We start from the raw sequence: 57,183 nt of genomic DNA, 5'->3' as shown, positions 1-57,183 counted from the left end.
TCCGCCTTGGAGACGTCGCCGACGTCGAGGTCGGCTCCGTGGAGGACCGCACGGTCTTCCGCGCCAACGGCGTTCCCATGGTCGGGCTTGGCATGATCATGCAGTCGACCGCCAACGTCGTTGAACTTTCAGACGCGGTGCGCCAAGAGCTTGAGCAGCTGCAATCGACGCTTCCCGATGGCATGTCACTCAGTTTGAACTACGACGCGTCGGTGTTCGTCTCGGGGGCCATCAAGCAGGTCGTGTTGACGTTATTGATCTCGATGGTATTGGTTATTGTGGTCATGTTCCTGTTTTTGGGCAACCTGCGTACCACGCTGGTCCCGGCGGTTACGGTGCCGATCGCCATCATTGGTGCCTTTACTGCGCTGGCGGTCATGAACTTTACCATTAACCTGCTGACCCTGCTGGCACTGGTGCTGGCGATCGGGTTGATTGTCGATGACGCCATTGTCGTCCTGGAAAACATCAATCGGCGCATGCATGACGAAGGCGAAACACCGCTGGTGGCCGCGTTTCGTGGCACCCGCCAGATCGCCTTTGCGGTCATTGCCACCACACTGGTGTTGATCGCCGTCTTTGTGCCGCTCAGCATGCTGCAGGGCGATATTGGGCGGTTATTTTCCGAGTTTGCCCTCACCATGGCCGCAGCGGTCGCCATCTCCACGTTGCTGGCACTAACATTGACACCGATGATGGCGTCTAAAATACTCTCGCCGCGCATGCACGACAGCCGCCTTTCCCAACGCGTGCAACGCATCATGCGCAGCGCCCAGCGCCGCTATCAATCGTTACTCGACGTGTTACTTGCGCGGCGCAGTTGGGTAATCGCCGTCTTTGGGCTACTGGTTGCGCTGACCGCCTGGTTAAGTCAACTATTGCCCAACGAGTACACCCCCCAGGAAGATCGGGGTAACTTCATCGTGCTGGTCAACGGGCCCGAAGGCGCCACCTTTGACTACATGATGGATTACATGGATGAGATAGAAGCCCGCTTGACGCCAATGGTTGACAGCGGTGAGCTGGAACGGATTGTCGTTCGCGCGCCTCGCGGCTACGGCAATATTGAAAACTTCAACAGCGGTTTCATCATCGTCAATATGGCCGACTGGGGCAGTCGCCGTAGCGCTTGGGCAATCATGGACGATGTTCGCACCGAGCTGAACACCTTACCCGGCGTCCAGGCATTTCCGGTCATGCGTCAAGGCTTCGGCCAGCGTACGCAAAAGCCCGTACAGTTTGTACTCGGCGGGGGCACCTACGAAGAACTGGCCGAGTGGCGCGACCGACTGATTGATCATATCCGCGACGATAACCCACGCATTCGCGCCATCGAAAGCAACTACGATGAGACGCAACCGCAACTCAACGTGGAGATAGACGAGCAGCGAGCCGCCGCTCTGGGGGTCACGGTCAGCGAGATCGGTCGCACGCTGGAAGTGCTGCTGGGTGGGCGCAACGTCACCCGCTATGTCGATAACGGTGAAGAATACGATGTCATCGTTGAAGGCGATCGCGCCAGCCAGAACAGCCCCCGCTCGCTGGATAACATTCAGGTCCGTTCACGGCGCTCGGGCGAGCTTATTCCCCTGGCGAGTCTTGTGACCTTAAGCGACGCGGCAGGGGCCAGTACGCTTAACCGTTTCGATCGCGTGCGCTCGATCACCATCGAAGCCAACCTGGCGGATGGCTACCCATTGGGAGAAGCCCTTACCTACCTTGAACAAAGCGCGGATACGCTGCTGCCTGAAGAAGCGCAGACCAACGTCGCCGGAGCATCCAGGGATTTCCAGGACGCCAGCGGCGCGACCACTTTCCTTCTGGTGCTGGGCGCACTGGTGGTATTTCTGGTATTGGCCGCTCAGTTTGAAAGCTTCATTCACCCCCTGGTCATCATGCTCACGGTACCGCTTGCCATGAGCGGCGCCTTGTTGGCGCTGTGGTTAACCGGCCAATCGCTGAATATTTATAGCCAGGTGGGGCTGGTACTGCTGATCGGACTCGCCGCTAAAAACGGCATACTGATCGTCGAGTTCGCCAATCAGTTGCGCGATGAAGGCAAGGCTTTCCGTGACGCCCTCATCGAAGCCTCGGTCACCCGCCTGCGGCCCATTTTAATGACCGCCATCACCACCATGGCAGGAGCGGTTCCCCTGATCGTATCCAGCGGCCCGGGCTCCGAGTCGCGCTATGTGATCGGTATTGTCATCATGGCTGGAGTGGGAGCTGCCACGCTGTTCACGCTGTTTGTGGTGCCGGTCGCCTACGATTTACTGTCTCGACACAGTGGCTCGCCTGGGGCGGTCAAACGTCGACTGGAGCATGAAATCGCTCAATCGACATCGGAACGTTAGCCAAGGCGTGCCCCTGTATTTCGGTTGGCAATAAGCGTTTCCAATACCCCTTTTCCAATAAACAAAGAGGGCGCGCCTCAGCGGCACGCCCTCTTTGGCATGTCGCGTCAGACTAAGCTCAACAATCGCCTAAGCGCTGACCTTCTATCTGGGTTTGCATGTTCAGCTCGCCCATGGGCGATTGCGTCATGATATCGACAGACCCTTCGATGCGCTCCCCCATGAACTGCATATCACCATCGATATTGGCTTCGCCGCCGTCAGCCCGGCATACCATGCTGTAGGAAAGGCCGTCAGCACTGGTGTCCTGATTGAGCAACTCGCAGCCTTCCTCTTCTTCAATAAAGCCCAAATCGGCATCGTCCAGATCTTCCTGGGTGATGCACTGCTGTTCGGTATCGGTCTGGTCAGGAATCGGCATGTCGCCGGTCACGGTGGTGGTGCTGACAAATTCCCACGACCCGGGCGTTATGTTGGGTGTTTCCGCCCATGCGGCTACCGGCAAGGCCACCAAGGCCGCTATGGCCAACTGTCGTAACTTCATCGCTGCTCTCCATTGCGTTATAAAACGGCGTTTAGCCTAACTGATTGCATACGGCAATGCCTCTCGATGACACGGCTGCTACACTTAAGTGTCAATTGCAAAAGGATCGCACCATGCAAGAAGATACCTTAGTAGAGTATGACGCCTACTGCCCCTACTGCGATACCTTGTTAACACTATTGATTGATCCTTCACAGGGCAGTCATGTTACCTGGGAGGATTGCCACCAGTGCTGCGCGCCCATCCAGTTGGCTATCGAGGTATCGCTGGTCACCGGCGAACTGGAAAGCGTCAGTCTGGGCAGCGATGACGATGTGCTCTAACCTGATGCTTTCAACACCTGTTGTCGCTTGGCCTCGTTGCGACGCATGATATACCACGCCAGCAGCGTTGCCAGGGATACCGCTAAAATGATCAGCGTTGCCAGCGCATTAATTTTTGGCGATACGCCCATTCGCACCGATGAAAACACCACCATTGGCAGCGTATTGGCCCCAGGCCCCGATACAAAGCTGGCAATCACCAGATCATCCAGCGACAGCGTAAAGGCCAACAGCCAACCTGCTACCAACGCTGGTGCAATTACCGGCAGCGTTACGCAGAAAAAGGTTTTCATCGGCGGCGATCCCAGGTCCATCGCGGCCTCCTCGATAGACCGATCAATCTCACGCAGGCGAGCTGCCACCACCACGGCTACGTAAGCACTGCAGAAGGTGGTATGCGCAATCCAGATGGTCGCCATCCCCCGGTCGGCAGGCCACCCCGTGATCTGGGCCATTTGCACGAACAGCAGTAATAGCGACAGCCCGGTGATCACTTCAGGCATTACCAAGGGGGCCGTTATCATGGTCGAAAGCGCCGTTTTGCCGCGAAATTGCCCATAACGAGTCATCACAAACGCCGCGATGGTCCCCAGGCATACCGCCATGCTGGCGGAGAAAAAGGCAATGCGCAGGCTCATCCATATGGCTGAAAGGATTTGCTCATCGCGAAACAGCTCCCCATACCATTGGGTAGAAAACCCCGCCCATACCGTCACCAGTTGGGAGGCGTTGAACGAGTACACCACCAGCACCAGCATCGGCACATACAGAAAGAGCAGCCCCAGGACCAGCATGACGCTGCTGAAACGGAGACGTGGCTTGGCAAGGCTCATTCGTTCAACTCCCGAGACTGATGACGGTGGAACCAGACAATGGGGATCAACAGCAGCAGCAACATGACCATGGCAAGCGCCGAGGCCACGGGCCAATCGCGATTGTTGAAGAACTCCTGCCACAGTATCTTGCCGATCATCAAGGTATCCGGCCCGCCCAGCAGTTCAGGGATCACAAACTCGCCCACGGCAGGAATGAACACCAGCATGGAGCCAGCAATAATGCCGCCCATCGACAGGGGCAACGTGATCTTGATGAAGGTATTCAACTTGCGCGACCCCAGGTCTGATGCTGCCTCGAGCAATGCATTATCCAGCCGGGTCAAGTGAGCATAGAGCGGTAGCACCATGAATGGCAGGTAGGCATAGACAATCCCGATAATCACCGCAAACTGGGTATTCATCATACGCAAGGGGGAGTCGATCAGCCCCATGCCTATCAGCAGGTTATTCAGTAAGCCGCTGTTGCTGAGGATGCCCATCCAGGCGTAGATCCGGATCAGAAACGATGTCCAGGATGGCAGCATCACCAGCAGCAATAAAATCATCTGCCAACGGGCACTCGCTCGCGCCATGGCATAGGCCATGGGGTAACCGATCAACAGGCAGGCCAGGGTCGAGATGAAGGCGGTTTTCAGCGACCCCCAATACGCCGCCACATACAGCGAATCCGATGCCAGAAAAAGATAATTTCCCAGGTTGAGCGCAATATTCAGGGTTTGGTCGACCACCTCAACCAGGGGCCCGTACGGCGGCACCGCGATGGCGGCCTCAGAGAAACTGATTTTCAGCACCAACGCAAAGGGCAGCAGAAAGAATAGCGTCAGCCACAGAAGGGGCAACGCAATCACAGCACGCCGTCCCAGTTGCAGGCGCTTCAGCATGGCGGAAAATCGAGCAGGCATCATTTAGGCGATCTCCTGAGCGCCCACCGCAAAAGGCGCTTTTCATAGACGAGTAAGGTGCCCATGCTAACGGTTCAGGACCATGGCGCTATGATCTTCCCAGTACACGTACACTTGATCTTCCCAGGTAGGTCGGTCGCCACGACGCTCGGTATTGGCCATACTGACCTTGATGAGCTGACCACTGGGAGTGCGCACGTAATAAAGCGAAAAGCCGCCCAAATAGGCGATATCTTCCACCTTGCCTTCGCTCCAGTTATGGGGGGCGGATGGGCACTCGCGGGTCAGCCAGATCTTCTCAGGCCTAAGCGCGGCCCACACCCGCCGGTCCACGGCCTGGGTGGTGATCCCATGGTCGATATAAATCGGCCGCTCAAGCACTGGTGACACAATTTTGCAGTGGTCCGCAGCGTCCTCGACGATTTCCCCCTCGAACAAGTTTACGGTGCCTACAAATTCGGCCACCATGCGGCTGACCGGGCTTTCATAGACATCGATCGGTGAGCCCACCTGCTCGATCCAGCCGTCGGCCATGATCGCCACCCGGTCGGCCATGGTCATGGCTTCTTCCTGATCGTGAGTGACCATGATGCACGTCACCCCGACTTGCTCAATGATCTCGACCACTTCCAGCTGCATTTCGGTACGCAGCTTCTTGTCCAGCGCCCCCATCGGCTCATCAAGCAGCAGCAGCTTGGGGCGTTTGGCCAGCGAGCGCGCAAGCGCCACACGCTGGCGCTGGCCACCGGAAAGCTGGTGTGGCTTACGCTTGGCAAAACGCTCCATGTGCACCAGCTTGAGCATGTGCGCGACCCGCGCCTCAATATCTGCCTTTGGCAGTTTGTCCTGCTTTAGCCCGAATGCGATGTTCTGGGCCACGGTCAAGTGCGGAAACAGCGCATAGGATTGAAACATCATGTTGATGGGCCGCTTGTGCGGCGGCACGGCGGTAATATCGTCGCCGCCCAGCAAGATACGTCCCTCGGTGGGTGTTTCAAACCCCGCCAACATGCGTAGCAACGTCGACTTGCCAGAGCCGGACCCCCCCAGCAGGGCAAAAATCTCACCGCGCTTTACCTGCAGGTTGACGTCATCTACCGCCAGGGCATCATCAAAGCGTTTGCTTAACCGCCTCACCTCCAACACGATGTCATCCGCAAACCGAGGGGCTTTGCCCAGGGCACGCATAGCAGCCGCATTGGCAGGAAGATTGGATGACGCGTCGTTCGATAGCGGCGTGGTCACCATTCGCCACTCCCATGAAAAGGCCCGCAGACAACGGGCAATCAAAAAACGAACAGCGAGCCCAGGCCAATCGTGTAGATGCCTGGGCTCGCCGTCGGATGAACGTATCTTAACGGCCGGATTTTACGCGGTTCCAGATGCGAGTGCGAGCGCGCTGGATGTCCTGAGGCTTTTCAACCTGCACGTAGAGGTTATCCATCACGTCGGTATCAGGGTAGATGGCGGGATCGTTGAGAATCTCATCAGAAAGGTATTCATCCGCCGCAGCGTTAGGGTTGGCATACCGCACGTACTCGGTTATTTCGGCGGCGATTTGCGGGTCGAGAATAAAGTTGATAAAGGCATGGGCGTTATCAGGATTGGGCGCATCGGCGGGAATCGCCATCATGTCAAACCAGAGTGCCGCGCCTTCTTTGGGAATGCTGTAGGCAATTTCAAAGTCACGCCCAGCTTCTTCTGCCCGGTCGGCCGCCTGGAAAATATCACCTGAGTAACCGGCCGCGACACAAATATCACCGTTGGCCAGATCCGACACATAGCGAGACGAGTGGAAGTAGGTTATGTCATCACGTACTTTAGAAAGTAACTCACCTGCCGCCTCAAGGTCTTCACGGCTTTCATTTGTGGGGTCCAAGCCCAGATATACCATCGCGGGCGAGAGCATTTCATCGCCGGAATCCAGCATTGACAGCCCGCAACCTGCCTCGCTGAGTTGTCCGGTAATCTCAGGGTCAAAAAGCAAGGCCCAGCTGTCGACCGGGGCATCCTCACCCAGGATTTCTTTGACGCGATCAACATTATAGCCGATCCCGTTGGTACCCCACATATAAGGCACCGAGTACTCACTGCCTGGATCAACCGCTTCCAGGTTCTCCATCAATGCCGGGTTCAAGTGCTTTAAATTGGGAATCTTGTCGTGATCCAGCGGTTGATAAACATCGGCTTTCATCTGCCGCGTGAGGTAGTAGGTAGACGGTACCACCACATCGTAGCCGGACCGGCCCGAAAGCAATGCCGCATCCAGTATTTCGTTGCTGTCAAACACGTCGTACGTGACGTCAATGCCCGTGCGTTCCGTGAATTTTTCCAATGTATCGGGTGCAATATAGTCGGACCAATTGTAAACCCGGACTTCATCGGCATTAACGGTGGTTGCCGCTGCGGCAAGTGAAATGGCCGCAACGGCCCTGGAAAGTTTGTGGATGTTCCCCATTAACCTGCTCCTTAGTGAAACTAACGATAAACTCAAGTAAGGTTCTTGACCTTACCCGTTCGCCACTGCGCGACTGACCGTGCGAATTTTGCGACGCGGAGCCCGCTATCGCAAGACGATTGAGAAAAGTATTCTTTCCGCAGGTAGTCGGCCCACCTCCAGCGTAGCGCAACACATCACCTTGATGAATGGTGGTACCTTCAATAGTTTTTTTCTATCCAACCGATGTTTTTTCCCAATTTTATTAGACATGACTTAATCCTTAGTCTAATAAGCAAGTTATTTTACTGTCATTCGCTGCCAATGGAGATGTTCTGAATGTCTTTGATCAATTCTGAAGTTAAACCTTTCAACGCAACCGCTTACTTGAACGGAGAGTTCGTTGACGTTTCTGATGCCGATCTACAAGGCCAGTGGAGCATCTTCTTTTTCTACCCAGCTGACTTTACCTTTGTCTGCCCCACTGAGCTTGGCGACCTGGCAGACAACTATGAAGAGTTTAAAAAGCTGGGTGTCGAAATTTACAGCGTCTCAACTGATACGCACTTTACTCACAAAGCCTGGCACGATAGTTCAGAGACGATCGGCAAACTGCAATTCCCAATGATTGCCGACCCGACGCTGCGCATTTCACGCAACTTTGACGTTTTGATTGAAGACGCGGGTCTCGCCGAGCGCGGCACCTTCGTTGTCGACCCCGACGGCAAGATTCAAATCGTTGAAATCAATGCCGGCAACATTGGCCGCAACGCCGAAGAACTTCTGCGCAAGGTGAAAGCGGCTCAATACGTTCGCGCTAATCCGAACGAAGTCTGCCCTGCCAAGTGGAAAGAAGGCGAAGAGACCCTCGCACCATCGCTGGATCTGGTCGGCAAGATCTAATCCAATTAACGGCACCGCAACGCGCTAGTTTTCAACAGGCACCCGGGCATCACCCGGGTGCCGTTGTCTGATCCCCCTGAAACGACGACCCAGTTGCCGTCACACACCTTTGCCAGCCAAGAGGTTGTTTCGATCATGCTCGACGCCAATTTAAAAGATCAGCTAAAAGCGTATTTGGAGAAAGTGACGCATCCACTTGAGCTTGTCGCCTCGCTGGATGACGAAGATAAATCAAAGGAATTGCTCAGCCTGCTACAAGAGATTAGCGGCTTGAGCGACAAGATCACCCTGTCAACGGAAGGCGACAATCCGCGCACACCGTCTTTTGCCATTACCCGGCCCGGCGAAGACACTGGCGTCGTGTTTGCTGGCATTCCTATGGGCCACGAGTTCACCTCTCTCGTGCTGGCTTTACTGCAGGTTGGTGGTCACCCGCCCAAGACCAGTGAGGATGTACTCGACCAGATCCGTGCGCTTGATCAGGAACTGGTATTTGAAACCTACTATTCCCTGTCTTGCCAGAACTGCCCCGATGTTGTTCAGGCACTCAACCTGATGGCGATTTTCAACCCCAACATTCGCCACGTTGCCATCGACGGCGCGCTGTTCCAGGACGAGGTGGAAAACCGTGAGATCATGTCGGTGCCCAGCATCTACCTCAATGGCAAACCCTTTGATCAAGGCCGCATGACCCTTGATCAAATTCTTGCCAAGGTGGATACCGGTGCCATCGAGCGCGAGGCCAAAAAGCTCAGCGAAAAAGCCGCCTTTGACACCCTGGTGATTGGCGGTGGTCCCGCCGGCGCCGCCGCGGCCATTTATTCGGCACGCAAAGGCATCAATACCGGCATTGCTGCCGAACGGTTCGGCGGTCAGGTGGCCGACACCATGGGCATCGAGAACTTTATCTCGGTATCGCATACCGAAGGACCCAAGCTGGTCAGCGCGCTTGAAGAACACGTCAAGGACTATGAAGTGGACGTGATGAACCTGCAGCGCGCCAACTCGCTCAAAGCTGCCGATACCGAAGGCGGCCTTCACGAAGTGATACTGGCGTCCGGTGCCACGCTTAAAAGCAAGACCCTGGTACTGGCCACTGGCGCGCGCTGGCGTGAAATGAACGTGCCCGGTGAACAGACCTACCGTAACAAAGGCGTGGCGTACTGCCCTCACTGCGATGGTCCGCTTTTCAAGGGCAAGCATGTCGCCGTGATCGGCGGCGGCAACTCTGGCGTAGAGGCCGCGATTGACCTGGCAGGCATTGTCGGGCACGTGACGCTGATCGAGTTCATGGGCGAAATGCGCGCCGACGCTGTCCTGCAGAAAAAGCTCAAGAGCCTGCCCAACGTGGATATTATCCTCAACGCCCAGACCACCGAAGTGATCGGCGATGGCAGCCGCGTGAATGGCTTGACCTACAAGGACCGCACCAACGACGAAATCAAGCACGTCGCGCTGGAAGGTATTTTTGTGCAGATTGGCCTGGTACCCAACACCGAATGGCTGAAAGACTCGCCCATCGAGATGAGCCCGCGCGGCGAAATCATTGTCGATGCACATGGCATGACATCAGTACCGGGCATTTTTGCCGCCGGGGACGTCACCACCGTACCTTACAAACAGATCGTCATTGCCATGGGCGAAGGCGCCAAGGCATCACTGGGCGCCTTTGACTACCTGATCCGTCTCTAGTGCCGACCCCAAAGTCCCCTGACCGATCCACGGGTAGTTGCTAACTACGTTTGGATAGGTTCCCTTTGACGTTGATCACACTGACGTCGCGCCCGCTACCAAGCGGGCTTTTTTATGGTCATCTACCCGTGGGCTGACAGGCTGCGACGGTACCTGTGACCTTGGCACCTGAATGGCATTCAAAGCGGTTCGTTGACATCGCACCACGCACGTTGGCACTCGGCATCAGTGTCAATCGATCACTGGCATGGACATCACCGTCAAGGTAGCCGTCTATACACACATGCCCTCCCTCCAGGTCAGCGCTGACCACGCTACTGGCGCTCAACTGGATCAGTTGATGCCTGGCAATCACAGCCCCCACAACGCGCCCTTTAATCGACACGCCTTCATTGGCAATGATGTTGCCTGCTATCTGCGTCGCGGCGCCCAGATAGCTTCCCTCTCTGCGTGGGGGCTCAAGCGATACACAACCGTCGCGAAGGGGCGACTCGTCAGGCGCCGTGAGCACACCGGACAAAGCTGGCAGGCTCTGTACATTATCAACCATTGCTGCATCATCGGTTCGGGCGCTTACGCTTGAAGCGTTATGGCTGCTCGCTGCCCGTTTTTTCAGTTTTCTACGCCTGCCATCTAAAATAATCAACGTCATAACCGTAACGCCAAGCAAAATCAGCCATGTTTCAGTACCCATGAGATGCGATGCCCCTGCTCTTCATTCAGCGTCAATGTTATAGACCCAAGCTGATAAGCTAACGTCAAGAATACAAGGCGAGTTGCGCGGTATCTTTGCGCTTTGACTTAACAATGTTCAGCGTAAATTAATATTATCGCATGAACCGATGCCATCATTTTGCTATTGACGCCTTGGCACCCCCTATCAACCCCAACAGGTATATCGCATGTTCAGTAAAACCAAACCGCCTACCGCGCCACACAGCACGACTGACGCTCAACAGGAAATACCTCAAACCGAGGAGACCATCAGTCTCCCCAAGGCGTCACGGCAAAGCACCTCGGTCATTGGCAGCAATACGCAGGTTCATGGGGATATCAACAGCGACGAAGACATTACCATCGAAGGCCAGATCACTGGCGTCGTGACCTGCAAACAACACACGGTGACACTGGGCAAAAATGGCAGCCTCAGTGGCGATGTCTACGCGCATACCTTGCGTGTTTCGGGTAGCGTGGACGGCAACCTGGTTGCCCTGCATAAGATAACGGTTCATGACGGGGCGCACGTGACCGGCACCCTCACCACTCCCTGCCTCGTTCTGGAGGACGGCAGCGTCTTTCATGGCAGCATCGACATGAATCCGGATAACGACATTTTCAACAGTGTCTTTTCATCGCAACCGCCGAAGGACTTCAACAGCAAGGGGAAAAACGAATCGTCAAAGCCACAGGGTCCGCAGAAAGCCAGCTTCCCGGCTGACGACGCCGCCAATAGCAAAGAAACCGATACCCCTTAATGGGCAGGCGCGCACACCGGGCAGGCAGGATCCCTGGGGACATTAAAGTGCCGCCAGTGTCCGCTTAACGCCTCGAAAAGCGACAGTCCCTGGTGGGCTTTGCCTGCACCACTAAGCAGCTTGAACGCCTCAACGGCCTGAAAACAGCCAATCACGCCGACCAAGGGAGCCATCACGCCGCTTTCTGCACAGCTCAACGCATCGTCGCCCTGCCCATCGGGTGGGTACAAACAGGCGTAACAGGGCGCCTCGGGCAGACGCGGGTCAAATACCGCCAATTGACCTGAAAAACGAATCGCGGCCCCGGATACCAGCGGCACCCTGGCTTTTTGCGAAGCGGCATTGATAGCGTAACGGCTGGAAAAGCGATCCGTGCAATCAAGCACCACATCGGCGGCGGCAACCAATCGCTCGAGCAGCTCACCCTGGGCGTGCTCCTCAACCGTAATGACACGGCACTCGGGGTTGAGCGCCTGCACACTGGCCTTGGCTGAATCCGCCTTGTTGTGACCGATACTCGCCTGCTGGTGAGCAATTTGACGCTGCAAATTGGAAAGCTCAACGCTGTCCGCATCGACCAGCGTGATATGCCCGACCCCCGCCGCCGCCAGGTACAGCGCCGCCGGCGACCCTAACCCACCGGCACCGACAATCAGCGCATGGCTATCGATCAGCCGCTCCTGACCCTCGATATCAACCTCTGGCAGCATTATCTGGCGGCTATAGCGCAGCAGCGCGTGATCATCCATCATGGGCTACTTTTCCTCGAATTCCTCAAACTCAGGCACATGCAGGCTGAAGCTTTCTTTTACCTCCTCCATGACCACGTAACTCTTCGACTCCTTGACGCCCGGCAGGGTCAGGACGACATCACCAAGCAGCTGGCGATACGCCGACATTTCCGGAATACGGCATTTTAAAATGTAATCAAACTGCCCTGAGACCAGGTGACATTCCTGAATTTGCGGCAGTTTTTCGACGGCGCGTCGGAATTCATCGAAAACGGCGGGGGACTGGGTTTCCAGACTTATCTCGACAAACACCAGTAAATTCGCCTTGAGTGCCTGAGGGTCGAGAATCGCTTGATAGCCGCGAATAATACCGGCTTTTTCAAGACGCTTGACCCGCTCCAGGCAAGGAGTGGTCGACAGCCCCACCTCGGTGGCCAGATCCACGTACGAAATTCGCGCGTTTTCCTGCAGACAGCGCAGAATTTTCAAATCGATGCGGTCCAGCGTTTTGTTTTTTGCTTTCATGGCAGGATCCATTACTGAAGAATCAGGCGGTAGTTAAAAAGCCTAGCGTAACGCGTTCATGGCCTCCGAGGTCGCGAACCGTTTCAACGTTTTGATAGCCCGCTACCCGCATGGCCTCGCGAAGTTCGGCGGCTTGATCATGGCCATGTTCAAGCATCAGCCAACCCGAATCGGCCAGGTAAGCCTTTGCCGTGACGATGAGATGCAGCAAATCAGCCATGCCATCGGCGTCGGCCACCAGGGCAGACGCCGGCTCAAAACGCACGTCTCCCCGTTTCAAATGTGGATCATCCGCCGCTATATATGGCGGGTTGGCGACAATCACATCGAAAGCTGCCGTTTCACGGGGCACAGCAAAGGCGCTAAACCAGTCACTTTGCTCGAAACAGGCATTGCCAAGGCCCAGCTTTGCGGCATTTTTTTGCGCCAGCGCGACGGCGGCAGGGAGCAGGTCGACGCCGGTCACCTGCCAATCGGGCCGTTCACTGGCAAACGCCAGGGCAATCGCGCCCGTTCCAGTACCGATATCCAGCAAACGGCCCTGAGGCTGTGCCGCGCGGCTTAACGCCAACGCCACCAGTGTTTCGGTATCGGGCCTGGGAATCAGTGTATCCGGCGATGTCATGAGGCGCAGACCCCAGAATTCGCGTTCTCCGGTCAAGTAGGCCACGGGATAGCCCTGGGCGCGGGCAGCCACAAGCGCATCGAATCGCGCCTGTTGCCAGGTTGAACAGCCTTTATCCCCCCAGGTATACAGCCAGGTGCGGTCACGTTGGATAACATGCCCAAGCAACACCTCGGCATCCAGCCGCGCACTGGGCGAACCTGCCCGCACTAGCCGCTCCGTTGCCTTTCGTAGCAGCACATCCAGGGTCATCAGGCACCCTGCAGGGCAGATAACTGCTCCGCCTGATACTCGTGCACCAGCGGGTCGATCACGTCATCGAGCTGCTCGCCGCTAACCACTTCGGTCAACTTGTAAAGTGTCAGGTTGATGCGATGATCGGTAATCCGCCCCTGGGGAAAGTTATAGGTGCGAATACGCTCACTGCGATCCCCCGAGCCCACCAGCGAGCGGCGGGTATCGGCCTGGTCCTGGCGCTGTGCGTCCTGGGCACTTTGCTTCAATTTGGCCGCCAGCAGTGACATCGCCTTGGCACGGTTTTTATGCTGGCTGCGCTCTTCCTGGCATTCCACGACCACGCCGGATGGCAGGTGGGTAATGCGAATCGCCGAGTCGGTAGTGTTGACGTGCTGACCGCCCGCCCCGCTTGAGCGGAAGGTATCGACGCGCAGATCACCGGCATTGATATCCACATCACCAACATCGTCGACTTCGGGCATCACGGCCACGGTACACGCCGAGGTATGGATACGCCCTTGGGATTCGGTGGCAGGGACGCGCTGAACACGGTGCGCCCCCGACTCAAATTTCAGCCGGGCGTAGACGCCATCACCTTTAACTCGGGAAATAATCTCTTTATACCCGCCTTGCTCGCCATGGCTGGCACTCACCACTTCCACGCGCCAACCGCGCTTTTCTGCATACCGGGAATACATGCGAAACAGGTCACCGGCAAACAATGAGGCTTCATCGCCGCCCGTTCCCGCGCGGACTTCCAGGTAGACGCCACGACCATCATCAGGGTCCTTGGGCACCAGCAGTCGCTTGAGTTCAGCATCTAACGCGTCCAACTGCCCACGTCCGTCGTCGATCTCCATCTCAGCGAGTTCGCGTATCTCGGGGTCGCTGTCCTGGCTAAGCTGCTGTGCTGCGTCAATATCGTTTTCGATTCGGCGATAGCGCTGCCAAGCCCCCACCAGCTCATCAAGTTCGGCATATTCGCGGGAGTAATCGCGAAACCGCTGCTGATCCTGGATCACCTCAGGGTCAGACAACAGCATCGACAACTCTTCAAATCGGTCGGCAAAGCTATCTAAACGTTGGCGCAGTGTTTCTTTCATGCGGGCGTATCATCCTTCTGGCGATTGGCCGTCGATGTCGAGGGTTTCTCAAAGGCTGGCTTGGGCGGCATTAACAGGCGCGGTGCGGCTTCCAATAGTGCGTGATCTTCCTGAGACGCCGCATCGCGCAGCGTTTGTGTCGGCTGGTGCATCAGCCGGTTGGCCAGTTGGTGAGCCAGACGCTCGACAACCTTTGTCGGGTCCTCGCCACGCGCCAGCCGCTCAAGGGCCTGATCTCGCGCTGTATCCCTCAGCGACTCCCCATGGCGGCGATAACCACGAATAAGCTCGCCACCATGGCGAATACGCCGCTCATGCTGCCAGCCGCTAACGCCATGCTCAATCAGTGACTCCGCCTGATCAGCGGCCACCTGACGATGGCGACGGTTTTCCTGAATAACCTCTTCAAGGTCATCAACGGTATACAGGAACACATCGGCGAGGTCGCCCACTTCGGGCTCGATATCCCGAGGCACGGCAATATCGACCATGAACACCGGGCGATGACGACGTTTCTTGAGGGCACGCTCGACCATTCCCTTGCCTAGAATCGGTAGCGGAGACGCCGTGGAGGAAATCACGATATCCGCTTCTTCCAGCGCCGCCGGGATCTCCGGCAGGGTAATCGCCGTGCCGCCGAGCGGCGCTGATACCTGCTCGGCGCGCTCACGGGTCCGGTTGGCTACCGTCAGCTTTCGCACCCCGGCTTCATGGAGGTGTCGGGCGACCAGTTCAATAGTCTCGCCTGCCCCGATCAACAGTGCTTTTGAACGGCCAAAATCATCAAAAATCCGGCTGGCCATGCTGACCGCCGCATAAGCGACTGACACAGGGTTCTTGCCGATACCGGTTTCTGTGCGTACCTGTTTGGCCACGGCAAACGTATGCTGGAATAGCCGTTCGAGCTCGCTGCCCAAGCCTTGGGCTTCACGGGCCTGTTGATAGGCTTCTTTGAGTTGACCAAGAATTTGCGGCTCGCCAAGCACCATGGAATCGAGCCCCACAGCAACCCGCATCAGGTGGCGAACCGCCTCATTATCCAGGTAGTGGTAGGCACAGTGGGCCAGCTCATCGACCTTTAACTGATGAAAGCGGCTCAGCCAGTCAAGGACGGCTTTTTCGCCTGCCGCGTCAGTCACGCAATACAGTTCTGTCCGGTTGCAGGTCGACAGTACCGCAGCCTCACTGATTTGCGGGAGGGCACGCAGCTCCATCAGCGCGTGGTCGAGCTGCGCCGGTGTAAAGGCAACCTGTTCGCGCACGGCGATGCTGGCGGTGCGATGATTAATTCCCAGGGCAAGGAGCGTCATGGGTTAGGCGTCTTCGCTAGTGTGTCGGTCTTCACGTCAATTTGGGCTTGCTCAGGCAAGTCTGGACAGAGATATGAGGGCTAAACGCCGCACGATAAAGTGCACTATCTTATCACAGCACAGAATGATCTGGCGCACACCACTTTGCCGCAGGCAGGCAAGCCGCTATGCTGAGCACTCGGCCAACTGATTGAGATCCGCATGCCACTACGTCTGCTACTATTTTTCCTGGCCACCATCACGTTATCCGTGAGTGGCTGCCAATTGTCGCCCAATGCCAACGACGAGCGGCTTTCATTAACTGCCGACCCCATGGATAACGCCCCGCCTGTTACGCAGGGACTGGATGCTGCTGGCTTGAGCACGCTGCTGCAAGCAGAGTTTGCCGGGCAGCGCGGTGACTTCAAGCGGGCCAGCCAGGGTTACCTTGAGGCTGCCAGACGCTACGGCGCCGAAGCACTGGCTGAGCGCGCCACTTTTGCCGCCCGTTTCAGCAACGACGAAAGCCTGATCGAAGAAGCGGCGCAGAGCTGGCAAACCCTGAACCCTGAGGCCGACACCCCCAATCGACTTCTCGCTGCGCTTTCGCTGCAGCAGGGCAATTGGATGGCAAGCCTGGAGCGCCGACTGGCCTTGAGTGAGGCGAATCAGGATGGCGAACTCACCGGTTTCGCCGAAACCGCCATCGCCGAACAGGGCCCTCTCAACCGGCTGCTAAGCCGCCTTGTCGAGCATTTGAATCAGGCCTCGTTCAGTGACCCGGCACAACAAGCCGATGCCCTGCTAGCGGCGGCGCTCTGGGAAGCGGCACTCGGGCGCACTGAACAAGCTCGTGACTATCTTGACCAGGCCTCAGGCTTGAGCGAGCGTCCCTCCTTGCTGCTGGTAGAAGGCCAACTGGCGTTTGAAACCGGCAACCCCGGCCAAGCCCGCCAGGTTGCCCGCCAAGGCCTGCAGGAAAACCCCGATGATGTGCGCTTTTTATTACTGTTGGCTCAGGCCGAGATTCGACTCGACAACCTTGATGCGGCCCAACAGCAGACCGACGCCCTGCTCGATCGACACACAGGCAGCGATGCGTTACGGGTCGCCCTTGCCCAGCTCTATCTGGATGAGGGCCACCCCGACCCCGCACAGCGGCTTCTTCAGCCACTAATGGGCCGGGATGACACACCCAACCTGGCCTACTATTTACTGGGCGTGATTGCCCAGTCTAAAGGCGATACCGACAACGCACTGCTTTACTACAGGCAGGTCGACAGCGGTGAGGAATTCCTGCCCGCTCGCGCCACGGCGGCGCAAATGCTCATTGATGACGACCGGCTCATCGACGCACGTGCTTTTTTACGTGTCGAACGCATGCGTCACGACGATTACTTCAGCGAACTGGTCAAACTGGAAGTGCAACTACTCGACGAAGTGGGCCGCACCAATGATGCCGACACTCTTCTTACCCGTGAGTTGGCACGCACGCCAGACGATACCGACCTACTTTACTTCCGCGCGATGCGCGCCTGGGAGATGGGCGATGTTGAACAAATGGAGGAAGACCTGCGCCATGTGCTTCGCATCGAACCCGACAATGCCGTGGCGCTGAATGCGCTGGGATATACCCTGGCGGATCTCGATCTTCCCGGTCGTCTGGAAGAAGCCCGCGAGTTGATTGAGCGCGCCTATGCGCTTGACGGCGACAACCCCGCGGTACTCGACAGCCTTGGCTGGGTGTATTACCGCCTGGGCGATGCAGAGAAAGCCCTCCCCTGGCTCGAAAAAGCCTATGCGCGCATGCCCGACCAGGAAATTGCCGGCCATCTTGCCGAGGTGCTGCATGCCTTGGGGCGCAGCGAAGAAGCACGCCAAATCATCCGTGATGTACAGCAACGCACCCAGGACCATCCGACGATTGATGGATTAATACAGCGTTATCCCGAACTCGACCCAGCAAACGACCTCTAAAACATCTCCGGCGCTTACCCTCTCGCGACAGCCGTTGACCGATGAACTGACAAGGAGTCCGACATGCCCACTATTGCTTCCACCTGTATACCGCCCCATCCCTTGCGCCGGGCATCGAGGCTTGTGGCCTGTGCAGCGGCATTATTGCTCGCCGGGTGCGCCACTCAAGTCCCCCAGGACGAAGGCAGCCGTCAAGCCGGTGACTGGGACGCCCAGGAAGACCGGGTCAATGACTTTGACACCTGGACGCTGGTTGGCAAGGCCGGGTTGCGCACCCCTGATGAAAGCACCAGCGCCAACCTCGACTGGAACCAGCACCCACATTATTTCCGCATGCTGATCAGCGGTCCTTTTGGCGGTGGACGTAACGTGCTGGAAGGACGCGAGGGGCGCTTTACCTTGTCCAACAGCGAAGGCCGCTTCGAGGCCGAAACCCCCGAAGCCCTCATGGAAGAACAATTAGGCTGGGCACTGCCTGTCAGCGCCATGCCCGACTGGGTACGTGGCCTGCCCGGCGGTAATGATAACTACCAGATGGAAACCGACGAATTCGGCTTCCCCAGTCATTTGGTCCAGGCCGGCTGGGAAATCGATTATCGCGACTGGGAGCGATTCGAAGGCATGTGGCTACCGCGCCGCCTGGTGATGAACTACGACGTTATCCGCATCACGCTGGTCGTTAACGAATGGCGCTCCACAGACGAAGAAGGCCAGTAAGCCAAGCATTATGACAACCCTGACGCTGCCTGCGCCCGCCAAGCTGAATCGGCTTCTACATATTACAGGTCGCCGTGAGGACGGCTACCATCGTCTGCAAACGCTGTTTCAGATTATTGATTTATGCGACCAGCTAACCATCACCTCCCGCGATGACGGCGTAATTCAACTGACTAGCCGCATGCCTGGCGTCGCCGCCGATGACAACCTGATCGTAAGAGCTGCCCAGCTGTTACAAAAGGTGAGCGGCACCCGCCTGGGTGCCACGCTGACCCTGGACAAAACGTTGCCCATGGGCGGTGGACTGGGCGGCGGTAGTTCCGATGCGGCCACGACACTCGTTGGCCTCAACAAGATCTGGCAGCTTGGGTTCTCGCTTGACGAACTCGCCGCACTTGGGCTTCAGCTAGGCGCTGACGTCCCTGTCTTTGTTCATGGCCACACCGCCTGGGCCGAGGGCGTTGGTGAACAGCTCACCCCGGTGGGTCTCGACACCCCCTGGTTTGTGATCATTCACCCCGGTGTCAGCGTCTCGACACAGGCAGTATTCCAGGACCCGCAATTGACACGCGACAGCCGCCCCATTACTATGGCGCGCGCACTGCAGGGGGGAGCGTCGGAGTGGCGCAATGACTGTGAAGCGGTGGTCAAACAGCACTATCCAGCCATTGCACAAGCCCTAGACTGGCTATCACAGCATGCACCAAGCTGGTTAACCGGCACGGGCGCCTGTGTGTTTGCAGCATTCGAAGATGCGCAGACGGCACACGCAGTTGCCGAAGCAGCGGGCCATCATGGCTCCGCCTGGGTAGCTCGCGGACTCAACACCTCTCCTCTACATGATGCTTTGGGCTGTTGAATCGCCCGGTCATCGCATTAGGTCATTACTGGGGTATAGCCAAGTGGTAAGGCACCGGTTTTTGGTATCGGCATTCCCAGGTTCGAGTCCTGGTACCCCAGCCAGCCTAACGCTGACCTGCGTTTTCCTCCCTGAACCCCAACACTGCAAAGGTGGCTGCGCGTGTCAAAACTGATGGTTTTCGCCGGGAACGCCAATCCCGAACTCGCTCAAAAAATTGCCGAGAGCTTGGACAGCCGTATGGGTAACGCCACGGTGGGCCAATTCAGCGACGGTGAAATCGCGGTCGAGATCAATGAGAACGTGCGCGGTAAGGATGTCTTCATCCTGCAGTCCACCTGTGCGCCGACTAACGACAACTTGATGGAGCTGATCCTGATGGTCGACGCCCTGCGGCGCGCCTCAGCCACTCGCATCACGGCCGTGCTGCCCTACTTTGGCTATGCCCGCCAGGACCGCCGAGTGCGTTCGGCACGGGTGCCCATCTCGGCCAAAGTGGTCGCCGACATCATGGTCAAGGCCGGGGTTGATCGCGTCATGACCATGGATCTGCACGCCGATCAGATCCAGGGCTTCTTCGACGTACCGGTCGATAACGTCTATGGCTCGCCGATTCTGCTCGACGACATCGAGCGTCAGAACTACAGCGATCTGGTCGTCGTATCCCCCGATGTCGGCGGCGTTGTGCGTGCCCGCGCCATCGCTAAACAGCTTAATGCCGATCTGGCCATCATCGACAAACGCCGCCCTCAGGCTAACCAAGCCCAGGTGATGCACATTATCGGTGAAATTGAAGGCCGTACCTGCGTGGTTGTCGACGACATGATCGACACCGCCGGTACGCTGTGCAAAGCCGGTGAAGCGCTGAAAGATCACGGTGCCAAGCGCGTCGTCGCCTACGCCACGCACCCGATATTATCCGGCCCTGCCGTCGACAATATCACCAACTCAGAACTTGACGAAGTCGTGGTGACCGACACCATCCCGCTTTCCGACGCAGCGCGGCGGAGCGGTAAAATTCGTCAATTGAGCGTTGCTGGCCTGATCGCGGAAGCCATCCGCCGCGTCAGCAATGAAGAATCTGTCAGCGCGATGTTCCACTAATCGCCTGACATCACAGCCCGCTTACGGGCTCCTGGGGACGTCGTCGTCTGGTCGCGGACGGCGGCGTTTCCTTACTCAAAACCAAGAGGCAATTCCATGTCTGATTTTAGCTTGAAAGCCAGTGTTCGTAACGACCTGGGGAAAGGTGCGAGCCGCCGCCTGCGTCGTGCGAACGAACAGGTACCGGCCGTTGTTTACGGCGGTAACAAAGACGCACAGTCGATCGCCGTTGAAAAGACCGCTTTTTACAAGGCGATTGAAGACGAATCGTTCTTCTCCTCGGTCATCACGCTCGTGATTGACGGCAAAAACGAGCAGGTCGTGGTACGTGACCTTCAGCGTCACCCCTACAAGCCGCTGCTCACCCATGCCGACTTCCTGCGTGTTGACGCCACCCACGAAATCACCATGAACGTGCCGTTGCACGTGACGGGCGAAGAAGCGTGTGTCGGCATCAAAGACCAGGACGGCGAACTGCACGTTCTCGCTAACGAAGTGGCGATCAGCTGCTTGCCGAAAGATCTTCCTGACTACCTGGAAATTGACATCAGCAATGTCGAGGTCGGCACCACGCTGCACCTGTCAGACCTGACCCTGCCGGCGGGCGTCACCTCGGTTGACCTGTCTCACGGTGAAGATCACGACAACGCGATTCTTAGCATCACCAAGATGAAGGTTCGTGCGACTGAAGACGACGAAGATGAAGGTGGTGAAAGCGAAAGCGGCAGTGACGGCGAAGAAGACAAAAGCGCCGAGTAAGCTGTCAGCGTTGGCCGTGCCTGCACGGCCTTCGTAATGTTAAGATCAAGCGCTTCGGCGCTTGATTTTTTTTGCGACCTGCCATGCGTGGCAGACGCCCTCGGGCCGCCGCTGGCACGGCGTCAAAAATTTCTCCCGGAAATTTTTTGGAGGTGGAAAATGAGCCAGGTAACGGCCATCATTGGACTCGGCAACCCCGGGCCGGAGTATGCGACAACGCGCCATAACGCCGGCTTTTGGCTGGTCGATGCCATTGCAGGCAGCGTGCATGGCGAATTGCGTCCGGAAAAAAAGTTCCTCGGGCACTATGCCAAGGTACGCATCGGCGATCAGGACGTACATCTTCTCAAGCCCGCCACCTTTATGAATCGCAGCGGCGCGGCCGTCGCGGCACTGAGCCAGTTTTTCAAGCTTGCCCCCGAGAACCTGCTGGTAGCCCACGACGAGCTCGACCTGCCTCCTGGTCAGGCGCGTTATAAAACCGGTGGCGGCCACGGCGGCCATAACGGGCTGCGGGATATCGCCAGCGCACTCGGCAACCAGAAGCAGTTTCACCGCGTACGGATTGGCGTCGGCCACCCGGGCGACGCACGCCAGGTGACCAACTACGTGCTGGGCCGCGCTGGCAAGGAAGAACAAGCGGCGATTGAACGCGCGATCGAAGAATGCCAGGCAACCTTGCCCATGGCACTGGCCGGTGACTGGGCCAAAGCCATGAATCAGTTGCACAGCTTCAAGCTGTAGCGTTGCCCCCGTAGCTGGCAGCGGGCTGATCTCGTAGAATGGCCATTATTTCTCGCCTACCATTTTATTTCAGGAACACTTTATGGGTTTTAACTGCGGCATCGTCGGCCTGCCCAATGTCGGCAAGTCAACACTCTTCAATGCGCTTACCAAGTCGGGGATTGATGCAGAAAACTTCCCCTTCTGCACCATCGAGCCCAACGTCGGGATCGTTCCCATGCCCGACCCGCGCCTTAATGCGTTGGCCGAGATCGTCAAACCGCAGAAAGTCCTGCCGACCACCATGGAGTTTGTCGATATTGCCGGCCTGGTGGCAGGTGCATCAAAAGGCGAAGGGCTCGGCAACAAGTTTCTGGCCAATATCCGCGAAACGCAGGCCATCGCCCACGTGGTGCGCTGTTTCGATAACGACAACGTGATTCACGTCTCCAATCAGGTCGACCCACGCATTGATATCGAAACCATCAACCTTGAATTGGCGCTTGCCGACCTGGATACCGTCGAAAAGGCCAGCCAGCGGCTGGTACGGGTCGTCAAAGGCGGAGATAAAGACGCTATTGCCACCAAGGCCGTGCTGGATAAAATTCATCCGCACCTCGCCGAGGGGCAGCCGCTACGCAGCTTTGGCTTGAGCGAAGAAGAACAGCTTCAGGTGAAAAGCTTTGGCTTTTTGACGCTCAAGCCCACCATGTATATTGCCAACGTCAATGAGGACGGATTCGACAATAACCCTTATCTCGACGTGGTCAACGAAATCGCCGCTGAAGAAGGCGCTGTCGTGGTGCCGGTGTGCAACCAGATCGAAGCCGAAATCGCCGAGCTGGATGACGAAGAACGCGAGATGTTCTTAAGCGAGATGGGGATGGAAGAACCCGGCCTGGACCGCGTGATTCGCGCCGGTTATGCGCTGCTCGGCCTGCAGACCTATTTCACGGCGGGTGTCAAGGAAGTGCGCGCCTGGACCGTCAAGCAAGGGGCCACCGCACCGGAAGCGGCTGGCGCCATCCATACTGACTTCCAGAAAGGCTTTATCCGCGCCGAGGTGATCGCCTTTGATGATTTTGTCTCACTGGGCGGCGAGCAAGGGGCCAAAGACGCGGGTAAATGGCGACTGGAAGGCAAGGAATACATCGTCAAGGATGGCGACGTGGTACATTTCCGTTTCAATGTCTAGCCCGCAACCAGCCCCCTCAAGGGTAGCGGCGCACCTTAACGACCGATAACCCAGCGTTTAAGCGCCGCCTTCCTGGCGGCGCTGAAGCCTGCTAGGGTTAATCAATGCCTAATTCCTGCTACCCAGATGACCGCACGATTGGTCATACATCCCGATCCAATCGGGTTATTTTCAGCCTTCTGCTCCCGCTGGTCATGCTTTCAGGTTGCGGCCAGAGCGAGACGACGATCACACAGATCGATCCGCCTGAACCGGGCGGATCGCTTAACGTCGTTACCCGCAACAGCGCCACGACCTACTACCTTGATCGCCACGGGAATCCCGCGGGTCCCGAGCACGACCTTGTGGAAGCGTTCGCCCACGCCAACGACTGGGAGGTTGAATGGACACTTGCCGAGTCCACTTCAGGGGTGCTCCAATCTTTGCAGGGCGGTGAGCAACAGCTCGCCGCCGCTGGGCTGACGCACCTGCCCTCCCGGGATGAACACTTCCGCCAAGGCCCCACTCACACCGATATTGTCGAGCAACTGGTCTGTCACCGCGACATGCGCCCCATGCCACGCCAGGTAGAAGAAATGGCCGGGGTCGATATCCGGGTCACGGAAGACTCCAGCTACGCCGCAAAACTGCAGAGCCTGGTCAACCAGCATACGGGCATCGACTTCGAGGAAGATCCGCGCACCACTGAGATATTACTGACCGAAGTGGCCGAGAAGCGTATTGACTGCACCGTTGCCGACTCCAATATCGTGCAGTTGGTCCGCCGCCACTTCCCACACCTGGAAGTGGCCATCAACCTCACCAGCGGCGACCGGCTGGGCTGGTATCTACCCGCCAACCAACAGGCCCTGGCCAATATGGCCGACAGGTGGATGGCAACCCCCGAGGGCCAGGAAAGCATCAACGAGGTGCAGCAACGCTACTACGCCTATATCAGCGAGTTCGACTTTGTTGATCTGCGTGCGCTCAACCGGCGCATCGACGAACGCCTGCCGGACTTCCTCGACCTTTTCCTGGAGGCTCAGGAAGAGACCGGCATGCCAGCCGACCTGCTCGCCGCACTGGCCTACCAGGAGTCGCACTGGGACCCGCAAGCGGTCTCCCCTACCGGTGTGCGTGGCATCATGATGCTGACGCAGAACACGGCCCAATCCCTGGGTGTCGACAATCGCCTGAACCCGGCAGCGTCCATCGATGGTGGCGCCCGCTATCTTGCCGACCGCCATCAACGCCTTCCCGACAACCTCCCCGAACCGGATCGCACCTACCTGGCCCTGGCAAGCTACAACATTGGCCGCGGCCATGTGCTGGATGCGCAAAAGCTGGCCCGGGAGCTGGGCAAAGACCCGAATTCCTGGGAGGACATGAAGGAAGTCCTGCCGCTCAAAGCCGACAAGCGCTACTACCCGCAGACACGCTATGGTTACGCCCGAGGGTATGAGCCGGTGCACTATGTACAACGAATCCGTAACTACCAGGACGTGATTGCGCCCGCCATGCAATGGTTACCGCTATCGGCCGGTGAACCGTAACGCCGAGCATGGCGGGCTTGACGCGGCCAAGGCAGATGCGTATCATGCGCTTCCGTTGAATGGCTACGTAGCTCAGCTGGTTAGAGCACATCACTCATAATGATGGGGTCCCCTGTTCAAATCAGGGCGTAGCCACCAAGCAAATATTAAAAAAAGCCCGCTGACTCTGTCAGCGGGCTTTTTTATGGGTGACAGATAGGCTCAATTAAGCATCTTGCGGTTTAAAAAGCCGACCAGCGCCCGGGTAAGGTGCTCGACGTCGTGGGTACCCGCCGTTTCGCGCACCGAGTGCATCGCCCACTGGGGTAGCCCCACATCAATGGTGGGCACGCCGACCTCAGTGGCGGTAATCGGGCCGATGGTGCTGCCGCAGCCCATGTCAGACCGTGTCACAAACGACTGCACCGGCACGTCGGCGGCGCGACAGACATCCCGAAACAACGCGCCTGTCACGCTATTGGTCGCGTAGCGCTGGCTGGCATTGATCTTGATGACCGGCCCGGCATTCAGCAACGGTCCGTGCTGCACATCGTGCTTATCGGCAAAGTTGGGATGTAGCCCATGAGCGTTATCACAAGAGATCATCAGCGATGACTGGATCAGTTGAATCAGTGATTCGTCGCTGCCCTTTTCATTCCCCCTGCCCATTTGTGCATTGATACGCTTCAGCACATCGCCCAGAAACGGCCCCTGAGCACCGCAGGCGCTGGCACTGCCGACTTCCTCATGATCATTGGCGACCAGCAGCGCCCCCTGCTGACCGTCGCAGTCGAGCAACGCTTCCAGGCCTACAAAACACGACAGCAGGTTATCCAGCCGCGCGCTTGCGATCAGTTCCTGGTTGACGCCCACCAGCGAAGGCGGTTGCACGTCGTAAAAGCCCAACTCAAAGTCCACCACGTCGACCGCCCGCAGGCCATGCTCGGCTTCCAGCCAGCATGCCAGCAGATCCTCGAGCCTTTCGGTATCGCTTTGCATCAACACGGGCGCCATCTGGGTCTGCGGGTTGATGCTGCGACCGGTATTGACGTCCCGGTCAAGGTGGATCGCCAGACTCGGAATCATCGCTACCGGCCGATCAACGTTAAGCAGCACACTTTCCAGTTGCCCATCGGCGTGGCGGATATGCACCCGTCCCGCGATCCCCAGATCGCGATCAAACCACGGCGCAAGCAAGGCACCGCCATATACCTGCACCCCCAACTGAAGCCAACCAGCGGCATGCTGGGTGGCATTGGGCTTTAAACGCAGCCCGGGGCTATCGGTATGAGCCCCCAGCATACGCATGCTTTGCAGTGGCCCTTTGGGCAGTTGAAAGGCGATCAATGATGAATCGTTGCGTGTCACGTAGTAGCGCTGACCGGGCGACAATTGCCAATTGGCCGTTTCTTCCAGGCGCTCGAAACCCGCTTGCGCCAGACGTTCCGCCATGGCATGAGTGGCGTGCCAAGGAGTGGGGGACTGGCGCAAGAACTCGCATAACCGCGAAACGCGATCAGCGTTGAATATTTCGGACATTGAAATCCTCATTTACCGACATGTTTGAGTCTCAGCAAAGCAGGTGACCTGCTACAATGCTCCTTCGGCCTTCGCAACTCATTGGTCAGATGCGGGTCTAGGAAAGCATGAGTGTACACAAATCCGGGAGAGCTTGACTGATGAGCTTGTTTGCAACGCTTTCGCGCTCAGTCGCCCTAACCATCATGCTGGTTGTCACCAGCCCGATGGCAATAGCGCAACTTGAGCCGACCGAAGAACAGCGCCAGGCGGCGGTCGAAATTGCCGATTCGCTCCGCTATGGCCACTACGCCGATGTCAGCTTTGATAAAGCCTGGTCGCAAGAAGCCTTTGATCGCTACTTGGATATCCTGGATGGCCAACGGGCCTACCTGCTAAGCAGCGACATTGAGCCCTACCGTCACCTGGAAACCGATCTGGCCGACACGCTTTTCGACGGCGATCTGGATGAGGCGTTCGCCCTTTACAACCGCCTCAACGAGCGCCATACCGCTCGGATTGAATGGCTGCTCGAACACCTCGATGACGAGGCGACGTTCAACTTCCAGGGCAACGAGCGCCTTGAGCTTGACCGCGAGGACGCCGCCTGGGCCGAGAGTCAGCGCGAGCTGGATGCATTGTGGCAAAAACGGCTGAAAAATGATGCCCTGACGCTGGCCCTGAGCGATCAGGACGAGGAACAGATCGTTGATAATCTTCGCCAGCGTTACGAGGGGCAGCTTTCACGCCTGGAGCAAACCGAACCGGAAGACGTCTTTGGCTTGATCATGGCCGCGGTGACCGGCACCATTGACCCGCATACCAGCTACCTCTCACCACGCCAGGGCGAATCGTTTGATATTCAAATGAGCCTCTCGCTGGAAGGCATCGGCGCACTCCTGCAATCCGACGGCGAATACGTCAAAGTCTCCAGCCTGGTCGCGGGTGGCCCCGCTGAGCGCGCCGGTGTACTTGAGCCCGCCGATCGAATTATCGGCGTCGGCCAGGAAGACGGTGAGATGGTCAACGTGGTTGGCATGCGCCTGGACAACGTGGTCGACCTGATTCGCGGCCCCAAAGGTTCCGTGGTAAAGCTGGATGTCGTGCCCGCCCAGGCGGTCGACATGACCCGCTCACAAACCGTTGAAATCACCCGCGATACGGTCGACCTGGAAGACCAAGCCGCCCAGAGCGAGGTGATTAATGTCGAACGTGATGGCGATACCCACCGCCTCGGGGTGATCGAAATCCCCACCTTTTATGTCGACTTCGACGCCTGGCAGGCGGGAGAAGATGACTACCGTAGTACCACCCGCGACGTTGCCAAGGAAATCGAGCAGTTAAAACGCCAGGATGTTGAAGGTATCGTGCTTGACCTGCGCAACAACGGCGGCGGCGCCCTTCAGGAAGCCAACTCGCTGATTGGCCTGTTTATCGACCGTGGCCCCACCGTTCAGGTTCGCGACGCTGATGGGCGTATCAACCTCTATGGCGACAGTGAAGCAGGCACGCTTTACGACGGTCCAATGGGCGTGTTGGTGAACCGGCTATCAGCTTCGGCGTCAGAGATTCTCGCTGGGGCCATTCAGGACTATGGCCGCGGTATCGTGATGGGTAGCCAGACCTTTGGGAAGGGCACGGTGCAGACGCTAAATGATTTGAGCCATGGCGAAATCAAGCTTACCCGCGCCAAGTTCTATCGCATTTCCGGCGCGAGTACCCAGAACCGCGGCGTCGAACCCGACATCGAGTTCCCTAGCCTGATCGACCCGGAGCGCATTGGCGAAAGCAGCCTGGACCACGCCCTGGAATGGGATACGGTTCAGGACGTCCAGTACCGGCGCTACGGAGAACCTGAGCGCTACCTTGATGCGCTTCAATCAGCCCACCAGAATCGCGCGGAGGAAAATCCCAACTTCCGCTACCTGGAGCGGCAATCGGCGTTGTCCCGGGAGCTTCGCGAGCAGAATACCAGCGTCAGCCTGAATCGTGAGCAGCGCGAACGTGAAACCCAGGCTCAGGAAGCCGAGCAGTTGGCACTGGAAAACCAGCGTCGTCGCGCCCTGGGGCTTGAAGAACTGGAAGAGTGGACCGACGCTCGCGACGAAGCCGCGCTTAGCGACAGTGACGGTGAAGACAGCAATACCAACGAGGAGGATGACACCTCAGTAGAGCGCGCCCAAGTGCTGGAAGCCGCCGAAATTCTGCTCGATTACGCGCACTTGGAAAGCACCCAGCGGTTCGTCAATCGGTAAGCGAATTACCGTAAAAAGGAAAGGCTGCAACCGCGCCGGTGTCACAATGGCATCGGCGCTGTTTTTAGCGGGCTAGCAGAGCGCCGCTCGACGCGTTGGTCGGTCGCCCATGGCAGCCAAGCGTTGCGTCAAACGGGCCAATCGGGCCGCACTGCCTTGCTGTGCAGACTCGAGAATATGCCGCGCCCAAGTCGGCAATTGCGGCGCTAGCTGATAATACACCCATTGCCCGTCCCGCTGGTCCACCAGCAGCCCGCACTGGCGAAGCTGCGCCAGATGACGCGACACCTTGGGCTGGGACTCTTCAAGCACATAGGTCATTTCGCACACGCACAGCGATTGCTCATGGGCAATCAACAGCATCAGCATCAATCGCGTTTCATCGCTCAAGCACTTGAATACCTGCAGTGCATTCAACGGAGTGGATTTTCCCAAGACGATTATCCCCACCTGATCCATAATGCGGATAGTTTACGCCACTGGCGTAAGCATCGGCAAAGCCGCTGGCAATACGCGTCAAGCAGCCACGCAGAAGCAAGACATCAGGCGCTCGATAATAGTAGCGTCAAGAAGAATTAAACAAAGGACAAGCGCAATCGATTAATGGCTGGCGTCATAAAAGGAAGGAAAACAAACGCTAGATGGCTCCCCGAGCAGGACTCGAACCTGCGACCCAATGATTAACAGTCATTTGCTCTACCAACTGAGCTATCGGGGAACAATAGAACTACCGTAAACGGTAGGAATATATCGTGCGGGGCAATTTGGCTCCTCGAGCAGGACTCGAACCTGCGACCCAATGATTAACAGTCATTTGCTCTACCAACTGAGCTATCGAGGAACAATCTAATATTGCCGCATTTGAGATCAGTTTATTGGCTCCCCGAGCAGGACTCGAACCTGCGACCCAATGATTAACAGTCATTTGCTCTACCAACTGAGCTATCGGGGAACTGCTCAAACACGGTGCGTAGTATACTGATAGAAACGTAACGGTCAAGCATCGATTCCGCGTCAACGCTAGCCGCCCGTTGGTTGTGTCCGTATAATGCGCACAATCATAGGCGCCCAGGCGCAACGACACTCCATTCATCCCTCGTCCTTCCGACGACCCATAGATGACAGGTACCGATGGCGAAGAAGCTCTTCATCAAAACGCACGGCTGCCAAATGAACGAGTATGACTCCTCCCGCATGGCGGACATGCTCGGCGTTTCTCATCAGCTCGAACTGACTGATAACGAGCGCGAAGCCGATGTCATTCTTCTCAACACCTGCTCCATTCGTGAAAAAGCGCAGGAAAAGGTGTTCCATCAGCTGGGACGCTGGAAAAAACTCAAGGATGCCAATCCCGATCTGGTCATTGGCGTCGGTGGCTGCGTTGCAAGCCAGGAAGGCGAAGCATTGCGCAAGCGTGCACCCCATGTGGACATGGTGTTTGGGCCGCAGACACTGCACCGGGTGCCATCCATGCTGGATGCACGCCGCGACAATCAAATTGCCGCGGTGGATGTGACCTTTCCGGAAATCGAGAAATTCGACCACCTGCCTAAACCGACCTCAGACGGTGCCACCGCCTTTGTGTCGATCATGGAAGGCTGCTCGAAGTACTGCTCGTTCTGTGTGGTGCCCTACACCCGCGGCGAAGAAGTCTCTCGGCCGTTTGAAGCGGTGATGGATGAGGTCATTCACCTCGCCGACCAGGGCGTGCGCGAAGTCAACCTTCTCGGCCAGAACGTCAACGCCTATCGGGGCGAAAACCAGCTGGGCGATGAAATTGACCTTGCTGAACTGATCGCCTGTGTCGCGGCGGTCGAGGGCATCGACCGCATTCGCTTCACCACTTCGCACCCGGTTGAGTTCACGGACAGTCTGGTGGATGCCTACGCCGATATACCCGAGCTGGTCAGTCACCTGCACCTGCCGGTGCAATCGGGCTCGGACCGCATCTTGAGCGCGATGAAGCGTGGCCACACGGCAGAGGCCTATATCGAAAAGATGGAGCGGATTCGTGCCAACCGCCCGGATATAAGCTTTTCCTCCGACTTTATCATTGGCTTCCCCGGCGAGACGGAAGAAGACTTTGAAGCGACGATGGACCTGATCCATCGCATAGAGTTCGACCACTCGTTCAGCTTTGTTTTCTCGGCACGCCCCGGCACACCAGCCGCCGCGCTTGAGGATGAAACACCGGAAAGCGTCAAGAAAGAACGTCTGGCGATCTTGCAGGCGCGTATTCTCCAGCAAGCTGGCCAGATCAGTCGTCGCATGGTGGGCACTACCCAGCGCATCCTGGTGACCGGCTTTTCGCCAAAAGACCCAGGTCAACTGTCCGGGCGCACGGAAAATAACCGGGTGGTCAACTTCCGCGCCGCCAATCCCACCGAGCTGATCGGCTACTTCGTGGACGTGGAAATCACCGAGGCCCTGCCCAATTCACTGCGCGGTGAACTCGCCTCCCCTGAGCGTTATTGAACATCGCTTATCCCAGGTAATTGCCCCAACACCGCTTGGGGCAGTAAGCTGACATTGACACCCATCAACCGACAGGTTTTTCACTCTTGAGCCAGCCATCGCCTCAGGCCAACCGCATTACCACATTAAGCCTTGAACCCAATGACCCACAGCGCCTTGCCAGCCTGTGTGGTCAGCAGGATGAGCACCTGAAGTTGATCGAAAGCCGCCTGGACGTAACGCTGCGCAACCGAGGCAATGTGTTCCAGTTGGCTGGGCCCGCCAATCGCATCAAAGCCGCTGCCAACGTGCTGGAACACCTCTACCGTGAAACAGCGGCGGAAGAAGTATCGGCCGACACGGTCCACCTGTTTCTCCAGGAATCCGGCCTGGAAGCGCTGGAGGAAGAAGACGATATTGAAGGCGACAGCGGCGAAGTGATCATGCGCACACCGCGCACCATGATCAAACCCCGAGGCCTGAATCAGCAGCGCTACGTCACCAGCATTCGCGAACACGACATTAACTTCGGCATTGGTCCGGCGGGTACCGGTAAAACTTACCTTGCCGTCGCGGCCGCCGTGGAAGCGCTCAACCAGCAGGCAGTGCGACGTATTTTACTGGTCCGCCCGGCAGTGGAGGCCGGTGAGAAGCTCGGCTTTCTGCCTGGCGATCTCGCCCAGAAAATCGATCCTTACCTGCGTCCGCTCTACGATGCGCTCTACGAAATGATCGGCTTCGAACAGGTCGCCAAACTGATCGAACGCCAGGTGATCGAAATTGCCCCGCTGGCTTACATGCGTGGCAGGACGCTCAACAATGCCTATATCATTCTGGATGAGAGCCAGAACACCACGCCCGAACAAATGAAAATGTTCCTGACGCGTATTGGCTTTGGCTCCACCGCCGTGATTACCGGTGACGTCACCCAGGTCGATCTGCCCAAGGGCCAGCGCTCGGGCCTGATTCAGGTACTCGACGTGCTGAAAGACACGCCTGGAATTGGCGTCACCCACTTTGCCGCCAAGGACGTGGTTCGCCACCCACTGGTGCAGCGAATAATTGAAGCCTACGACGCCTTCGAGTCCCAGCAGGAAGCCGAGGAACGCGCCCGCCGGGAAACGCGCCAGCAAGAGCGGGAAGCCCGCCTGCAAGGCCGCGAAGGCCCAGGGGATACCAAGCGATGAGTGATATCGTGATCGATCGTCAGGCGGCTATCGACGACCAACAACTACCGACGCAGGCACAGCTCATCCGCTGGGTGGGCGATGTGCTTGCCCGGCACCCCGACGACCCACGTCAGGAATTGACCGTGCGTTTCGTCGATCTCGCTGAAAGTCAGTCGCTCAATCATGATTACCGGGGCAAGGATAAGCCCACCAACGTGTTGTCATTCCCGTTCGAGAATCCACCGGGCATCACGCTGCCATTACTCGGCGATCTGGTGATTTGCCATGCCATTGTTGTAAAAGAGGCTGCAGAACAGCATAAAGCCCTTGAGCATCATTACGCCCATATGGTGATTCACGGCACCTTGCATTTGTTGGGCTATGATCACATTGAGGAGGAAGACGCCGAGGTGATGGAGCAATGTGAGCGCGAGCTGCTTGCCACCCTGGGTATCACCGACCCTTATATTGGCGACATATGAGACTTAAGGCCCATACGTTGAACTGGTACCGCGCCCCCGGTCAGTGATAAAACGTCCTTTCGAATCACGCTACCTGAGTCCGTCAACAAGAGATTACCTGCATGAGCGAAGACCGATCGAGCAACGCCAATCAACGATCCTGGCTCGAGAAACTCTTTAGCGCCCTTTCGGGCGACAACGACGAACCCAGCTCCCGCGATGAGTTACTGGAATTTCTACGCCACGCGGCAGGGCGTTTAAAGCTTGATCAGGACGCCATCATGATCATTGAAGGCGCACTGGAAATCAGCGACCAACAGGTTCGCGAAATCCTTATCCCCCGCTCACAGATCTCGGCGATCACTCTTGATCAGACCAGCGAAGAGTACCTGGCGCTCATTCAAGAGACCGGTCACTCACGCTATCCGGTGATTGGCGAAAACCTTGACGATGTAAAAGGCATTCTGCTGGTCAAGGATTTGTTACCGCTGCTTTCACAGACCCAGGCCGAGCGCGATGCGTTTCAACTGGCTGATATCGTTCGCTCGGCGATGTTCATTCCTGAATCCAAACGACTCAACAGCCTGCTTAAAGAGTTCCGCGACACCCACAACCACATGGCCGTTGTGGTCGACGAATACGGTGGCACGGCGGGCATTATTACCATCGAGGATATTCTTGAGCAGATTGTCGGCAACATTGAAGATGAGCACGACGCCGACGAGGAAGAGGATATTCGCGAGCTCGACAACAAGCGCTATGCCATCCGTGCCCTCACCACCATCGACGACTTTAACGAGCACTTCGATACCCAGTTCTCTGACGATGAATTCGATACCATCGGCGGACTGGTGATGCAGCAATTTGGCCACCTGCCGCAACGCGGCGAATATACCCACCTGGGCGGTTGGCGCTTTGAGGTCCTCAACGCCGACAACCGCCGCATCCGCCTGCTTGAGGCCTACCGGGAACAACGCCCTGACAGCAGCGACGACGAGCAGAACGACACCTAGCCTTCACGCCTCAACGTTCAGGACATAAGGATATCTCGCTATGGGTAGCATCCCAGCTGTGTATCGACAGCTAATCGCCGCACTGATGGCTGGCGGCTTCACAACGCTGACGGCGTCGCCATTTGAGCTATGGTGGTTAGGGCCGGTTGCCGCAGGCTTGATGTACGCAGGCACTCATCAACTGACCGCCGCCCAGGCGGCCCTCAAGGGCTGGCTCTACGGGGTGGCGTTGTTTGGCAGCGGTGCTTCCTGGGTCTACGTATCGATCCACGACTACGGCTATACCGGCGTACCGCTTGCGCTGTTTCTCACCGCCCTGTTCGTCTGCGTACTGGCGCTGTTTTACGCCGGCACGCTGTGGCTCTACCGCCGCTTTACCGGCCCCCGACTGGCCCTTGTCAGCTTTGCCGGCATCTGGGTGCTGGGAGAAGTCCTGCGCACCTACCTATTCACCGGTTTTCCCTGGCTATTACTCGGCTCAGGCTATGTAGACTCGCCGCTGGCCGGCTGGGCGCCCATCGGCGGTGTCTATCTGCTATCGCTGCTGGTTGCCCTCAGTGGCACACTCGGCGCGGCGCTGCTGCTGCGCCGCCAATGGTGGACACTCGCGCCACTGGCGGCTGTCTGGCTGTTACCACTGGCGTTGCCCTCGCAGTGGACCACACCCGCCGAAACACCCACGCGGGTCGCACTGCTACAGGGCAATCTTCCCCAGCTCGAAAAATGGACCCCTGAAGGCCAGCGCAATGCCGCCAACATTTACAGCGACTTGACCCGCGACGTCGCCGATAACGTTGACCTGATTGTGTGGCCGGAAACGGCCCTGCCCATGGTGGAAACCCAGGCACGCCCGGTGCTTGAGCGCGTACAGAGCAATCTGCCCACCGACACGGCACTGATGACCGGCATCGTTCAGCGTGACATCAACGAGCGCTACTTCAACAGCGTGGTAGGTGTGGGTAATGTCGAAGGCAGCTATCAAAAAGAGCATTTAGTGCCCTTTGGCGAATACCTGCCATTGGAAAGTCTGCTGCGCGGGGCTATCGACTTTTTCAACCTGCCCATGTCGAGCTTTACCAAAGGGGAGTCCGACCAGGCGCCAATGCAGGCTGCAGGGGTCAGCATCGGCAATGCCATCTGCTATGAAATCATTTACCCGCAATTGGTGGCCGACCGCGCCAGAGACAGCGATGTATTGATGACGCTGTCCAACGATACCTGGTTTGGCGCCTCGATCGGCCCGCACCAACACTTGCAGATGGCGCGTCTCAGGGCGCTGGAAAATGGCCGCTACGTGCTTCGTGCGACCAGCAACGGCATTACCGCGATCATTGATGCACAGGGTCGCGTGGTCGAGCGCGCGCCCCAGTTCGAGACTACATCGCTCACCGGCGAGTTCTACGCCACCCAGGGGTTAACGCCGTTTACCCGGATGGGAAGCTGGCCGGTGTGGTTTTTAGCCGCACTCATGGTGCTGGTGGGTGTGCCGCAGACTCGCCGCCGGTAAACTGGGCACTCAGGTCGGTATGCGGCCGGGTGTCGATAACGCCGTTACAGGTATTGCCATGCTTAAATCTCGCCCCTTCTTATTGCTCGTCGCGCTTCCGGTAATCCTGGCGTTGCTACTGGGCGGCGCCATTTTTGGCGGACAGGCATTATCCGACAGCAATGTCGACGATGATATTCAGCGTGCCCTGTCGCAAACCCTCGGCTCCCCCGGTGACATCGAGCTTGCCAAGCTACAGAAGGTGCAATACGGCTACACCATTTGTGGGCTGTACCGTACCGCTTCGTCTGACCGCGGCTACGCGTCGTTCATGTACGATACGCAAAGCGACGACGTGATCCTGGATATAAAGTCACGACGTTATAAGTCGCGCTGCAGTCTATCCGTCGCCTGCCAGTAACCTAGTCCCCCTGATCCACCAGCTGGTTGATATCGGCAACGGCATCAGTAATCGGATGGCTGTCACGGATCAGGAATCGTGCCTCTCCTTCCCGGTCAAATGCAAAAACCGCGCTTGTGTGCGTCACAATATAGTCACCACGCTGGTTGGGTTCTTCGTAATCATACGTGACACGCATACGGTTGGTCAGGGCGTCTATTTCCGCCAGGTCTCCCGTAATGCCAATAAACTCAGGGCCGAAGGCATTGGTGTAGCGCTTTACGACCTCGGGGGTATCACGCTTCGGGTCAACGGAGATGAACAGCACCTGGATGTCGTCACGGACGTCATCGTCCAATCGGTTCAACGTGCTTGCCAGTCTGGCCAATGTAATCGGGCACACATCCGGGCAATAGGTATACCCAAAGTAAACCAGTGTGACCTTACCCCGATACTCTTCAGCCTCGACGGCCTGACCGTTTTCGTCAATCAACGAAAAATCCAGCGGCGGCATGATCTCGTGGGTTTCTGCCGTGCGCCAGCTTCGATCAACACAGCCGACGAGCCACAGCGCAGCCAGCACAATAAACAACTGTTTAATCATTAACTCGTCCTGCGTGACAGCGTATTAAAGCGATACAGGGGATACCACATCGAACGTGACCGACAGCTGCTGAGCATCGTCAAACTCCAGCAGCACCTCGACATCATCACCTTCAGAAAAGGTTTTCAGACGCCCGATAAACATCAAGTGATGGCCTTTCGGGGCAAACTCGAAACGCTCCCCCGCCTCGATTTCCACTTGCTCCATGGCTTGCATATGCGCCATGCCATTTTCCTCGCTGCTCATATGGATCTCGACGTCTTCAAAGGCCTCGCTTTGCGCGCCGACTAAAACAGCTGTCTCGTCGCCGGTATTATGTAGCTGAAAATACCCCGCTCCCGGCTGCTCACCGGGCAACAAACTCAATCGCGCGTTACTGACCTGCACGTCCTGTCCACTGGCATGTCCGGCGGTTATCAGCATCAGCAGCATGCCACCGGCTAACAGCCGAGGGGCCTGGAATAGGTGACTGACCATCTTATTTCTCCTTTTGGGGAAGGACTGAGTTTTTCGGTGCTGTTCTAGTCAACTGACACGCTAGACGCTTTGCGCGCTGACGTTGTTGAGCATCTCAAAAGCTTCATCACCATAGCCAGATTCCAGGTTTCCGCAACCCTGATGCGACATTATGTCAGCGACACCGTCGATTGTCTGGTTATACGAAAAAAGCCCCACCGTTAAGGCAGGGCTTCATCAGGCGGAACGTACTTGGTCACCTATTCAGGTATTTCACCCAACACTTCAGGAATCGTGGTCTTTACATAGCGCCCGGGGGCGGGCTCGATCACGCTTAACTCGCCCTCACCTGGCTGACGTGCGGCGACCATTTTTTTCGGATCCGGGTCCGCATAGCCATTTTCGGTGACCCAGGCCTGCCAGTGAGGCCACCACGACCCTTCATTGAAGGTCGCCCCCTCAAACCAGGCTTCATGGCTTTCAGGCAGCTGATCGTTCGTCCAGTGGCCATATTTTTGCTTATGGGGCGGATTGACGATACCGGCAATGTGCCCCGAACCGCCCAGCACAAAGGTTGATGGCCCTTTTGGCAACAGCGCGCCGTAATAGGAGCTGTTCCACTTGGCAATATGGTCTTCCTTGGCCGACACAAAATAGCTGGGCGCCGATATTTTCCTGAGATCGATCTTCACCCCGTCAAGTTCGATGCCGCCGGGCTCGACCAGCTTGTTCTCCAGGTACATGTGCCGCAGGTACCAGGCATGGGTTCCGGCAGGCAGGTTGGTACCGTCCGTGTTCCAGTAAAGCAGGTCGAAGGCAGCCGGGGTTTCACCTTTCAGATAATTATTGATGTAGAACGACCAGAAAAGATCGTTTTCACGCAGCAGGTTAAAGGTATAGGCCATCGAGCGCCCGTCCAGATAACCTTTCAACTGCATACTCTCTTCAATGCCCTCTACGACGCGTTCGTTGAGAAATACACCGATATCGCCGGGATCACGGAAGTCCTGCAGGGTGGCCATGTAGGTCACCGATTTAACCTTGCGGCCACGCCGTGTGCTGGTGAGATAGGCCACGGTCGATGCCGTCAGCGTGCCGCCAACGCAGTAACTCAACAGATTGACGGACTTTTCACCGCAAGCCTTTTCAATCGCTTCCATGGCGGTAATCGGGCCCAACTGCATGTAATCGGCCCAGGTGATGTCATGCTGTTCCGGCCCCGGATTGCGCCAGGAAATCAGGAATACGCTATGCCCCTGGTCGACAAGCCACTTCATCATCGAATTATCTTCGCGCAGATCCAGTACGTAGTACTTGTTGATCCACGGTGGCACGACCAGCAGTGGTGTTTTATAGGTTTTTTCGGTGGTGGGCGTGTACTGGATCAGCTGCATCAACTCATTTTCATACACCACGGCCCCAGGGGTAACGGCGATGTTTTCGCCAACGCCAAAGGCACTGCGATCCGTCATACGGACGTTGATGCCCTCGGCAGAATTGGCCAGGTCATCGCGCAGCCGCTCAAGCCCCTCCACCAGATTCTGCCCCTTGGTTTCCAGCGTGCGGCGCATGACCTCGGGGTTCGTCGTGACAAAGTTGGTCGGCGACATCGCGTTGACGACCTGACGCGCATAAAAGGCCAGGTTGCGCTTATGGGTTTCGTCCATCCCGCTCAGACTGTCCACCAGCTCATCCACCATCTGGGAAAACAGCAGGTACTGCTGCATGATGGCCATGAAGTGGGGTTCCCGGGTCCAGGCCTCGTCCTTGAATCGCCGGTCGCCTTTCTCCGGCGTGACCATTGGCGATACCTCTTCACCGGCCATCGCCCGCATGCCCTGCTGCCACAGCAGCCACTGGTCCTGCAACAGGCGTGACTGGGTCTGCCATAATAGCGTCGGGTTCTGCATTAATGACTGCGCGCCGGCTTCAAAGCTTTCCCGCATGTCGCTATACACGGAGTCTGCCGCTTCGCTTGGCGCAATGCGCGATAACAGATCCTGCATGAGACCTTGATACTGCTCACCAATATCTTTCAGCTGTGCATTCCACGCTTCCAGCTCTTCTTGAGAAAGGCCATGGGGCGGTAATTCCCACTCTGCTGACATCTTCGTTCTCCTTTACCGGCGCGGCAACGCTAACGCAGCCTGTTTGATGGCAGGTAATCAAAGGCTCAAAATAGGCGCGGCGCCCTTGGGCGCCGCGATCAATCGGGTCAATCAGCTTTTACGCGAGGATTGGCTGCTCGCTTTTGCGGACTGCTCACCCTTGGCGGCGGCTGGCTGCTCGCCTTTGGCCGCGGCGCTGGCCTGGTCGGCCATCTGCTTGCCTGCTTCACCAAACAGCTTTTCCATCTCTGCCTTGAATTCAAGGCTCATCTCGCTCATCACGCGAGCGTCTTCCTGCATTTTCTGAGACAGCTCGTTCATCATCGCCGCTTGCTGCGTGCCGAAGTCGCGCAGGCTTTCAGCATCCTGAACGTCGGTTGCGCTGCGCAGGCGCTCGGTACCCATCTGGCTGTAGCGCTTCATCGCTTCCAGCTGATATTGGGTCATCTTTTCCATGTTGTTGAGCATCAGCGAGTTCATCTTGCGCATCGGCTCAAACATTTGGCGGGTCTGGGCGTTGAAGGCGTCCATCATTTTATCTTGCATGGTATCTACTCCTCTATTCGTTCCTTGGCATGAGCCGTGAGTGACTCACTTGAACACGAATTGCTGCACTGCAAAAAGAGTAATGATTGACAGGGCATGTTGCAACTACCTTGACGAAAACGGCCTCTAGCGCTTTGGTCGTGTCCGGGTTTCATTACTCCGATTTCCGTTTTGCCCGTGACCGGGAAGATGCCGTTGCCTTGGCATTAGCATTGGCACTCTTGGTACTTGTCGTGCCACTTTGAGCCTTTTCCTCTTCAGGTGCATCGCTGCTACTGGCATTCCCGGCTTGTTTCAACATATCCAGCATCATCTGCTGATAGGTGCCGAAATTGGACAACCCCTGTGAAAGGCCCTGCTGCATCATGGGCTGCTGCAGGAAAGGCCGCATCAGGCTCATGGGGTCATACCCCTCAACGCCGGACTCCATTTGCCGCTGGATGTTCTCAAGCAGGTGTTGCTGAAACGCTTCAACGTCGGGCAACCCCAGCGCTTGGCGAAACTCATCGGGGGTGAGATCGAACTCAACGTTAATCTTCATTGGCGGCTCCTGCTTCATTAACCAATATTGTTTTATTTGAGTGTAGCAGCGATATGCGAGGGACACCTTGCCGCTAGCGTTGGGTTAAACGTGGTGTATCAACGCTTACTGCACCGTTTTGCCCACGCTGCCGCAACCAGTGATCCATCAACGTTATCGCCATCATCGCTTCCGCGATGGGCGTTGCGCGAATACCCACGCAAGGGTCATGACGACCTTTGGTCACCACCTCGACGGCATTGCCGTTGACGTCGATCGAGCGCCCCGGCGTGGTGATGCTCGACGTCGGCTTGAGCGCCAGGCGGGCCACAATGGGCTGGCCGCTGGAAATCCCCCCCAGAACACCGCCGGCGTGGTTGGACAAAAAGCCTTCCGGCGTCATCTCGTCGCGATGCTCACTGCCTCGTTGATCGATGCACCCAAACCCGGCGCCAATCTCAATCCCTTTTACCGCATTAATACTCATCAAACCATGCGCCAGATCAGCATCCAGGCGATCAAATACCGGCTCACCCAGCCCGACCGGAACACCTTCGGCCACCACGGTGATCTCCGCGCCGACGGAATCCTGATCGCGGCGCAATTGATCCATGTAGTCCTCAAGCTCGGGCACTTTGGCGGGATCGGGGCAGAAAAACGCGTTCTGCCCGACGGCATCCCAGGAATTGAAATCTATCTTGATCGGGCCGAGCTGGCTCATATAGCCACGCACCTGCACTCCCTGAGCCGCCAGATACTGTTTGGCAATGGCACCCGCGGCGACCCGCACCGCGGTTTCCCGCGCGCTTGAACGCCCTCCCCCACGATAGTCACGGTGACCATACTTGTGGTGATAGGTGTAGTCCGCGTGGGCAGGGCGAAACTGGTCCTTGATTTTTGAATAATCTTTCGAGCGTTGATCGGTGTTCTCGATGATCAAACCAATCGAGGTGCCGGTCGTTTTGCCTTCGAAAACGCCCGACAGGATTTTCACCTGGTCCGCTTCCTGGCGCTGGGTGGTATACCGCGAGCTACCGGGGCGGCGGCGGTCCAGGTCGTGCTGCAGATCCGCCTCGGAGAGTGGCAACCCTGGCGGGCAGCCATCGACGATCGCGCCTAGCGCCGGGCCGTGGCTTTCCCCGAAGGTGGTAACGGTAAATAGTTTGCCAAATGTATTGCCGGACATGAGCCTTAGTTCCTCACGCAAAAGACGCCGCATGGGCGTCGAGTTCAGCAGCGCTCAGGGCAAAGACACCCTGGCCGCCACGCTCGAATTCAAGCCACATGAACGCCACTTCTGGAAAAGCAGCCTCCACGTGGCGGTCTGAGTTGCCCACTTCGACGATCAGCCACCCCTCATCGGTCAGGTGCGCACGTGCCTCGCGCAGAATGCGTCGTACGATATCCAGACCGTCGCTACCCGCTCCCAGCGCTAAAGCAGGCTCGTGGCGAAATTCGGCGGGCATGGTGGCCAAGTCACGCTGATCGACATAGGGCGGGTTCGAAATAATGACATCAAAGCGCTGGCCCTCCAGCCCGCTGAACACGTCAGCTTCCACCGCACGTACGCGCTCGCCGACATCGTGGCGGGTGATATTCTGGCGCGCCACGGCAAGGGCTTCCTGGCTAATGTCGGCCAGCGTCACCTCGCAAGTGGGCAAATAAAGCGCGGTGGCAATGCCGATACAACCGGAGCCGGTGCACAAATCCAGTACCCGCTCGGGCGGCTCCTCGGGGAACCAGGCCGCGAAGCCGTCCTCGATCAGCTCCGCCATCGGTGAGCGCGGGATCAGCACGCGTTCATCAACGTTAAACGGATAACCGGCAAAAAAAGCCTCACCCAACAGGTAAGGCAGCGGTCGGCGCGTGGTGATTCGCTCACGGGTAAGGACCACTATGCGCTCGCGCTCCATCGGCAACAACCGCGCATCCTGTACACCCGGGTCGACATTCCAGGGCAAATGCAGTGCCCCCAGACACAGCGCAACGGCTTCGTCCCATGCCGACTCGGTGCCATGGCCGTAATAGAGTCCCGCCAAATAGAACTCGCTGGATACCCAGCGCAGGTAGTCACGTAAGGTTATGAGCTCGCTCACCAGCGCCGTATCCGGCAGGGTGAGGGAGGAAGGCGAAGTCTCGGCGTTGAGAGGCTGGGTCACATTGGCTCCTGGTCAACAAAGGCGACCATCCCCATCGGGAGACGGCATGGCTAAAGAAAAGATTGTACCTTTGACGCTGCCCGGTTCACAGCAGCGTGCATCTCGCTATACTGTGCGCCTGTTCTCCGTTTTGCCCATTTGCCATTTGAGCCTGTCATGACACGACACCGCCACCTGCCCGATGATGACGATATCAGTGCTTTCCGCCAGGCGCTGAAAGCCGCGGGCGTGCGTCGCATGGCCACCAATCAGGCCGACCCCGGCAAACCCAAGCGCAATGATGATGCCCAGCAGGCCAGACGGCAGGCGGCGGTGGAAAGCAGTACCTTTGCCACCAGCGGCCGCACATCCGACGGCCGGGTCGAGGCGGTACGTCCTTCCGAATACCTGGAATTCAGCGTCGCCGATTTGCCCTGGCGCACCTTCAGCCAACTCAAGCGCGGCCAGACGGCTTGGCAGGCTGGCCTAGATTTACATGGCTACACCCTTGAAGAAGCCCGGCTGGAGCTAGAGAGCTTTCTGCGTGACGCGACCGCTCAGGGGCTTCGCTGCGTGCTGGTTGTCCACGGCAAGGCCTGGGGCACCACTGCCGATTTTCCAGTGCTTAAAAGCCACACCAATGCTTGGCTGCGCGAGTGGCCCGGGGTCCTGGCATTCTGTTCCGCCATCGAGATCGACGGCGGCACCGGTGCGGTCTATATCCTGCTACGTAAGCGCGGTCAGTAGTCTCGTTATTCTGCCACACCCGATTCTTGCGCATCCGACGCACTATCGGGCACGTGCCGCGCCAGGGCCTCATCGGCCAGATGACGGCCCAGGCGGATCAGATCCTTGGCACGGTGAAACTCGTAGGTACTGCACACCGTTTTGGGCACTTCGATGAGAATATCGGGCGGGTAACCGGCAATTTTATATTTGGCCAGTGCCGCCTGGGTAATATCGAATGATTCGAGGATCATATCCAGCTTGCCCCATTCGCGCTTGCCGCGAAGGTCCATCGTTTCATCCACCTCACCCTCTTCTTCGCTACTGCTGCCCAGTTCGCTCCATAGCCGCCGCGTGGTGGCGCGCACCTCGTCCATCCAGCCGCCAATATTGGCATCGCGGTCACGCTCCCGGGTGGTGCGGCTGTCGTTATTCTCATCCTTGGGAAGCAGTGCCTCCAAAGACACCGGCTGCGGGCTGTGGGCAGTCACGTTCACCGCCACCACAAAATCTGCTTCGTGGGCGGCCAGTATGGGCATCATGGGCAGCGGGTTCAGCAGACCTCCGTCGACCAGTACCTGATCCCCCAGATGCACAGGGGTAATCACGCCGGGGACGGCGATTGATGCCCGTATCGCGCGCAGCAGCGGGCCGTTTTGAAACCATACCTCGCGCTGGCGCACCAGATCAGTGGCCACGGTGGTCACCGGAATCGGCAGGTCTTCCATCAATGTATCGCCCACCAGCCCTTCCAACTTGCTCATGATCTTGCTGGCCCGCATGGCACCCATTGGGCTCCAGGTCACATCGACCAGCCTGAGCACATCCAGATAGTCCAGATCACACACCCATTCGCGATAGTCAGGCAGTTTACCCGACGCATAAATACCGCCTATCAGCGCGCCCATGGAACACCCGGCGATCGAGATGATCTCGTAGCCCCGTGCCTCCAACGCCTCAATCACGCCGATGTGTGCATAGCCCCGGGCACCGCCGCTACCCAGCACCAGTGCCACTTTATTACCTCTCGATACACTGCCATCGGTCAGGCTCTGTTCGTTCATCGCTCGTTTCCTACGACTGATCCCGACGTTTCATTAATGATTGCGTCATCACCTCGGCAACCCCAGATACCGCCTTGGGCTCCAGGTGAAGGTGATGACCGCCTGCCAGTACATGGCGTGTTAAGTGCGGTACCGCCTGGCGGGCTTTTTCTGCCCAGTCGCGCTTGCCTAAGATGCCTTCCTCACCTTCTATCAATAGCACCGGTGCCTGGATGTCGGCCAGTAGCGCTAACACCTGGGAAGGTGTAAAGCGTACCAGCGATGGCTTCAACAAGCGGCTGTCGGTGCGCATCTGCACGTGTCCGTCGGCCGTTACGTCGGCATTGCGCTCCACCAGCGGCATGGCGGTGATGGTGTCTAACGGTGTAACGCCACCGGCCACTCGAGCCGCCACCGCGGTGGCCAGATCAGGATAACGCGGCGCCCGGGAAATGGGCCGCCTATGCGCCATTAACCCCTTGCGCAGTTGGCTTGTCGTGTCACCAGAGGGCGTATTGAGCGCACCCAAGCCATCCAGCAGCGTCATGAACTCAATGCGCTCCGGCACGGCGGCAGCCAATAGGCAGGCCACCGCGGCGCCCATGGAGTGGGCGAGCAATGCCACTCGCTCAATGGCCAAATCGTCCATGGCATCAAGCACGTCGTGGCAATAATCCCACAGCGCATAATCCTCGCCCGCCGGCGCATGTGCTGAATGCCCGTGACCACGAAAATCGATAGCCACAATGCGAATATCCAGTGCTTCCACCAGCAACGGCGCTAACCGGGAAAAACTCGCCGCGTTATCGAGCCAGCCGTGGAGCGCCAGCCAAGTAGGGGCCGCATCACGCCCCCAGCTCAGCGCCGCCAGACGACCTTGGGCAAGGTAAAGGGAATGAGGATAACGCGTTGCAGTGGGTTGAGACATTATGAACCTATCCTAAGCAAACCAACCGCCCCAGGCGGCAAGATGACGGCATAAAGCACAAACGGTACCATGCCAAACACCGATGTCTGTACAAAATTACGGGCGCTCGCCAACGTCCATCTTTTTCCTGCTAATGAGGCTTTTATGAAACCCCACCGTGACACCCGAACACGCAACTGGGTCTTTTTTATCGCCGTGACCAGCGCCCTTGTGGTGGGCCTCTGGCTGGCAAGATAAACCTTCACGAAGGTTCCTAAAGACGGCCAGCCCTTGCAATTTTATCCTCATGGCCAAATACTGTATATAAATACATATACTGCCAGTGAGGAGGCTGACCATGACGCAGCCGTTATCGCCTATCGCGCCAGCCGTGCCGTTAACGCATCAGTCGCTGCCCTTTCCTCCCCTACATGGCCGCGCTGGGTTTAGCGGCTTCCCCTCCCCCGCCCAGGATTACGAACCGCGCACGCTGGATCTCAACGTGCGCCTGATCAAGAACCCCACCCACACGTTTTACCTGACCGCCACCGGTGACAGCATGGAGGGTTGGGGGATTTTCGATCGCGACCTGCTGGTGGTTGACCGCAGCCTCTCGCCCCGTCTGGGGCATATTCTGGTGGCCATGTTCGACGACGAACTTCTGATCAAGCGCTACGCGCTCTATCGCGGCACGCCGCATTTGTGCTCCGCTCACCCCCATTACCCACCGCTGCCCCTGAAAGACAGCGAGTGTCAGGTATGGGGGGTGGTTCGGGCGGTCATTCACGAATACCTGCGGTGATGTAACGGTCATGATCGGTCTTGTCGACGCCAACAATTTTTACGTCAGCTGCGAACGCGTCTTCCAGCCTCACCTGGAGAGCAAAGCTGTTGGTGTGATGTCCAATAACGATGGCTGCGTGATTGCCCGCTCCGCGGAAATGAAAGCGATGGACATTCCCATGGGCACTCCCGCCTTCAAACTGGAAGGGCTACGCCAGCGCGGCGAGATTCATCTGCTGTCATCCAACTATGAGCTGTATGGCGACATGTCGGCACGGCTCGCCCAACTGCTGCACGACGCTTGCCCCGACATCGCCCCCTACTCCATCGATGAAATGTTTATCTACCTGGAGGGCATGAGCAAGCACCAGTGCCAGGCTCTGGGTGAGCGCCTACATCGGGACATACATCGTTGCCTTGGATTACCGGTATGCATCGGTCTGGCACCGACCCACACCCTGGCCAAGCTCGCCAATCATGCGGCCAAGAAGCAGCCACACTACCAGGGCGTTTGCCTGCTTGGCGGGAATGATGCCAGCACCAAAGCCTTGCTAAAGCAAACGCCGGTCAGCGAAGTATGGGGCGTGGGCAGGCGGCTTGCCGAACGGCTTGCCATTAGCGGCATCCATAGCGCCTGGGCGTTACGCGAGTGCGATAAAAAACAGCTGCGCAAACGCTTTTCCGTGGTGCTGGCACGCACTGCCCTGGAACTGCGTGGCACCCCCTGCCTGGAAATGAACGCGGTGGATCAACCCCGCCAGCGCATCATGACATCCCGCTCTTTCGGTCAACCCACCGGGGTAAAAACTCAGGTACACGAGGCACTGCGCCGCCATGCCCAGCGTAGTGCCGAAAAACTTCGCGAACAGCACAGCCTGGCACGCTCGGTGATGTTGTTCCTGAAAACCAACCGCCATCGTCGAGACCAGCCACAGTACTTTCCCCACACCCTGGTCGCGTTACCCACCCCCAGCGACGATACACGCGTTATTCTCGACGCCGTCCGCCAGGGCCTTGAACAGATATATCGACCCGGCTATCGGTTCATGAAAGCCGGCGTGATGTTGCTGGATCTCGTCGATGCCCAACAGCATCAGCTATCGCTGCTCGATGCACCCGCTCGACACCATCCGCTGCTAATGGCCACGGTGGACGCCATCAACCAGCGTATGGGGCAAGACACGATCCGCTTCGGGATGACCGATGACGACGCGCCATGGCACCTACGCTGTGCCCACCGTTCCAACCGTTTTACCACGCGCTGGGATGAGCTACTGGAAGCCGGCACTCACCCCGGCGCGATTGCCGATGCCCGGAAAAAACGGCAACAGCCGAAGCCGTAACAGCCCTCAGCGGTGCTTCCACACATGGTGCAGACGCGGGCTTAACGTTTCGCCCAACGCCACCATGGCACCCAGAATCACCAGTAACCACGGCCAGTGCGCGACAAACGAGACCTGATAGATTCCCAGCGCGTCGATAAAGATCACCACAATCCCGAGCGGGCTAACGTAACGCACCATGGTCAGCCACAGCGCATAAGGCAGCGGCGCAAGCCCCAGTTCATCGCGAAACGTCTCGCTCTTCAACACAAAGCCTGCCAGCACGACCATGCCCAGGCCACCCAGCGGCATCATGAAGCGCGAGGTCAGGTAATCCAGCCAGTCAAAGAAATTCTTCCCCGCCAGCGTCCAGTCGGCGCCCAGGTTGAACGACAGCATCGCCAGGGTACTGATCAGCCATAGCACGATACCCGTGCCCCACGAGGCTGCTTTACGCGAGATACCTTTGTTATCACATAGCCAGGATACCGTCGCCTCGACCATTGAAATCGCCGAGGTCAGTGCGGCCATCGACAGCATCAGGAAAAACAGAATGCCAAACAGCGTGCCCAGCGGCATCGCTTGAAACGCCAGTGGCAAACTCATGAAAATAAGCCCTGGGCCTTCAGCAGGATCCATGCCGTTGGCAAAAATCACCGGAAAAATGGCCAGTCCGGCCATTAACGCCACCACGGTGTCGGCAATCGCCACGCTTAGCGTAGTGCGGCCGATGGAAGTCCCTTTTGGTAGATAGCTGCCGTAAGTCAGGATTGCCCCGGAAGCCAGCGATAACGTAAAAAACGCGTGACCCAGCGCGGCCAGCATGCCTTCACTGGACAGACTGCCCGCATTGAAAGAAAACAGGAAACTGAACGCCTGACCAAAGCCGCCGGAGAAAACGCCAAACACAATCAACAGTGCCAGCATCAATACCAGCCCTGGCATCATCCAACTGACGTTCTTTTCAATGCCTTCCTGCACACCTTTACCGACGATCAGCATGGTCAGCAGCGTGACCAGGGTGCTCCAGAAGCCCAGATTCCAGGGGTTAGCGTTATTGGCCCCAAACACCGCGGCCATATCGTCAACGCTGCTACCCGAAAGTCCGCCGGTCAGCATCTTCCAAAGGTAGGAGAACGACCAACCTGCCACAACGACATAAAACGACAGAATCATGAAGCCGCAGAGCATCGCCATCCAGCCGATCAATGACCATGCTGAAGACCGACCGGACTCGTTGACCACCCGCCGAATGGCATCGACCGGGCTACCCAGGCCGCGCCGCCCAAAGGCAATCTCGGTCATCATGACCGGCACGCCCACCGCCAAGATACAGGCAAGGTAGACCAGCACGAAGGCCCCACCACCAAATTCACCGGTGATATAGGGAAACTTCCAAATATTGCCTAACCCAACGGCCGAGCCCGTCGCTGCCAGCATAAAGCCCCAGCGGCCTAACCATTGGATGCGCGGTTGCCCAGAAGACGCCATGATCTACCACCCTGTTGGAAAAAAGCGCTTATCCTAGGGATTTTGCAGCGAATGCGCAAAAAATCGTGGCGCGCGCTCGTCGATTACGAGGCGTAAACCGCCGCTTTGGCGTCGGCATCGAGACGCTGCGCGGTTTGGTCGACGCGCCGCAGCCAGGCGAGCAACAGCGCCCCCAGAGCTACAAAGCCACCCGCCAGCCAGAGGCCGACGTTATAATGGCCGGTCACCTCCGCCAGCATGCCGGTGAGCGCCGGGGCGATGATCTGCGCGCTGCCGTAGGCCAGGGTCATTTTGCCCATCAGCCTTGCCGGGCTGGCGGGATATAACCGACCCGCCATGGTCAGCACCAGGCTGACACAACCCAGAAAGGTGCCGCCATAAAGCACTGCGCTGAGCAGCACCGCCGCCAGATTCGTTGTCATGGCGGGCAGCACAATACCGATAACCTGTAGGCTCATGGCCAGTATCAGGGCTCCCAAATAGCCGATACGGCGCGCCACAAGGTCCCACAGGATGACCGCAGGGGCCGCCGCCAGCCCCACCAATGCGAAGGTCCAGTTACCGGCACCGGCCAATAGCGGTTCGCGTTCCACAATCGTGACAATAAAGGTGGCGCTGATCACATAGCCATAACCCGCACAGAAATAGGCGGCCAGCATCCAGCGCATAAAGGTATGGGTGGGTGGTTTAGCGGCGGCGGTCTTATCCCCCGAGGTACCGGTCACGACAGTCGATGGCCGCGGCAGCCAGCGCCAGGCGGGCACCAACAGCCCTACCGCGAGCACGCTGAACGCCCACCACTGAGCCTGCCAGTCCATTGACAGCACCAGCATCGCTTCTACCGCAACGGCAGCGAGCACAATGCCCAGGCCCAACCCGGCGAAATGCATGCCCAGTTCAACGCGCTGGCGGTGCTGAATCAGCCAATGCATGATCAGCCCAGAGGCCAGCAGCATCGCACCGCTGCTTGAAAACCCCGCCAGAAAGCGCAGTCCCGCCCAGAGCCAGAAATGCTCGGTCAAGGCCATACCCGCCGTGGTGAGCACTGCCAGCACCAGACACAGCCGATACAAGGTATCTTTGACATGGATGCTGCGCACGGTTGCCGCCAGCAGGGCGCCGAGCATATAGCCGGCGTAGTTCAGCGCTGCCAGCCAGCCGCCATCGGCGTCGCCTATCCAACTCTGCTGCTGCATGACGGGCAATAACGGCGTATAGGCAAAACGCGCCACCCCAATACACAGCAACTGACTGAACACACCCGCCAGCAGCACCTTGAAGCGCTGGGAGCGAAGGGTAGCGGTGGTCATATCGACGCCCTCGTCGTGAGCTCATGATTGCCATATGCGGCTTTACTAAACCCATCATAAGCTGAACCTCACTGACATGGCATCGTCTAAACGTCGCCTGCCAAGTGCGCGTATGGTTGCATAATCTGGCACACTAGGCTGCATTATCCACCAACGGGAGAAAGCTGAATGAGCGATAGTGCAAAACCCTGGACACAACCGATGCCTGACGCGCAATTCAAACTGATGCGCGATATTCTTGCCGCCCCCAGCCCTGTGGGCCTGGAGGCAGCGATGACGTACGGCGTGCTAAAACCGCATTTTGAGTCTTTCGCCCCTGCGGACTGGCATCTGCACCAGTTCAAGGGCAATGCGGGCGTCGTGCTCGACACCCATCCCGGTCAGGATGACATGTTCAAGGTCATGATCATCGGCCATGCGGATAAAATCCGCATGCAGGTCCGCTCCATTGGTGAAGACGGCAAGATCTGGATCAACACAGACTCCTTCTTGCCCACCGTACTGGTCGGCCATGAAGTGAAGCTGTTTAGCGAAGACCCGGAAGCCCCCGGCAACTACCGCTGCATTGAAGGCGGCACGGTGGAAGCCCTGGGCGCCATTCATTTTTCTGACCCCGCCATGCGCGATGGCAGCAAAGGCCTGAAGAAAGAGCAGATCTATCTGGACCTGCAGATCCACGGCGAAAACAAGAAACAGCAGGTATTGAACCTCGGCGTACGCCCCGGCGACTCGATTATTTTTGATCGCCCTATTCGCCCCGGCTTCAGCCCCGACACCTTCTACGGCGCCTATCTGGATAACGGCCTGGGCTGCTTTGTAACCGCTGAAGTAGCGCGCTTAATTGCCGAGGCAGGCAGCACCCAAAATGTACGCGTATTGTTCGCGATTGCCAGCTACGAAGAGATTGGCCGTTTCGGCAGCCGCGTTATGGCGGGCGAAATGAAACCTGATGCGCTGATTGGCGTCGATGTGAACCACGACTACGTGGCCGCTCCCGGCATCGGCGACAAACGCATGCAGCCGTTAGAGATGGGCAAGGGCTTCACCATGGCGGTGGGCTCGATCGCCAGTGAACAGTTGAACCGCGTGATTGCCGAAGCCGCCAAGGCGAACGAGATCCCCATGCAGCGCGACATGGTGGGCGTTGATACGGGCACCGACGGTATGGCAGGGGTGTTGGCGTCTGTAGACAGTGCCGCCACGTCGATTGGTTTCCCGATCCGCAACATGCACACGATTTCGGAAACCGGCAATACACAGGATGTATTGGCCGCCATCCATGCGTTAACCCACACACTGAAAGCGCTGGATAAGCTGCCTGACCTCAAGCGTGAATTCCTCGATAACCATCCACGCCTTGACCAGGCAAGCCCACTCGGCCATCAGGGCAGCGACAAACCCGACGAGGAAAAAAACGACGATAAAGCCGATTAATTGCGGCGTGTCCCATGAAAAAACCCCGACCATCTCTGGTCGGGGTTTCGTCATGTCTTCCTTGAAAAGTCTTCACGAACGTCCTGTTCGTGCATCCTTGAGTCCATCAAGCGTCCTGCTTGGTTTTCCCTAGTGCGCATCCTCTGCGCTAGATGTTCACAGTGCACTTCTAAAGCCTTGGTTTATCTAACCCAGGATATGAAAGCCGAAAAAAATGATTAATTTGCTCACCGATGTCATCGCAATGGCCTATGGTTAATAGTCCACCACTTGTCGCTGCCGGGTTGTGTGACGAGTGATTCACGGCTAGGCCCAACAACACCCACGGGTAGGAGGTCAGCGTGCAACCTATCATCATTAACTACAAAGTTCGCGGTGTTGACATCATTTGTCGCCGCTGCGGTAATTTCGAATCAACCACCTCAGTATTTTTAGCCCGCTTTCGCCTCGAAGGTACTGGCGAGCAAAGCGCCGTCTTGCGCTGTTTGAGCTGCCAAACCAGCACCGGTATACCGCGAAGTGCGCTCGATACGCTGACGCACGCCCGCGCTGGTTGACGCTGGGCTTTTTACCCCCCCCATCAGACGATGCTATCGGCCAGAGGCGGCAATATTGTCGCCTCTGGCTTGTATAAGCCAATAAATTAGAAGAAATTAATATAAATATTTTACATATAAACAATAAAATTTATTAACTGGACAACTCGCATGGTTAGTCAAGATTTTACTGATCGGGTCGATAAGTACTATGTGGCTGGTTCTCACACATAACACATATTATCGACATCATCAGGAAGCATTATGACGCGCATGACAACAACACAAAAACTGTGGGGTACGCTTGCCATTATCTGGATCGCCATGCTGTTAATGGTCGGTTGGCTGGCATGGGAAAATCGACAAACCATCGAGAGTGAACGGCGGGATAGCCTGCAGTACGTTATCGAAAGCGTACATAGCCAGATTGAGGCGCTCCAGGCAAAAGTCGATGCAGGAGAACTGAGCCTTGAAGAAGCCCAAGAGCGGGCCGTAGACAACATGGCCAGCGTTCGCTTTGGGGACGGCGAGTATATTTTTGCGTTTGATAACGACCTGAACATCGTTTCTCACCCTAGCCGCGATACCGGCACCAGCATGACGGACTACCAGGATGCCAGCGGCCTACTGCTGTATGCCGAGCTGCTCGAAGTGGCGCAGGCTGGAGGCGGTCACGTAGGTTACTACTCCACCCGCCTGGGCGGTGAGGAGCAAATTCCCAAGTTGAGCTACGTCGACCACTTGCCCGAATGGGGGTGGTCGCTGGCCTCCGGCGTGTATGTCGACGATATCAACGCGGCGTTTGTGTCGAGTCTGATTCGCTCAGCCGTTATTTTGCTGATCATTGGGGTGCCGGTGACGCTACTGATGGGCTGGGTGATTCGCGATGTGTCCCGCCGTTTAGGGGGTGACCCACGCTACGCCGCCAGCGTGGTTCGGCATATTGCCGACGGCGATTTAACGCGCACGACACAACTCTCCGCCCGCGATCAGCAAAGCCTGCTGTTTGATATTGATCGTATGCGTGAAACGCTATCAGACACCATTGGCAGCATTCACCAGAGCGCGGATAACGTGAACACCTCTGTTGAACAGATCGTCGGCGTTAACGAAGAGTTATCCACGCGGACAGAACAACAAGCGGCGTCTCTCGCCGAGACCGCTTCCAGCATGGAGCAACTGACGGCAACGGTAAAACAAAACGCCGAACACGCTGACCACGCAAGCCAGTTGGCAAGCAAAACCACCGACAATGCTCAGCAAGGTAGCGAAGCGATGGCATCGGTGATCGATACCATGTCGACGATTAACGATAGCGCGAAACAAATGAGCAGTATCATCGAGACGATCGACTCGATTGCATTTCAAACCAATATATTGGCGCTTAACGCCTCTGTTGAAGCGGCTCGGGCGGGTGAACAGGGGCGTGGCTTTGCCGTGGTCGCCAGTGAAGTCCGCCAACTGGCCAGCCGTTCAGCGGCAGCGGCAGCGGCACAAGAGATTAAGACACTGATCGACAACTCTGACACCCATATCACGCAAGGTAGCCGCCAGGTGCGCGACACCGGTAGCGTGATTAGCGGTATCGTCGACAATATTCGGCAGCTTGATACGTTAGTGAAAGAAATCTCGGCGGCTACCAAGGAACAAAGCTATGGCATCGAGCAGGTCAACGAGGCTGTCACCCAGATGGATCAAATGACCCAGCAAAATGCCGGACTGGTACAAGAAAGCACCGGGGCCACCCAACGCTTGGCGGATCTCAGCTTTGAGCTACGCCAGCGGGTTTCACATTTCCAGATTGCCGGGTCCCAAGCCGCAATGCAGACCCTTCCCTCCTCTCGCCATGGCTAAATAAAGCCTTTCTGGCTGGGCAAGTCCCTTACATGGCCTGCCCAGCCAGTCCTCGCACATTGGCTAAAACCACCTTAAACATCGCCCTGGTTATCCAGCTCTACTGCCTCATGCATTCGCGTTAGAATGTCGGGCACCGCTGCCTGAACGCGGTTCCAACTGGGAATAAAGGGTCGTTCGCGGGGATTATCCAGAAACAGGTTGCCCGCTTCCAGCAGGTTGCTGGCGAACAGTTCAACGGCCTGCTCTTCGCTGTGACGATCCAGACTCAAACCGTTCATAGTGGCGTCATGGTCATAAGCCTCGATCAGGTCCAACGCCAGCCGGTAGTAGGTGGCTTTCAGGGTGCGAAAATCTTCACTGCTGAACGTGATCCCTTGAGTGGCCAGCTTTCGGTAAAGGGCTTTGGCGATATCCAGGCTCATGCGGTTCAAACCGGTATCAGGGTTTTCCTCGCTGACCGGCTGGTGCTTATGGTCGTAGGCATCGGCAATGTCGACCTGACAAAGCTGACGCGGCGAGTAATTGCGCTGAAGCTCGGAGAGAACGCCAATCTCAAGCCCCCAGTCTGCCGGGATGCGGATCCCCTCCAACACGTCGCTACGCATGGCGAACTCACCCGAGAGCGGATAGCGGAAGCTGTCCAGGTAATCGAGGTAAGGCAACGGACCACACACAGTTTTTAGCGCCCTCAGCAGCGGCGTCACCATCAGGCGCGATACTCGCCCGTTGAGTTTTCCCTCGGCAATGCGCGGGTAGTAGCCCTTGCAGAAACTGTAGTTAAAACGGGGATGGGCAACCGGGTACATCAATCGCGCCAGCAGCCCCCGGTCGTAGGTCAGAATATCGCAGTCGTGCAGCCCCACCACCGATGACCGCCCAGACGCCAATACATAACCCGCGCAATACCAGACATTGCGCCCTTTACCAGGTTCAAGTGCGCCCAGCCCGTGCTGTTCAAGCTCGGTGTCCAGGGCACGCAGGCGGGGCCCGTCGTTCCATAGGATACGTGTGTGCTGAGGCAGGCGTGAAAAGAACTCCCGTGCATATAAAAACTGCTCGCGATCGGCCCGGTCCAGGCCAATCACGATCTCGCCGAGGTAGGGTACCTTGACCAGCTCATCGACAATGGCCGAAAGTGCCGGACCCTCAAGCTCTGAAAACAATGATGGCAGGATCAACCCCATCGGGCGCCGCCGGGCAAACTGGCTGAGTTCTTCTTCCAGCGCCTCAACCGGGCGACGCGTCAGATTGTGAAAGTCAGTAATCACGCCATTCTGGTGGAAATCACTCATGCGTTTGCCTCCTTTGCATCACGCGGATTGGTCGGCGTAAACGCGTTACCCCACCAGTGAGACATGCCTTCCACCCAGCCCTCGGGGCCAGTGGCTTGTGTGCGGTAAAGATGGGGGTTAGTAGGGTTAACCGTCAGCTCATGGTGGCCACGGATCACGACCGCCTGATCGACGACGTTTAACATCGACACGTCGTTGGGGCCATCGCCCAGGCCGATGGACAGCGGCTCACGACCGCGCAGCGCCCGGAATCGCCCAACCAGCCAGGTGACCGCACTGCCCTTGTCGGATGCACGACCCATAACATGATAAAAGCGGCCACCCTGGGTAAGTTGCAGGCCGTCACCTTCCAGGGCGCGGCGAAACGTCTCCAGCGACGCGTCATCGTCGTGCCACAGCAAGGGCTCGCTACCCTCGCGCTGGCGGGCAAGTTGTGCCTGGATAGCGTCGAGTCCGGTCAGCCCCGTCAAGTCGTCAAGGGTAAGCTCACTCATCGGGGTAAACCGCACATCGAGCCGTTTGCGCCAGACCTTCAAACGGGCCCGAATAAAGCCAATATCAACGCTTGGATGCTTGATGACCATCCCGTCGCGGCCGTTGCCCGGCCGATCCAGCCGCGCGTGGCACCAACCAGGCGGAAGGCCGATGACAGCACCATTTTCAGCCACGAACGGGGTCATCGTTAGCCCAAGCGTTTCACGCAGAGGAAGCAGTTCAGCACGCGTTTTACTGGTCACGGGGATCACCGGTATCTTCGCCTGCTTTAATCGGGCGAGCCAAGTCCTCGCCGGGGAAGCGTCATAGCTATGGTGGTCAAGCAGCGAACCGTCGAGGTCGGTGACCACGAGGCGCGACAGCTCCACTTGGTCATCGGGGGGCGCCGAAGCGCTGGCGTGTTCAAGCATGGCGCAGCCTCTCTACTGCTAAGCGGTGGACGCGCTCAATCACCACTTGTTGGAGATGGCGATGACAGCGTGTTTATTGCCTAGCACAATACGTGCCAACACTTTTAACGCTTTGATATCCATAAGGTGGAGAGGGGGAATACCCAGAGGCGAGAACGGTTGCCCCCGAGGCAGACATTGCAGCGCGCTTTTTTGGTGCACTCAGGGAGGGCATGCACAGACACCAGCGCCAGGATGGTGCCGCCCAGCATTACATTTGATAACAAAAAAACCAATACAAAGCTTGGCAAGACTTAATAAATAGCTATACTCAAATTGTACCCACTGGCAACCCTGTACACCCCACCCCCTCTGCCAGTGGGCTGCAGTGAGCCAAGCCCTTTATGCCCGCCTTCCCCGGCGGGCTTTTTTTCTGCAAGGGTTTTATTCTACGTGGATGACAACTTCGACTCGGCGGTTACGCGCCCGCCCTTCTGCCGTGTCATTATCTGCCAGGGATTGAGTAGCCGCCAGCCCAACGGCACGTAAGCGATCCGATGCAACGCCCGCCTCTTCCAAGGCCTCCACAATCGCGATCGCCCGGGCACTGGATAGCGCCCAGTTGGATGAATATTCAGGGGTGTCAATCGTTCGACTATCCGTATGGCCCTCAACCCATACTTCACCGTCATAACGCTGGATGGTGTCAAGCAACGTGCTGATCAGTTCGCTTCCACCATCGGTTAACCCGGCTTCTGCTGAGGGAAACAGCAGCTTGTCCTGCACTCGCAAACTGATACCTTCTTCTACCCGTGAGACTTCGACACCTTCTAAATCAGGTAGATAAGGGGAGCTCTCCATCTGCTCTCTCAGGGCCAATGCAGCGTCAATGGCATTATCGCTGAGCGTCTCGACATTACTTGGGGGGTTATCCGTGAGGACCACCATATAATCAGCCAGCGGAAATTGAAGCGCTGACTGTTCAACCGGCACCAAGGGCATCGGCAAACGGCGTTCAGGCAACGCGGCTGGTGATTCTGCTACCGGGTCAGGCATGGCGAGCAGCGGGGGGACACCCCGCGTGGTTCGTCTGGGGCGCCCAGCCACCCCCTGAGCCGCCGTGATCGTGCTGGTCAGCAACTCGCCACCCAGCCAGTTGGTTGAATATCTTCGCTCATCACGCATATTGGCAAGGGCTTCTGGCAGCGGTACTTCAAGCGGCAGAGGCGAATCAAAAAGCGGTTCAGGTGGTGGTTCTGTGGCCATCCACGCCGGGCTTGTGGCACCGGCTGCCGCAATAATGATCACAAACAGCGCCACCAGCAGCGTCATGATATCGATGTAGCTCACCATCCAGATGCTACCGCTGTCATCTTCACGGTACGGGGACATGAGCGAGTCGTGGCGAGGTCCACTGCGGTGATCTTCAAGCATCCGTGTGATTACTCATTCAAGTTTTTGGCCCCCTGGCCGACTATTAATGCGTGGCGTTGTCATTAGCGCTGCCTAGTCTATCAAAAAGCCGTTTCGTAGCGAGAAGGAACCACCCGGTGCGCACCCGTAAAATTGATATACCCTCGTCAGCGCTACGCCCACTCGTCATCGGCATGGCCTGTCTGACGCTAAGTGGCTGCTTCTATGCCAATACC

General features: G+C 57.5%; 54 protein-coding genes and 5 tRNA genes (2 of these 59 only partly in view). 29 read left to right on the top strand and 30 right to left on the bottom strand.

Annotated elements, in window-relative coordinates; genetic code table 11:
* A protein-coding gene (locus B7L15_RS02305) for an efflux RND transporter permease subunit (protein WP_085917433.1) crosses the window boundary here: on the top strand, window positions 1–2,354 show its 3' portion. 760 nt of this gene lie to the left of the window's left edge; only the last 2,354 of its 3,114 coding nucleotides appear in the window; its start codon lies off the left edge, out of view; its stop codon occupies window positions 2,352–2,354.
* Window positions 2,355–2,472: 118 nt separating this feature from the next.
* Here the strand turns inward: B7L15_RS02305 and B7L15_RS02300 are convergent, their stop codons facing one another.
* Window positions 2,473–2,898, bottom strand: coding sequence for a DUF3617 domain-containing protein (locus B7L15_RS02300; protein ID WP_085917432.1), 426 nt, complete (start codon window positions 2,896–2,898; stop codon window positions 2,473–2,475).
* Window positions 2,899–3,011: 113 nt separating this feature from the next.
* Between B7L15_RS02300 and B7L15_RS02295 the strand changes: the two genes are divergently transcribed.
* Window positions 3,012–3,221 carry a CPXCG motif-containing cysteine-rich protein gene (locus B7L15_RS02295; RefSeq protein WP_066322201.1) on the top strand — a complete coding sequence of 70 codons (210 nt, stop codon included), beginning with the start codon at window positions 3,012–3,014 and terminating at the stop codon, window positions 3,219–3,221.
* Here the strand turns inward: B7L15_RS02295 and B7L15_RS02290 are convergent.
* The 4 genes from B7L15_RS02290 to B7L15_RS02275 form a co-directional block, all read right to left on the bottom strand.
* Window positions 3,218–4,054 carry an ABC transporter permease subunit gene (locus B7L15_RS02290; RefSeq protein ID WP_085917431.1) on the bottom strand — a complete coding sequence of 279 codons (837 nt, stop codon included), beginning with the start codon at window positions 4,052–4,054 and terminating at the stop codon, window positions 3,218–3,220. The two genes, B7L15_RS02295 and B7L15_RS02290, sit on opposite strands and share 4 nt — an antisense overlap.
* Window positions 4,051–4,962, bottom strand: coding sequence for an ABC transporter permease subunit (locus B7L15_RS02285; protein ID WP_085917430.1), 912 nt, complete (start codon window positions 4,960–4,962; stop codon window positions 4,051–4,053). The genes B7L15_RS02290 and B7L15_RS02285 overlap by 4 nt, the downstream gene beginning before the upstream one ends.
* A 63-nt stretch (window positions 4,963–5,025) precedes the next feature.
* Complete coding sequence (locus B7L15_RS02280) at window positions 5,026–6,207, bottom strand: ABC transporter ATP-binding protein (protein WP_085917429.1); 1,182 nt, start codon at window positions 6,205–6,207, stop codon at window positions 5,026–5,028.
* A 106-nt stretch (window positions 6,208–6,313) separates the two neighbouring features.
* Window positions 6,314–7,417 carry a polyamine ABC transporter substrate-binding protein gene (locus B7L15_RS02275; protein WP_085917428.1) on the bottom strand — a complete coding sequence of 368 codons (1,104 nt, stop codon included), beginning with the start codon at window positions 7,415–7,417 and terminating at the stop codon, window positions 6,314–6,316.
* A 318-nt stretch (window positions 7,418–7,735) separates the two neighbouring features.
* On the opposite strand from B7L15_RS02275, the gene ahpC reads away from it, so the two are divergent.
* Together ahpC and ahpF are read left to right on the top strand one after the other, a co-directional pair.
* Window positions 7,736–8,299: an alkyl hydroperoxide reductase subunit C gene (ahpC, locus tag B7L15_RS02270; RefSeq protein WP_085917427.1), complete on the top strand. Its 564-nt coding sequence runs from the start codon at window positions 7,736–7,738 to the stop codon at window positions 8,297–8,299.
* A gap of 135 nt (window positions 8,300–8,434) precedes the next feature.
* Window positions 8,435–9,991 carry an alkyl hydroperoxide reductase subunit F gene (ahpF, locus tag B7L15_RS02265; RefSeq protein ID WP_085917426.1) on the top strand — a complete coding sequence of 519 codons (1,557 nt, stop codon included), beginning with the start codon at window positions 8,435–8,437 and terminating at the stop codon, window positions 9,989–9,991.
* Between the two features lie 118 nt (window positions 9,992–10,109).
* On the opposite strand, the gene B7L15_RS02260 is transcribed toward ahpF, so the two are convergent.
* The gene (locus tag B7L15_RS02260; RefSeq protein WP_176243618.1) at window positions 10,110–10,541 is read right to left on the bottom strand and encodes a bactofilin family protein; all 432 of its coding nucleotides are present in this window, start codon (window positions 10,539–10,541) and stop codon (window positions 10,110–10,112) included.
* Window positions 10,542–10,893: 352 nt separating this feature from the next.
* Between B7L15_RS02260 and B7L15_RS02255 the strand changes: the two genes are divergently transcribed.
* On the top strand, window positions 10,894–11,466 hold the full coding sequence (locus tag B7L15_RS02255; RefSeq protein ID WP_085917424.1) for a bactofilin family protein: 573 nt from the start codon (window positions 10,894–10,896) through the stop codon (window positions 11,464–11,466).
* Here B7L15_RS02255 and B7L15_RS02250 read toward each other — a convergent pair.
* Genes B7L15_RS02250 through hemA form a run of 5 tightly spaced genes read right to left on the bottom strand, consistent with a single transcriptional unit; the run spans window position 11,463 to window position 15,997 of the window.
* Entirely contained in the window at window positions 11,463–12,218 is a 756-nt protein-coding gene (locus B7L15_RS02250; protein ID WP_085917423.1) for a HesA/MoeB/ThiF family protein, read from the bottom strand. The genes B7L15_RS02255 and B7L15_RS02250 overlap by 4 nt on opposite strands.
* Before the next feature lie 3 nt (window positions 12,219–12,221).
* The gene (locus B7L15_RS02245) at window positions 12,222–12,722 is read right to left on the bottom strand and encodes an Lrp/AsnC ligand binding domain-containing protein (protein WP_085917422.1); all 501 of its coding nucleotides are present in this window, start codon (window positions 12,720–12,722) and stop codon (window positions 12,222–12,224) included.
* 22 nt (window positions 12,723–12,744) lie between these two features.
* Entirely contained in the window at window positions 12,745–13,599 is an 855-nt protein-coding gene (gene prmC / locus B7L15_RS02240; protein WP_085917421.1) for a peptide chain release factor N(5)-glutamine methyltransferase, read from the bottom strand.
* Complete coding sequence (gene prfA / locus B7L15_RS02235; RefSeq protein ID WP_085917420.1) at window positions 13,599–14,687, bottom strand: peptide chain release factor 1; 1,089 nt, start codon at window positions 14,685–14,687, stop codon at window positions 13,599–13,601. The genes prmC and prfA overlap by 1 nt, the downstream gene beginning before the upstream one ends.
* Window positions 14,684–15,997 carry a glutamyl-tRNA reductase gene (gene hemA / locus B7L15_RS02230; RefSeq protein ID WP_085917419.1) on the bottom strand — a complete coding sequence of 438 codons (1,314 nt, stop codon included), beginning with the start codon at window positions 15,995–15,997 and terminating at the stop codon, window positions 14,684–14,686. The genes prfA and hemA overlap by 4 nt, the downstream gene beginning before the upstream one ends.
* A 201-nt stretch (window positions 15,998–16,198) precedes the next feature.
* Between hemA and B7L15_RS02225 the strand changes: the two genes are divergently transcribed.
* From B7L15_RS02225 to B7L15_RS02180, 10 genes are all read left to right on the top strand, one after another.
* Window positions 16,199–17,953, top strand: coding sequence for a tetratricopeptide repeat protein (locus B7L15_RS02225; RefSeq protein WP_085917418.1), 1,755 nt, complete (start codon window positions 16,199–16,201; stop codon window positions 17,951–17,953).
* A 63-nt stretch (window positions 17,954–18,016) separates the two neighbouring features.
* Complete coding sequence (gene lolB / locus B7L15_RS02220; protein WP_085917417.1) at window positions 18,017–18,670, top strand: lipoprotein insertase outer membrane protein LolB; 654 nt, start codon at window positions 18,017–18,019, stop codon at window positions 18,668–18,670.
* 10 nt (window positions 18,671–18,680) lie between these two features.
* Window positions 18,681–19,529, top strand: coding sequence for a 4-(cytidine 5'-diphospho)-2-C-methyl-D-erythritol kinase (ispE, locus tag B7L15_RS02215; protein WP_085917416.1), 849 nt, complete (start codon window positions 18,681–18,683; stop codon window positions 19,527–19,529).
* Window positions 19,530–19,558: 29 nt separating this feature from the next.
* Window positions 19,559–19,633, top strand: a tRNA-Gln gene (locus B7L15_RS02210).
* Between the two features lie 58 nt (window positions 19,634–19,691).
* Window positions 19,692–20,633, top strand: coding sequence for a ribose-phosphate pyrophosphokinase (locus B7L15_RS02205; protein WP_175474729.1), 942 nt, complete (start codon window positions 19,692–19,694; stop codon window positions 20,631–20,633).
* Window positions 20,634–20,729: 96 nt separating this feature from the next.
* Window positions 20,730–21,392: a 50S ribosomal protein L25/general stress protein Ctc gene (locus tag B7L15_RS02200; RefSeq protein ID WP_085917415.1), complete on the top strand. Its 663-nt coding sequence runs from the start codon at window positions 20,730–20,732 to the stop codon at window positions 21,390–21,392.
* Window positions 21,393–21,551: 159 nt separating this feature from the next.
* A complete protein-coding gene (pth, locus tag B7L15_RS02195; RefSeq protein WP_085917414.1) occupies window positions 21,552–22,136 on the top strand; it encodes an aminoacyl-tRNA hydrolase in 585 nt (194 codons plus the stop codon).
* 82 nt (window positions 22,137–22,218) lie between these two features.
* Window positions 22,219–23,310 (top strand): redox-regulated ATPase YchF, encoded by a 1,092-nt coding sequence (gene ychF / locus B7L15_RS02190; protein ID WP_085917413.1) that lies wholly within the window; start codon window positions 22,219–22,221, stop codon window positions 23,308–23,310.
* A 104-nt stretch (window positions 23,311–23,414) separates the two neighbouring features.
* A complete protein-coding gene (gene mltF, locus B7L15_RS02185) occupies window positions 23,415–24,842 on the top strand; it encodes a membrane-bound lytic murein transglycosylase MltF (protein ID WP_085917412.1) in 1,428 nt (475 codons plus the stop codon).
* 61 nt (window positions 24,843–24,903) lie between these two features.
* Window positions 24,904–24,980 (top strand) — tRNA-Met (locus B7L15_RS02180).
* Window positions 24,981–25,043: 63 nt separating this feature from the next.
* Here B7L15_RS02180 and B7L15_RS02175 read toward each other — a convergent pair.
* The gene (locus tag B7L15_RS02175; protein ID WP_085917411.1) at window positions 25,044–26,360 is read right to left on the bottom strand and encodes a M18 family aminopeptidase; all 1,317 of its coding nucleotides are present in this window, start codon (window positions 26,358–26,360) and stop codon (window positions 25,044–25,046) included.
* A 140-nt stretch (window positions 26,361–26,500) separates the two neighbouring features.
* Between B7L15_RS02175 and B7L15_RS02170 the strand changes: the two genes are divergently transcribed.
* Window positions 26,501–28,594 (top strand): carboxy terminal-processing peptidase, encoded by a 2,094-nt coding sequence (locus B7L15_RS02170; RefSeq protein ID WP_085917410.1) that lies wholly within the window; start codon window positions 26,501–26,503, stop codon window positions 28,592–28,594.
* Window positions 28,595–28,666: 72 nt separating this feature from the next.
* On the opposite strand, the gene B7L15_RS02165 is transcribed toward B7L15_RS02170, so the two are convergent.
* From B7L15_RS02165 to B7L15_RS02150, 4 genes are all read right to left on the bottom strand, one after another.
* On the bottom strand, window positions 28,667–29,053 hold the full coding sequence (locus tag B7L15_RS02165) for a metalloregulator ArsR/SmtB family transcription factor (protein ID WP_176243617.1): 387 nt from the start codon (window positions 29,051–29,053) through the stop codon (window positions 28,667–28,669).
* Window positions 29,054–29,236: 183 nt separating this feature from the next.
* Window positions 29,237–29,312, bottom strand: a tRNA-Asn gene (locus B7L15_RS02160).
* Between the two features lie 47 nt (window positions 29,313–29,359).
* Window positions 29,360–29,435 (bottom strand) — tRNA-Asn (locus B7L15_RS02155).
* Window positions 29,436–29,470: 35 nt separating this feature from the next.
* A tRNA-Asn gene (locus tag B7L15_RS02150) sits at window positions 29,471–29,546 on the bottom strand.
* 179 nt (window positions 29,547–29,725) lie between these two features.
* Between B7L15_RS02150 and miaB the strand changes: the two genes are divergently transcribed.
* The 6 genes from miaB to B7L15_RS02120 all read left to right on the top strand — a co-directional run bounded on the left by miaB (window position 29,726) and on the right by B7L15_RS02120 (window position 35,598).
* Window positions 29,726–31,069 (top strand): tRNA (N6-isopentenyl adenosine(37)-C2)-methylthiotransferase MiaB, encoded by a 1,344-nt coding sequence (gene miaB, locus B7L15_RS02145; RefSeq protein WP_085917409.1) that lies wholly within the window; start codon window positions 29,726–29,728, stop codon window positions 31,067–31,069.
* Window positions 31,070–31,155: 86 nt separating this feature from the next.
* Complete coding sequence (locus B7L15_RS02140; protein ID WP_085917408.1) at window positions 31,156–32,235, top strand: PhoH family protein; 1,080 nt, start codon at window positions 31,156–31,158, stop codon at window positions 32,233–32,235.
* Window positions 32,232–32,699 (top strand): rRNA maturation RNase YbeY, encoded by a 468-nt coding sequence (gene ybeY / locus B7L15_RS02135; RefSeq protein WP_085917407.1) that lies wholly within the window; start codon window positions 32,232–32,234, stop codon window positions 32,697–32,699. Before B7L15_RS02140 ends, ybeY begins: the two co-directional genes overlap by 4 nt.
* 101 nt (window positions 32,700–32,800) lie before the next feature.
* The gene (locus B7L15_RS02130; RefSeq protein ID WP_085917406.1) at window positions 32,801–33,691 is read left to right on the top strand and encodes an HlyC/CorC family transporter; all 891 of its coding nucleotides are present in this window, start codon (window positions 32,801–32,803) and stop codon (window positions 33,689–33,691) included.
* Between the two features lie 40 nt (window positions 33,692–33,731).
* Window positions 33,732–35,198 (top strand): apolipoprotein N-acyltransferase, encoded by a 1,467-nt coding sequence (gene lnt, locus B7L15_RS02125; protein ID WP_085917405.1) that lies wholly within the window; start codon window positions 33,732–33,734, stop codon window positions 35,196–35,198.
* Window positions 35,173–35,598, top strand: coding sequence for a hypothetical protein (locus tag B7L15_RS02120; RefSeq protein WP_254902831.1), 426 nt, complete (start codon window positions 35,173–35,175; stop codon window positions 35,596–35,598). Before lnt ends, B7L15_RS02120 begins: the two co-directional genes overlap by 26 nt.
* A 1-nt stretch (window position 35,599) precedes the next feature.
* Here B7L15_RS02120 and B7L15_RS02115 read toward each other — a convergent pair whose 3' ends face one another.
* From B7L15_RS02115 to prmB, 7 genes are all read right to left on the bottom strand, one after another.
* Window positions 35,600–36,181, bottom strand: a complete 582-nt coding sequence (locus B7L15_RS02115; protein WP_085917404.1) for an SCO family protein — start codon at window positions 36,179–36,181, stop codon at window positions 35,600–35,602.
* A gap of 24 nt (window positions 36,182–36,205) precedes the next feature.
* Complete coding sequence (locus tag B7L15_RS02110; RefSeq protein ID WP_085917403.1) at window positions 36,206–36,658, bottom strand: copper chaperone PCu(A)C; 453 nt, start codon at window positions 36,656–36,658, stop codon at window positions 36,206–36,208.
* 239 nt (window positions 36,659–36,897) lie between these two features.
* The gene (gene phaC / locus B7L15_RS02105) at window positions 36,898–38,745 is read right to left on the bottom strand and encodes a class I poly(R)-hydroxyalkanoic acid synthase (protein ID WP_085917402.1); all 1,848 of its coding nucleotides are present in this window, start codon (window positions 38,743–38,745) and stop codon (window positions 36,898–36,900) included.
* Between the two features lie 111 nt (window positions 38,746–38,856).
* The gene (locus B7L15_RS02100) at window positions 38,857–39,291 is read right to left on the bottom strand and encodes a phasin family protein (protein ID WP_085917401.1); all 435 of its coding nucleotides are present in this window, start codon (window positions 39,289–39,291) and stop codon (window positions 38,857–38,859) included.
* A 154-nt stretch (window positions 39,292–39,445) separates the two neighbouring features.
* Window positions 39,446–39,832 carry a hypothetical protein gene (locus tag B7L15_RS02095; protein WP_085917400.1) on the bottom strand — a complete coding sequence of 129 codons (387 nt, stop codon included), beginning with the start codon at window positions 39,830–39,832 and terminating at the stop codon, window positions 39,446–39,448.
* A gap of 73 nt (window positions 39,833–39,905) precedes the next feature.
* Window positions 39,906–40,997, bottom strand: coding sequence for a chorismate synthase (aroC, locus tag B7L15_RS02090; RefSeq protein ID WP_085917399.1), 1,092 nt, complete (start codon window positions 40,995–40,997; stop codon window positions 39,906–39,908).
* Window positions 40,998–41,010: 13 nt separating this feature from the next.
* Window positions 41,011–41,970, bottom strand: coding sequence for a 50S ribosomal protein L3 N(5)-glutamine methyltransferase (prmB, locus tag B7L15_RS02085; RefSeq protein ID WP_085917398.1), 960 nt, complete (start codon window positions 41,968–41,970; stop codon window positions 41,011–41,013).
* 156 nt (window positions 41,971–42,126) lie between these two features.
* Between prmB and B7L15_RS02080 the strand changes: the two genes are divergently transcribed.
* A complete protein-coding gene (locus B7L15_RS02080) occupies window positions 42,127–42,696 on the top strand; it encodes a Smr/MutS family protein (protein WP_085917397.1) in 570 nt (189 codons plus the stop codon).
* A gap of 5 nt (window positions 42,697–42,701) precedes the next feature.
* Here B7L15_RS02080 and B7L15_RS02075 read toward each other — a convergent pair whose 3' ends face one another.
* Window positions 42,702–43,739 carry a patatin-like phospholipase family protein gene (locus B7L15_RS02075; RefSeq protein ID WP_085917396.1) on the bottom strand — a complete coding sequence of 346 codons (1,038 nt, stop codon included), beginning with the start codon at window positions 43,737–43,739 and terminating at the stop codon, window positions 42,702–42,704.
* Between the two features lie 10 nt (window positions 43,740–43,749).
* The gene (locus tag B7L15_RS02070) at window positions 43,750–44,646 is read right to left on the bottom strand and encodes an alpha/beta fold hydrolase (protein WP_085917395.1); all 897 of its coding nucleotides are present in this window, start codon (window positions 44,644–44,646) and stop codon (window positions 43,750–43,752) included.
* Between the two features lie 337 nt (window positions 44,647–44,983).
* Between B7L15_RS02070 and B7L15_RS02065 the strand changes: the two genes are divergently transcribed.
* Together B7L15_RS02065 and B7L15_RS02060 are read left to right on the top strand one after the other, a co-directional pair.
* A complete protein-coding gene (locus B7L15_RS02065) occupies window positions 44,984–45,427 on the top strand; it encodes a LexA family protein (RefSeq protein WP_085917394.1) in 444 nt (147 codons plus the stop codon).
* Between the two features lie 10 nt (window positions 45,428–45,437).
* Window positions 45,438–46,751 (top strand): Y-family DNA polymerase, encoded by a 1,314-nt coding sequence (locus B7L15_RS02060; RefSeq protein ID WP_085917393.1) that lies wholly within the window; start codon window positions 45,438–45,440, stop codon window positions 46,749–46,751.
* A 6-nt stretch (window positions 46,752–46,757) separates the two neighbouring features.
* On the opposite strand, the gene B7L15_RS02055 is transcribed toward B7L15_RS02060, so the two are convergent.
* Both B7L15_RS02055 and B7L15_RS02050 read right to left on the bottom strand, forming a co-directional pair.
* Window positions 46,758–48,221 (bottom strand): sodium-dependent transporter, encoded by a 1,464-nt coding sequence (locus B7L15_RS02055; protein WP_085917392.1) that lies wholly within the window; start codon window positions 48,219–48,221, stop codon window positions 46,758–46,760.
* 83 nt (window positions 48,222–48,304) lie between these two features.
* Window positions 48,305–49,531, bottom strand: a complete 1,227-nt coding sequence (locus B7L15_RS02050) for a YbfB/YjiJ family MFS transporter (RefSeq protein WP_085917391.1) — start codon at window positions 49,529–49,531, stop codon at window positions 48,305–48,307.
* Window positions 49,532–49,699: 168 nt separating this feature from the next.
* Here B7L15_RS02050 and B7L15_RS02045 point away from each other — a divergent pair, with 168 nt between their 5' ends.
* The 3 genes from B7L15_RS02045 (at window position 49,700) to B7L15_RS02035 (ending at window position 53,355) form a co-directional block, all read left to right on the top strand.
* On the top strand, window positions 49,700–50,965 hold the full coding sequence (locus B7L15_RS02045; protein WP_085917390.1) for a M20/M25/M40 family metallo-hydrolase: 1,266 nt from the start codon (window positions 49,700–49,702) through the stop codon (window positions 50,963–50,965).
* A 341-nt stretch (window positions 50,966–51,306) separates the two neighbouring features.
* The gene (locus B7L15_RS02040; protein ID WP_085917389.1) at window positions 51,307–51,522 is read left to right on the top strand and encodes a hypothetical protein; all 216 of its coding nucleotides are present in this window, start codon (window positions 51,307–51,309) and stop codon (window positions 51,520–51,522) included.
* Between the two features lie 243 nt (window positions 51,523–51,765).
* Complete coding sequence (locus B7L15_RS02035) at window positions 51,766–53,355, top strand: methyl-accepting chemotaxis protein (RefSeq protein WP_085917388.1); 1,590 nt, start codon at window positions 51,766–51,768, stop codon at window positions 53,353–53,355.
* Between the two features lie 74 nt (window positions 53,356–53,429).
* Here the strand turns inward: B7L15_RS02035 and B7L15_RS02030 are convergent, their stop codons facing one another.
* The 3 genes from B7L15_RS02030 to B7L15_RS02020 all read right to left on the bottom strand — a co-directional run bounded on the left by B7L15_RS02030 (window position 53,430) and on the right by B7L15_RS02020 (window position 56,968).
* Entirely contained in the window at window positions 53,430–54,650 is a 1,221-nt protein-coding gene (locus B7L15_RS02030) for a glycosyl transferase (protein WP_085917387.1), read from the bottom strand.
* Window positions 54,647–55,555: an HAD-IIB family hydrolase gene (locus B7L15_RS02025; protein WP_085917386.1), complete on the bottom strand. Its 909-nt coding sequence runs from the start codon at window positions 55,553–55,555 to the stop codon at window positions 54,647–54,649. Before B7L15_RS02025 ends, B7L15_RS02030 begins: the two co-directional genes overlap by 4 nt.
* 423 nt (window positions 55,556–55,978) lie before the next feature.
* A complete protein-coding gene (locus tag B7L15_RS02020; protein WP_085917385.1) occupies window positions 55,979–56,968 on the bottom strand; it encodes an OmpA family protein in 990 nt (329 codons plus the stop codon).
* 173 nt (window positions 56,969–57,141) lie between these two features.
* On the opposite strand from B7L15_RS02020, the gene B7L15_RS02015 reads away from it, so the two are divergent.
* Window positions 57,142–57,183: the beginning of a hypothetical protein gene (locus tag B7L15_RS02015; RefSeq protein ID WP_085917520.1), read on the top strand. The gene runs 636 nt beyond the window's last position; 42 of the gene's 678 nt are visible here — the first part of the coding sequence; the start codon lies at window positions 57,142–57,144; its stop codon lies off the right edge, out of view.

This window comes from Halomonas sp. CSM-2 (assembly GCF_002119345.1).
GTDB lineage: Bacteria > Pseudomonadota > Gammaproteobacteria > Pseudomonadales > Halomonadaceae > Vreelandella > Vreelandella janggokensis.
This window is presented reverse-complemented; position numbering and strand designations above follow the sequence as displayed.

Bases quoted from the DNA above. Each gene is read 5' to 3' on its own strand.
- pth (WP_085917414.1), top strand. From the start codon at position 21,552: ATGAGCCAGGTAACGGCCATCATTGGACTCGGCAACCCCGGGCCGGAG.
- prfA (WP_085917420.1), bottom strand. From the start codon at position 14,687: ATGAAAGAAACACTGCGCCAACGTTTAGATAGCTTTGCCGACCGATTT.
- B7L15_RS02275 (WP_085917428.1), bottom strand. From the start codon at position 7,417: ATGGGGAACATCCACAAACTTTCCAGGGCCGTTGCGGCCATTTCACTT.
- B7L15_RS02130 (WP_085917406.1), top strand. From the start codon at position 32,801: ATGAGCGAAGACCGATCGAGCAACGCCAATCAACGATCCTGGCTCGAG.
- B7L15_RS02045 (WP_085917390.1), top strand. From the start codon at position 49,700: ATGAGCGATAGTGCAAAACCCTGGACACAACCGATGCCTGACGCGCAA.
- B7L15_RS02060 (WP_085917393.1), top strand. From the start codon at position 45,438: ATGATCGGTCTTGTCGACGCCAACAATTTTTACGTCAGCTGCGAACGC.
- B7L15_RS02110 (WP_085917403.1), bottom strand. From the start codon at position 36,658: ATGGTCAGTCACCTATTCCAGGCCCCTCGGCTGTTAGCCGGTGGCATG.
- B7L15_RS02280 (WP_085917429.1), bottom strand. From the start codon at position 6,207: ATGGTGACCACGCCGCTATCGAACGACGCGTCATCCAATCTTCCTGCC.
- B7L15_RS02095 (WP_085917400.1), bottom strand. From the start codon at position 39,832: ATGAAGATTAACGTTGAGTTCGATCTCACCCCCGATGAGTTTCGCCAA.
- B7L15_RS02030 (WP_085917387.1), bottom strand. From the start codon at position 54,650: ATGAGTGATTTCCACCAGAATGGCGTGATTACTGACTTTCACAATCTG.
- B7L15_RS02250 (WP_085917423.1), bottom strand. From the start codon at position 12,218: ATGATGGATGATCACGCGCTGCTGCGCTATAGCCGCCAGATAATGCTG.
- ahpC (WP_085917427.1), top strand. From the start codon at position 7,736: ATGTCTTTGATCAATTCTGAAGTTAAACCTTTCAACGCAACCGCTTAC.
- B7L15_RS02080 (WP_085917397.1), top strand. From the start codon at position 42,127: ATGACACGACACCGCCACCTGCCCGATGATGACGATATCAGTGCTTTC.
- ychF (WP_085917413.1), top strand. From the start codon at position 22,219: ATGGGTTTTAACTGCGGCATCGTCGGCCTGCCCAATGTCGGCAAGTCA.
- B7L15_RS02020 (WP_085917385.1), bottom strand. From the start codon at position 56,968: ATGCTTGAAGATCACCGCAGTGGACCTCGCCACGACTCGCTCATGTCC.
- hemA (WP_085917419.1), bottom strand. From the start codon at position 15,997: ATGACGCTCCTTGCCCTGGGAATTAATCATCGCACCGCCAGCATCGCC.
- B7L15_RS02165 (WP_176243617.1), bottom strand. From the start codon at position 29,053: ATGGATCAGGTGGGGATAATCGTCTTGGGAAAATCCACTCCGTTGAAT.
- lnt (WP_085917405.1), top strand. From the start codon at position 33,732: ATGGGTAGCATCCCAGCTGTGTATCGACAGCTAATCGCCGCACTGATG.
- B7L15_RS02115 (WP_085917404.1), bottom strand. From the start codon at position 36,181: ATGATTAAACAGTTGTTTATTGTGCTGGCTGCGCTGTGGCTCGTCGGC.
- B7L15_RS02245 (WP_085917422.1), bottom strand. From the start codon at position 12,722: ATGAAAGCAAAAAACAAAACGCTGGACCGCATCGATTTGAAAATTCTG.
- B7L15_RS02170 (WP_085917410.1), top strand. From the start codon at position 26,501: ATGAGCTTGTTTGCAACGCTTTCGCGCTCAGTCGCCCTAACCATCATG.
- B7L15_RS02070 (WP_085917395.1), bottom strand. From the start codon at position 44,646: ATGTCTCAACCCACTGCAACGCGTTATCCTCATTCCCTTTACCTTGCC.
- B7L15_RS02260 (WP_176243618.1), bottom strand. From the start codon at position 10,541: ATGGTTGATAATGTACAGAGCCTGCCAGCTTTGTCCGGTGTGCTCACG.
- aroC (WP_085917399.1), bottom strand. From the start codon at position 40,997: ATGTCCGGCAATACATTTGGCAAACTATTTACCGTTACCACCTTCGGG.
- B7L15_RS02055 (WP_085917392.1), bottom strand. From the start codon at position 48,221: ATGGCGTCTTCTGGGCAACCGCGCATCCAATGGTTAGGCCGCTGGGGC.
- B7L15_RS02075 (WP_085917396.1), bottom strand. From the start codon at position 43,739: ATGAACGAACAGAGCCTGACCGATGGCAGTGTATCGAGAGGTAATAAA.
- B7L15_RS02035 (WP_085917388.1), top strand. From the start codon at position 51,766: ATGACGCGCATGACAACAACACAAAAACTGTGGGGTACGCTTGCCATT.
- B7L15_RS02255 (WP_085917424.1), top strand. From the start codon at position 10,894: ATGTTCAGTAAAACCAAACCGCCTACCGCGCCACACAGCACGACTGAC.
- B7L15_RS02025 (WP_085917386.1), bottom strand. From the start codon at position 55,555: ATGCTTGAACACGCCAGCGCTTCGGCGCCCCCCGATGACCAAGTGGAG.
- B7L15_RS02175 (WP_085917411.1), bottom strand. From the start codon at position 26,360: ATGTCCGAAATATTCAACGCTGATCGCGTTTCGCGGTTATGCGAGTTC.
- prmC (WP_085917421.1), bottom strand. From the start codon at position 13,599: ATGACCCTGGATGTGCTGCTACGAAAGGCAACGGAGCGGCTAGTGCGG.
- B7L15_RS02295 (WP_066322201.1), top strand. From the start codon at position 3,012: ATGCAAGAAGATACCTTAGTAGAGTATGACGCCTACTGCCCCTACTGC.
- miaB (WP_085917409.1), top strand. From the start codon at position 29,726: ATGGCGAAGAAGCTCTTCATCAAAACGCACGGCTGCCAAATGAACGAG.
- ahpF (WP_085917426.1), top strand. From the start codon at position 8,435: ATGCTCGACGCCAATTTAAAAGATCAGCTAAAAGCGTATTTGGAGAAA.
- B7L15_RS02065 (WP_085917394.1), top strand. From the start codon at position 44,984: ATGACGCAGCCGTTATCGCCTATCGCGCCAGCCGTGCCGTTAACGCAT.
- ispE (WP_085917416.1), top strand. From the start codon at position 18,681: ATGACAACCCTGACGCTGCCTGCGCCCGCCAAGCTGAATCGGCTTCTA.
- B7L15_RS02200 (WP_085917415.1), top strand. From the start codon at position 20,730: ATGTCTGATTTTAGCTTGAAAGCCAGTGTTCGTAACGACCTGGGGAAA.
- B7L15_RS02290 (WP_085917431.1), bottom strand. From the start codon at position 4,054: ATGAGCCTTGCCAAGCCACGTCTCCGTTTCAGCAGCGTCATGCTGGTC.
- B7L15_RS02285 (WP_085917430.1), bottom strand. From the start codon at position 4,962: ATGATGCCTGCTCGATTTTCCGCCATGCTGAAGCGCCTGCAACTGGGA.
- lolB (WP_085917417.1), top strand. From the start codon at position 18,017: ATGCCCACTATTGCTTCCACCTGTATACCGCCCCATCCCTTGCGCCGG.
- B7L15_RS02225 (WP_085917418.1), top strand. From the start codon at position 16,199: ATGCCACTACGTCTGCTACTATTTTTCCTGGCCACCATCACGTTATCC.
- B7L15_RS02050 (WP_085917391.1), bottom strand. From the start codon at position 49,531: ATGACCACCGCTACCCTTCGCTCCCAGCGCTTCAAGGTGCTGCTGGCG.
- B7L15_RS02300 (WP_085917432.1), bottom strand. From the start codon at position 2,898: ATGAAGTTACGACAGTTGGCCATAGCGGCCTTGGTGGCCTTGCCGGTA.
- phaC (WP_085917402.1), bottom strand. From the start codon at position 38,745: ATGTCAGCAGAGTGGGAATTACCGCCCCATGGCCTTTCTCAAGAAGAG.
- B7L15_RS02100 (WP_085917401.1), bottom strand. From the start codon at position 39,291: ATGCAAGATAAAATGATGGACGCCTTCAACGCCCAGACCCGCCAAATG.
- mltF (WP_085917412.1), top strand. From the start codon at position 23,415: ATGCCTAATTCCTGCTACCCAGATGACCGCACGATTGGTCATACATCC.
- ybeY (WP_085917407.1), top strand. From the start codon at position 32,232: ATGAGTGATATCGTGATCGATCGTCAGGCGGCTATCGACGACCAACAA.